The 57,671-nt window shown below is 58.9% G+C and carries 53 protein-coding genes (1 of these 53 running past the window's edge); 14 read left to right on the forward strand and 39 right to left on the reverse strand.

What is annotated here, in order from left to right:
• Positions 1–287, forward strand: the 3' end of a protein-coding gene (locus ACZ0A4_RS23270; RefSeq protein ID WP_007920349.1) for an exodeoxyribonuclease III. 493 nt of this gene lie to the left of the window's left edge; the window shows 287 of its 780 coding nt (coding positions 494–780); its start codon lies beyond the left edge, outside the window; the stop codon is at positions 285–287.
• 79 nt (positions 288–366) lie between these two features.
• Here ACZ0A4_RS23270 and gltS read toward each other — a convergent pair whose 3' ends face one another.
• From gltS to rph, 3 genes are all read right to left on the reverse strand, one after another.
• Positions 367–1,578: a sodium/glutamate symporter gene (gene gltS / locus ACZ0A4_RS23275; RefSeq protein ID WP_463576495.1), complete on the reverse strand. Its 1,212-nt coding sequence runs from the start codon at positions 1,576–1,578 to the stop codon at positions 367–369.
• Positions 1,579–1,935: 357 nt separating this feature from the next.
• Complete coding sequence (locus ACZ0A4_RS23280; protein WP_463576496.1) at positions 1,936–2,304, reverse strand: DUF4870 domain-containing protein; 369 nt, start codon at positions 2,302–2,304, stop codon at positions 1,936–1,938.
• Positions 2,305–2,332: 28 nt separating this feature from the next.
• Positions 2,333–3,055: a ribonuclease PH gene (gene rph / locus ACZ0A4_RS23285; RefSeq protein ID WP_016985814.1), complete on the reverse strand. Its 723-nt coding sequence runs from the start codon at positions 3,053–3,055 to the stop codon at positions 2,333–2,335.
• A 270-nt stretch (positions 3,056–3,325) separates the two neighbouring features.
• Here rph and ACZ0A4_RS23290 point away from each other — a divergent pair, with 270 nt between their 5' ends.
• The 6 genes from ACZ0A4_RS23290 to ACZ0A4_RS23315 all read left to right on the forward strand — a co-directional run bounded on the left by ACZ0A4_RS23290 (position 3,326) and on the right by ACZ0A4_RS23315 (position 8,630).
• Complete coding sequence (locus ACZ0A4_RS23290; RefSeq protein WP_141125926.1) at positions 3,326–4,189, forward strand: YicC/YloC family endoribonuclease; 864 nt, start codon at positions 3,326–3,328, stop codon at positions 4,187–4,189.
• Positions 4,190–4,202: 13 nt separating this feature from the next.
• Positions 4,203–4,823 (forward strand): guanylate kinase, encoded by a 621-nt coding sequence (gene gmk / locus ACZ0A4_RS23295; RefSeq protein WP_008078609.1) that lies wholly within the window; start codon positions 4,203–4,205, stop codon positions 4,821–4,823.
• Positions 4,824–4,990: 167 nt separating this feature from the next.
• Entirely contained in the window at positions 4,991–5,254 is a 264-nt protein-coding gene (gene rpoZ, locus ACZ0A4_RS23300) for a DNA-directed RNA polymerase subunit omega (RefSeq protein WP_016985812.1), read from the forward strand.
• 57 nt (positions 5,255–5,311) lie between these two features.
• Positions 5,312–7,417 carry a bifunctional GTP diphosphokinase/guanosine-3',5'-bis pyrophosphate 3'-pyrophosphohydrolase gene (spoT, locus tag ACZ0A4_RS23305; RefSeq protein ID WP_007920338.1) on the forward strand — a complete coding sequence of 702 codons (2,106 nt, stop codon included), beginning with the start codon at positions 5,312–5,314 and terminating at the stop codon, positions 7,415–7,417.
• Positions 7,418–7,441: 24 nt separating this feature from the next.
• Complete coding sequence (locus ACZ0A4_RS23310) at positions 7,442–7,822, forward strand: RidA family protein (protein WP_003229509.1); 381 nt, start codon at positions 7,442–7,444, stop codon at positions 7,820–7,822.
• A gap of 67 nt (positions 7,823–7,889) precedes the next feature.
• Positions 7,890–8,630: a hypothetical protein gene (locus tag ACZ0A4_RS23315; RefSeq protein WP_463576497.1), complete on the forward strand. Its 741-nt coding sequence runs from the start codon at positions 7,890–7,892 to the stop codon at positions 8,628–8,630.
• A gap of 138 nt (positions 8,631–8,768) precedes the next feature.
• Here the strand turns inward: ACZ0A4_RS23315 and ACZ0A4_RS23320 are convergent, their stop codons facing one another.
• Positions 8,769–9,626 carry an SDR family oxidoreductase gene (locus ACZ0A4_RS23320; RefSeq protein ID WP_463576498.1) on the reverse strand — a complete coding sequence of 286 codons (858 nt, stop codon included), beginning with the start codon at positions 9,624–9,626 and terminating at the stop codon, positions 8,769–8,771.
• A 188-nt stretch (positions 9,627–9,814) separates the two neighbouring features.
• Between ACZ0A4_RS23320 and exbB the strand changes: the two genes are divergently transcribed.
• From exbB to ACZ0A4_RS23350, 6 genes are all read left to right on the forward strand, one after another.
• The gene (gene exbB, locus ACZ0A4_RS23325; RefSeq protein ID WP_463576499.1) at positions 9,815–10,774 is read left to right on the forward strand and encodes a tonB-system energizer ExbB; all 960 of its coding nucleotides are present in this window, start codon (positions 9,815–9,817) and stop codon (positions 10,772–10,774) included.
• A 6-nt stretch (positions 10,775–10,780) separates the two neighbouring features.
• Positions 10,781–11,209: a TonB system transport protein ExbD gene (gene exbD / locus ACZ0A4_RS23330; protein WP_463576500.1), complete on the forward strand. Its 429-nt coding sequence runs from the start codon at positions 10,781–10,783 to the stop codon at positions 11,207–11,209.
• Positions 11,206–11,952, forward strand: coding sequence for a TonB family protein (locus tag ACZ0A4_RS23335; protein WP_034152067.1), 747 nt, complete (start codon positions 11,206–11,208; stop codon positions 11,950–11,952). Before exbD ends, ACZ0A4_RS23335 begins: the two co-directional genes overlap by 4 nt.
• Before the next feature lie 277 nt (positions 11,953–12,229).
• Positions 12,230–13,159: a LysR substrate-binding domain-containing protein gene (locus tag ACZ0A4_RS23340; protein ID WP_463576501.1), complete on the forward strand. Its 930-nt coding sequence runs from the start codon at positions 12,230–12,232 to the stop codon at positions 13,157–13,159.
• Between the two features lie 9 nt (positions 13,160–13,168).
• Positions 13,169–15,244, forward strand: coding sequence for an ATP-dependent DNA helicase RecG (gene recG, locus ACZ0A4_RS23345; protein WP_463576502.1), 2,076 nt, complete (start codon positions 13,169–13,171; stop codon positions 15,242–15,244).
• A 79-nt stretch (positions 15,245–15,323) separates the two neighbouring features.
• Positions 15,324–16,724, forward strand: a complete 1,401-nt coding sequence (locus ACZ0A4_RS23350; protein WP_034152069.1) for an aminoacyl-tRNA deacylase and HDOD domain-containing protein — start codon at positions 15,324–15,326, stop codon at positions 16,722–16,724.
• Between the two features lie 90 nt (positions 16,725–16,814).
• On the opposite strand, the gene ACZ0A4_RS23355 is transcribed toward ACZ0A4_RS23350, so the two are convergent.
• Entirely contained in the window at positions 16,815–17,198 is a 384-nt protein-coding gene (locus tag ACZ0A4_RS23355; RefSeq protein ID WP_039757355.1) for a helicase, read from the reverse strand.
• A gap of 586 nt (positions 17,199–17,784) precedes the next feature.
• On the opposite strand from ACZ0A4_RS23355, the gene ACZ0A4_RS23360 reads away from it, so the two are divergent.
• Positions 17,785–18,156, forward strand: a complete 372-nt coding sequence (locus tag ACZ0A4_RS23360; protein WP_123376100.1) for a DUF6124 family protein — start codon at positions 17,785–17,787, stop codon at positions 18,154–18,156.
• Positions 18,157–18,214: 58 nt separating this feature from the next.
• Here the strand turns inward: ACZ0A4_RS23360 and ACZ0A4_RS23365 are convergent, their stop codons facing one another.
• The 34 genes from ACZ0A4_RS23365 to ACZ0A4_RS23530 form a co-directional block, all read right to left on the reverse strand.
• Positions 18,215–18,655 carry a hypothetical protein gene (locus tag ACZ0A4_RS23365; RefSeq protein ID WP_463576503.1) on the reverse strand — a complete coding sequence of 147 codons (441 nt, stop codon included), beginning with the start codon at positions 18,653–18,655 and terminating at the stop codon, positions 18,215–18,217.
• A gap of 57 nt (positions 18,656–18,712) precedes the next feature.
• Positions 18,713–19,786, reverse strand: a complete 1,074-nt coding sequence (locus tag ACZ0A4_RS23370) for a tetratricopeptide repeat protein (protein WP_463577621.1) — start codon at positions 19,784–19,786, stop codon at positions 18,713–18,715.
• A 2-nt stretch (positions 19,787–19,788) separates the two neighbouring features.
• Positions 19,789–20,637, reverse strand: coding sequence for a tetratricopeptide repeat protein (locus tag ACZ0A4_RS23375; RefSeq protein WP_463576504.1), 849 nt, complete (start codon positions 20,635–20,637; stop codon positions 19,789–19,791).
• Complete coding sequence (locus tag ACZ0A4_RS23380) at positions 20,624–21,169, reverse strand: hypothetical protein (RefSeq protein WP_463576505.1); 546 nt, start codon at positions 21,167–21,169, stop codon at positions 20,624–20,626. Before ACZ0A4_RS23380 ends, ACZ0A4_RS23375 begins: the two co-directional genes overlap by 14 nt.
• A 4-nt stretch (positions 21,170–21,173) precedes the next feature.
• Positions 21,174–21,704 carry a hypothetical protein gene (locus tag ACZ0A4_RS23385; protein ID WP_463576506.1) on the reverse strand — a complete coding sequence of 177 codons (531 nt, stop codon included), beginning with the start codon at positions 21,702–21,704 and terminating at the stop codon, positions 21,174–21,176.
• Positions 21,705–21,715: 11 nt separating this feature from the next.
• Entirely contained in the window at positions 21,716–22,450 is a 735-nt protein-coding gene (locus ACZ0A4_RS23390; RefSeq protein WP_463398332.1) for a hypothetical protein, read from the reverse strand.
• Positions 22,450–22,959, reverse strand: a complete 510-nt coding sequence (locus ACZ0A4_RS23395) for a hypothetical protein (protein ID WP_463576507.1) — start codon at positions 22,957–22,959, stop codon at positions 22,450–22,452. The genes ACZ0A4_RS23390 and ACZ0A4_RS23395 overlap by 1 nt, the downstream gene beginning before the upstream one ends.
• Positions 22,956–25,406 carry an alpha/beta hydrolase gene (locus ACZ0A4_RS23400; RefSeq protein WP_463576508.1) on the reverse strand — a complete coding sequence of 817 codons (2,451 nt, stop codon included), beginning with the start codon at positions 25,404–25,406 and terminating at the stop codon, positions 22,956–22,958. The genes ACZ0A4_RS23395 and ACZ0A4_RS23400 overlap by 4 nt, the downstream gene beginning before the upstream one ends.
• 9 nt (positions 25,407–25,415) lie before the next feature.
• Positions 25,416–26,810, reverse strand: coding sequence for a TIGR01777 family oxidoreductase (locus tag ACZ0A4_RS23405; protein WP_463576509.1), 1,395 nt, complete (start codon positions 26,808–26,810; stop codon positions 25,416–25,418).
• Positions 26,811–26,949: 139 nt separating this feature from the next.
• Entirely contained in the window at positions 26,950–28,314 is a 1,365-nt protein-coding gene (locus tag ACZ0A4_RS23410; protein ID WP_463576510.1) for a lysozyme inhibitor LprI family protein, read from the reverse strand.
• Between the two features lie 113 nt (positions 28,315–28,427).
• Positions 28,428–28,964 (reverse strand): hypothetical protein, encoded by a 537-nt coding sequence (locus tag ACZ0A4_RS23415; RefSeq protein WP_463576511.1) that lies wholly within the window; start codon positions 28,962–28,964, stop codon positions 28,428–28,430.
• Positions 28,965–28,978: 14 nt separating this feature from the next.
• Positions 28,979–31,693 (reverse strand): hypothetical protein, encoded by a 2,715-nt coding sequence (locus ACZ0A4_RS23420; protein ID WP_463576512.1) that lies wholly within the window; start codon positions 31,691–31,693, stop codon positions 28,979–28,981.
• A 51-nt stretch (positions 31,694–31,744) separates the two neighbouring features.
• Complete coding sequence (locus ACZ0A4_RS23425; protein WP_463576513.1) at positions 31,745–33,799, reverse strand: type VI secretion system Vgr family protein; 2,055 nt, start codon at positions 33,797–33,799, stop codon at positions 31,745–31,747.
• 28 nt (positions 33,800–33,827) lie between these two features.
• The gene (locus ACZ0A4_RS23430; RefSeq protein WP_463576514.1) at positions 33,828–34,829 is read right to left on the reverse strand and encodes a serine/threonine-protein kinase; all 1,002 of its coding nucleotides are present in this window, start codon (positions 34,827–34,829) and stop codon (positions 33,828–33,830) included.
• Positions 34,826–35,554 carry a PP2C family protein-serine/threonine phosphatase gene (locus ACZ0A4_RS23435; protein ID WP_463576515.1) on the reverse strand — a complete coding sequence of 243 codons (729 nt, stop codon included), beginning with the start codon at positions 35,552–35,554 and terminating at the stop codon, positions 34,826–34,828. The genes ACZ0A4_RS23430 and ACZ0A4_RS23435 overlap by 4 nt, the downstream gene beginning before the upstream one ends.
• Complete coding sequence (gene tssM / locus ACZ0A4_RS23440; RefSeq protein ID WP_463576516.1) at positions 35,554–39,093, reverse strand: type VI secretion system membrane subunit TssM; 3,540 nt, start codon at positions 39,091–39,093, stop codon at positions 35,554–35,556. Before tssM ends, ACZ0A4_RS23435 begins: the two co-directional genes overlap by 1 nt.
• A 13-nt stretch (positions 39,094–39,106) precedes the next feature.
• Positions 39,107–39,982: a type IVB secretion system protein IcmH/DotU gene (gene icmH, locus ACZ0A4_RS23445; RefSeq protein WP_016985783.1), complete on the reverse strand. Its 876-nt coding sequence runs from the start codon at positions 39,980–39,982 to the stop codon at positions 39,107–39,109.
• A gap of 5 nt (positions 39,983–39,987) precedes the next feature.
• Positions 39,988–41,319, reverse strand: coding sequence for a type VI secretion system baseplate subunit TssK (gene tssK / locus ACZ0A4_RS23450; protein ID WP_007920300.1), 1,332 nt, complete (start codon positions 41,317–41,319; stop codon positions 39,988–39,990).
• Positions 41,320–41,321: 2 nt separating this feature from the next.
• Positions 41,322–41,822, reverse strand: coding sequence for a type VI secretion system lipoprotein TssJ (gene tssJ, locus ACZ0A4_RS23455; protein ID WP_095119786.1), 501 nt, complete (start codon positions 41,820–41,822; stop codon positions 41,322–41,324).
• Between the two features lie 5 nt (positions 41,823–41,827).
• Entirely contained in the window at positions 41,828–43,024 is a 1,197-nt protein-coding gene (gene tagH / locus ACZ0A4_RS23460; protein ID WP_463576517.1) for a type VI secretion system-associated FHA domain protein TagH, read from the reverse strand.
• A gap of 18 nt (positions 43,025–43,042) precedes the next feature.
• Positions 43,043–43,183, reverse strand: coding sequence for a hypothetical protein (locus ACZ0A4_RS23465; protein WP_007920296.1), 141 nt, complete (start codon positions 43,181–43,183; stop codon positions 43,043–43,045).
• 93 nt (positions 43,184–43,276) lie between these two features.
• Complete coding sequence (locus tag ACZ0A4_RS23470) at positions 43,277–44,797, reverse strand: sigma-54 interaction domain-containing protein (protein WP_463576518.1); 1,521 nt, start codon at positions 44,795–44,797, stop codon at positions 43,277–43,279.
• A 10-nt stretch (positions 44,798–44,807) separates the two neighbouring features.
• Positions 44,808–47,465: a type VI secretion system ATPase TssH gene (tssH, locus tag ACZ0A4_RS23475; RefSeq protein ID WP_463576519.1), complete on the reverse strand. Its 2,658-nt coding sequence runs from the start codon at positions 47,463–47,465 to the stop codon at positions 44,808–44,810.
• An 11-nt stretch (positions 47,466–47,476) separates the two neighbouring features.
• Positions 47,477–48,484 (reverse strand): type VI secretion system baseplate subunit TssG, encoded by a 1,008-nt coding sequence (tssG, locus tag ACZ0A4_RS23480; protein WP_397483749.1) that lies wholly within the window; start codon positions 48,482–48,484, stop codon positions 47,477–47,479.
• Positions 48,448–50,235 carry a type VI secretion system baseplate subunit TssF gene (gene tssF, locus ACZ0A4_RS23485; RefSeq protein ID WP_463556160.1) on the reverse strand — a complete coding sequence of 596 codons (1,788 nt, stop codon included), beginning with the start codon at positions 50,233–50,235 and terminating at the stop codon, positions 48,448–48,450. The genes tssG and tssF overlap by 37 nt, the downstream gene beginning before the upstream one ends.
• A gap of 69 nt (positions 50,236–50,304) precedes the next feature.
• Positions 50,305–50,727, reverse strand: a complete 423-nt coding sequence (locus tag ACZ0A4_RS23490; protein ID WP_463576520.1) for a hypothetical protein — start codon at positions 50,725–50,727, stop codon at positions 50,305–50,307.
• Positions 50,728–50,734: 7 nt separating this feature from the next.
• A complete protein-coding gene (locus ACZ0A4_RS23495) occupies positions 50,735–51,124 on the reverse strand; it encodes a hypothetical protein (RefSeq protein WP_463576521.1) in 390 nt (129 codons plus the stop codon).
• A 20-nt stretch (positions 51,125–51,144) separates the two neighbouring features.
• Positions 51,145–52,110, reverse strand: coding sequence for a DUF6402 family protein (locus tag ACZ0A4_RS23500; protein ID WP_463576522.1), 966 nt, complete (start codon positions 52,108–52,110; stop codon positions 51,145–51,147).
• 39 nt (positions 52,111–52,149) lie between these two features.
• Entirely contained in the window at positions 52,150–52,674 is a 525-nt protein-coding gene (locus tag ACZ0A4_RS23505; protein ID WP_463576523.1) for a PAAR domain-containing protein, read from the reverse strand.
• An 11-nt stretch (positions 52,675–52,685) separates the two neighbouring features.
• Positions 52,686–53,093 carry a type VI secretion system baseplate subunit TssE gene (gene tssE / locus ACZ0A4_RS23510; protein ID WP_123454704.1) on the reverse strand — a complete coding sequence of 136 codons (408 nt, stop codon included), beginning with the start codon at positions 53,091–53,093 and terminating at the stop codon, positions 52,686–52,688.
• Positions 53,094–53,102: 9 nt separating this feature from the next.
• On the reverse strand, positions 53,103–54,578 hold the full coding sequence (tssC, locus tag ACZ0A4_RS23515; RefSeq protein ID WP_007920272.1) for a type VI secretion system contractile sheath large subunit: 1,476 nt from the start codon (positions 54,576–54,578) through the stop codon (positions 53,103–53,105).
• A gap of 25 nt (positions 54,579–54,603) precedes the next feature.
• Positions 54,604–55,107 (reverse strand): type VI secretion system contractile sheath small subunit, encoded by a 504-nt coding sequence (tssB, locus tag ACZ0A4_RS23520; protein ID WP_003229587.1) that lies wholly within the window; start codon positions 55,105–55,107, stop codon positions 54,604–54,606.
• Positions 55,108–55,139: 32 nt separating this feature from the next.
• Entirely contained in the window at positions 55,140–56,702 is a 1,563-nt protein-coding gene (tssA, locus tag ACZ0A4_RS23525) for a type VI secretion system protein TssA (protein WP_095049653.1), read from the reverse strand.
• A 639-nt stretch (positions 56,703–57,341) separates the two neighbouring features.
• Entirely contained in the window at positions 57,342–57,617 is a 276-nt protein-coding gene (locus ACZ0A4_RS23530; protein ID WP_003213368.1) for an HU family DNA-binding protein, read from the reverse strand.
• Positions 57,618–57,671: the final 54 nt, after the last annotated feature.

A 57,671-nucleotide genomic window follows, 5' to 3' on the forward strand; every position in this document is an offset into this window, starting at 1 on the left:
AGCAATCTCCGGGTTTCCTGGCGCCAGAACGCGCCTGGATGGACGAGATTGTCGGCAACATGGGCTATGTCGATGCCCTGCGCGAAGTCAGCCGTGAAGGCGACCAGTACAGCTGGTGGCCGGACAACGAACAGGCCGAGATGCTCAATCTGGGCTGGCGTTTCGATTACCAGATCCTGACCCCGGGCTTGCGACGCTTTGTACGCAGCGCACGCCTGCCACGTCAGCCGCGGTTCTCGCAGCACGCGCCGCTGATCGTCGACTACGACTGGACGCTGACCATCTAAGCGCCTTTTCGAAGTAAAAAAATGCCCGTATCGCGAGATACGGGCATTTTTTATGCGTCACGTCCCGGCACGCTCGAATTCAGACAGCCGCGAAGAACGGCAAGGCCAGATACAGCTTGATCACGATGACATTGATGATGTCGATGAAGAACGCCCCGACCATCGGCACCACCAGAAACGCAATCTGCGAGGGGCCGTAGCGCTGCGTCACCGCCTGCATGTTGGCAATGGCAGTCGGCGTGGCACCCAGGCCAAAACCGCAGTGCCCTGCCGCCAGCACGGCCGCATCGTAGTTGCGCCCCATCATCCGGAATGTCACGAAAATCGCGAACAACGCCATGACCAGCGCCTGTACAGCCAGAATGATGAAAATGGGCAACGCCAATGCGGCCAGATCCCACAACTTGAGCGACATCAGGGCAATCGCCAGAAACAGCGACAAGCTGACATTGCCCAGCACCGACACTTCACGCTCGAACACCTGATACAGGCCCAGCGCCGAGAGCCCGTTGCGCAATACCACGCCCACAAACAGGACACAAACAAACGTCGGCAACTCGAATGCGGTCCCCTGCAGCAGGCCGTTCAACAGATTGCCCGCCAGCAAACTGACCGCGATCAGGGCGAGTGTTTCTATAAACGAAAACGGGGTAATCGAGCGTTCTTTGTTTGGTTGCTCGAAGCCTTTCGGCAACCGCGGCGGCACATCCGGACTCTGACAACCGGGCACCTGCACTCGCTTGATGAGCAAGCGCGCGACTGGTCCGCCGATCAAACCACCCAGCACCAGGCCAAACGTCGCGGAAGCCATCGCCAGCTCCGACGCAGATGCCAGACCGTACTTTTCACTGAATACCGTGCCCCACGCGGCACCGGTGCCGTGACCGCCCGCCAGTGTGATCGATCCGGTCAACAGGCCCATCAACGGGTCCAGCCCGAGCATTTTTGCCAGGCCGATACCCATGGCATTCTGCACCACCAACAGCCCGGTCACCGCCAGGAGAAATACCCCCACTATGCGACCACCTTTCTTCAGGCTGGCAAAGTCTGCACTCAGACCGATGGTGGCAAAAAAGGCCAACATCAATGGTGTCTGCAGGGAAGTATCGAAACGAATTTCAATATCGACCGTCCGCAGCAGCAACAAGAGCAAGGCAACTACCAAGCCACCCGCGACAGGTTCGGGAATATTGTAACTGCGCATGAAACCTACACGCATAACGAGCCCACGCCCCAGCAGAAGTACTAAGGAGGCGGCCACAAGTGTTCCGTAAAAATCGAGCTGAATCATTGGGATTATTCTTGGCTATATATTCAGAGGCGAGCTATTTACCTGCACGCGCCTCATGAACCGGCTGATTGTCTCAACACTGATTACTCGGAAATTCAATAGCCTTCGATGGCTTGAATATATCCTAATATTTCAGGAGAAATATTATCCGAGCAACTTTAACAATCGTCGCCTTTGATTCCAAGACCATGAATCCTAACTAAGCCGATGCAGTTGTGACTAAAAGTGTATATACAGAAAGAGTATCGACCGATCATCGCGATCAGATTATTCCTACCCATAACAGCGATTAATTTTGTTGCATTAGTAAAATGCCCTGACAGGTCAGGGCATTTGTTTTAAAACTTTTCGAGCGTCTTATTTGATCAGCCGCCAGGTAAACGGATATCGGTAAGGAAAACCTTCATTGGCCTTCACACCGGCGATGATCGTCAAAACCAGCGCGCCGATAGCCAGTATGCCCAACAGAAAAAACCCGATGATCAGCACCATCAGCAGGAAACAGATCAACGAAGCAATGGCGACGGTGATCTGAAAATTCAACGCCTCCTTGCCTTGAGCGTCGATGAACGGGTCCATTTCGCGCTTCATCTGCCAGAGGATCAGTGGCCCGATCAGATTGCCGAACGGAATCCAGATCCCCAGCAAGGCGGACAAGTGACAAAACATCGCCCACTGGCGAACCTCCTGGCTCGGTTTGGGCAGCAACTCTTGCTCGTCACTCATCGCGTCCTCCTTGCGGTTATCAACCTGCTCAGTCGGCCAGTGCAGCCTTTTGCAGTTCGAAGATTTCGTTCATGCCTTGTTTGGCCAGCTCCAGCATGGCGTTCAAGTCTTCAGGCTGGAACGGCGCGCCTTCGGCAGTGCCCTGCACTTCGATGAAACCACCGGTGCTGGTCATCACTACGTTGAGGTCCGTCTCGGCGGCGGAATCTTCAAGATAGTCAAGATCCAGCACGGCTTCGCCCTGATACATGCCGACAGACACGGCACCGATCATCTGCTTGAGCGGATCGCCGCCCTTCAGGCCGCCACGCTTCTTGATCACTTTCAGCGCATCAACCAGTGCAACCATGGCGCCAGTGATAGAAGCGGTGCGAGTGCCGCCGTCGGCCTGGATCACGTCGCAGTCGACGTACAGGGTCACGTCGCCCAGCTTGGACATGTCCAGTGCAGCGCGCAGGGAACGGCCGATCAGACGCTGGATTTCCAGGGTGCGACCGCCCTGCTTGCCACGGCTCGCTTCACGCTGGTTACGCTCGCCGGTGGCGCGCGGCAGCATGCCGTACTCGGCGGTCAACCAACCTTGGCCCTGGCCTTTGAGGAAGCGCGGCACGCCGTTTTCGACGCTGACGGTGCAAATGACTTTGGTATCACCGAATTCGACCAGCACGGATCCCTCGGCGTGTTTGGTGTAGTTGCGGGTAATGCGGATCGAGCGGAGCTGATCGGCAGCGCGACCACTTGGACGTTTCATAGGGAATACCTGTACTGGGGACGGAAAACTGCCGAGCATTATAGAGCGCTGCACCGCGCCTGGGCACTCGTTAAAACCCCGAGCGTCGACCGAAGGCCCTGAAACGTCCATTACCGACGGGCTGCAGCCCTTTGTCACACCGTGTGTTTGGGCGCATTCGCTGCACTGCGCTACAATCCTGCGCCTTTGCTGCCAGTCGGCTTAAATTCATACATATCGCGCCTGCGGAACACAGGTTTCGCGCCGATCTGCATTTGCGAGGTCACCGCCATGGTGCACAGCATGACCGCCTTCGCCCGCGTCGAAAAAGCCGGCGCACAGGGCACCCTGAGCTGGGAACTGCGCTCGGTCAACAGCCGCTACCTTGAACCTCACCTGCGTCTGCCGGAGTCGTTTCGCGATCTCGAAGGCGCGGTGCGTGAAGCGCTGCGTCAGGGCCTGTCGCGGGGCAAACTCGAATGCACCCTGCGGTTCACCGAAGAAAGCACCGGCAAAACCCTGCAAGTCGATCGCGAGCGCGCCGCGCAACTGGTCGCAGCGGCCGAGACCATTGCCGGCTTGATCAAGAATCCTGCCGCACTCAATCCCCTGGAAGTGCTGGCCTGGCCCGGCGTACTGGTGGGTGATGCGACTGACCCGCAGGCACTGAACGCCGACGCACTGGCCCTGTTCAATCAAGGCCTGAAAGAGTTGAAGGCCGGCCGCGAGCGCGAAGGCGCTGAGCTGGCACGCCTGATCAACGAGCGCCTGACCTCCATTGAGGAAGATGTGGTGACCCTGCGTGAACTGGTGCCACAGATGCTGGCCACCCAACGCCAGAAAGTCCTCGACCGCTTCGCCGACATGAAGGCCGAGCTGGACCCGCAGCGTCTGGAACAGGAAATGGTCATGCTCGCGCAAAAGAGCGACGTGGCCGAAGAACTGGATCGCCTGAGCACCCACATCATCGAAGTGCGCCGGGTGCTCAAATCCGGCGGTGCGGCCGGACGCCGCCTCGATTTCCTGATGCAGGAACTCAACCGCGAAGCCAACACACTGGGCTCCAAGGCCTTCGACCCGCGCAGCACCCAAGCCGCTGTCAACCTCAAGGTGTTGATCGAGCAGATGCGCGAACAAGTGCAGAATATTGAGTAAGGCTATCCCTGACATGACCCACAGCACCGGCACCCTGTACATCATTTCCGCGCCATCGGGCGCGGGCAAGAGCAGTCTGGTCAAGGCGTTGACCGACGCCATACCGGAAATTCGTGTTTCGGTTTCCCACACCACGCGCGCCATGCGTCCGGGTGAAGTGGACGGCGTGAACTATCACTTCGTGACCCGCGAAGAGTTCGTGAAGATGGGCGAGCACGGCGACTTCCTCGAACGCGCCGAAGTCTTCGGCAACTTCTACGGCACCTCGCAAAGCCGCCTGCAGCAGACGCTGGACGAAGGTCACGACCTGATTCTGGAAATCGACTGGCAGGGCGCCGAGCAAGTGCGCAAGCTGATGCCGCAAGCTCGCTCGATCTTTATCCTGCCGCCGTCGCTTCAGGCACTGCACCAGCGCCTGACCAACCGTGGCCAGGACAGCGACGAGATCATTGACGGCCGGATGCGCGAAGCGGTCAGCGAGATGAGTCACTATGTCGAGTACGACTACCTGATCATCAACGACGATTTTGCTCATGCACTTGACGATCTGAAGGCGATTTTCCGCGCCAATCAACTCCAGCAGAAACGCCAGCAAGTACGTTTCGGCAAGTTGCTGGCCGAATTGCTCGGATAATCAGCACTTCCCAAAACAGCTGCAAGCGCTTTACATTGGTGCTTGCAGCGCGTTGAAGGGCTTGGTCAAAAAATCAGCGCTTCCCTAATCGCTGGTGATTTTTTAAACTGTTTAGTCCGCTCGCCCAACCGGGCAGCGCGCATATTGCATTCGCTCCGAGGAATACCATGGCCCGCGTAACCGTTGAAGACTGCCTGAACCACGTGGAAAACCGTTTTGAGCTGGTCATGCTCTCTACCAAACGTGCCCGTCAACTGGCCACCGGCGGCAAAGAGCCACTGGTTCAGTGGGAAAACGACAAGCCTACCGTTGTAGCGCTGCGTGAAATCGCTGAAGGCCTGATGAGCTACGAGTTCATCGCCGAGCAGGAAATCGTCCAGGATGAGCCGCTGTTCGCAGCGTTCGAGGACGAGTCCAACGAGGCCGTCTAAGCCTATGCCTGGTCGACGTAGCACGGCGCGGGATCACAGCTTACGGCAGGAATTATCATGCCGAGCATAGACGCCCTCGCCGATCGCTTATCGACCTACCTCGGCAACGACCAGGTCAACCTGGTCCGCCGAGCGTATTTCTACGCCGAACAAGCCCATGACGGTCAGCGCCGTCGCAGCGGCGAGGCGTACGTCACGCATCCTCTTGCCGTGGCCAATATTCTTGCCGACATGCACATGGACCATCAGAGCCTGATGGCCGCGATGCTGCATGACGTGATCGAAGACACCGGTATCGCCAAAGAAGCGCTGCAAGCGCAGTTCGGTGAAACCGTGGCCGAACTGGTCGACGGGGTCAGCAAACTGACCCAGATGAATTTCGAGACCAAGGCCGAAGCCCAAGCCGAAAACTTCCAGAAAATGGCCATGGCCATGGCGCGCGACATTCGCGTGATCCTGGTCAAGCTCGCCGACCGCCTGCACAACATGCGCACGCTGGAAGTGCTGTCCGGGGAAAAACGCCGCCGGATCGCCAAGGAAACTCTCGAAATCTACGCGCCCATCGCCAACCGGCTGGGCATGCATGCGATTCGCATCGAGTTCGAAGACCTCGGCTTCAAGGCCATGCACCCGATGCGTTCCGCGCGGATCTACCAGGCGGTCAAACGCGCCCGGGGCAACCGCAAGGAAATCGTCAACAAGATCGAAGAATCCCTTGGCCATTGCCTCGCCATCGACGGCATCCAGGGCGAAGTCAGCGGTCGCCAGAAACACCTCTACGGCATCTACAAGAAAATGCGCGGCAAGCGTCGGGCCTTCAACGAGATCATGGACGTCTATGCGTTCCGGATCATCGTCGACAAGGTCGATACCTGCTACCGCGTGCTGGGCGCTGTACATAATTTGTACAAACCGTTGCCGGGGCGCTTCAAGGATTACATCGCGATCCCCAAGGCCAACGGCTATCAGTCGCTGCACACCACGCTGTTCGGCATGCACGGCGTACCGATCGAAATCCAGATCCGCACCCGCGAAATGGAAGAGATGGCCAACAACGGCATCGCTGCCCATTGGCTGTACAAGTCCAGCGGCGACGAGCAGCCAAAAGGCACTCATGCCCGCGCCCGTCAGTGGGTCAAAGGCGTGCTGGAAATGCAGCAACGTGCCGGCAACTCGCTGGAATTCATCGAGAGCGTGAAGATCGACCTGTTCCCGGACGAGGTCTACGTGTTCACGCCCAAAGGCCGGATCATGGAGCTGCCGAAAGGCTCCACGGCGGTCGACTTTGCTTACGCGGTACACACCGACGTCGGCAACAGCTGCATCGCCTGCCGGATCAACCGTCGTCTCGCACCGCTGTCCGAACCGCTGCAAAGCGGCTCCACGGTCGAGATCGTCAGCGCTCCCGGTGCTCGGCCAAATCCGGCGTGGCTGAATTTCGTCGTGACCGGTAAGGCGCGCACGCACATCCGCCATGCGTTGAAACTGCAACGCCGCTCCGAGTCCATCAGCCTCGGCGAACGCCTGCTGAACAAAGTCCTCAACGGTTTCGACAGTTCACTGGAGAAGATCCCGGCTGAACGCGTCAAAGCAATGCTCACCGAGTACCGCCTCGAACTGATCGAAGACCTGCTCGAAGACATTGGCCTGGGTAATCGCATGGCCTATGTGGTCGCCCGCCGCCTGCTCGGCGAAGGCGAACAGTTGCCAAGCCCGGAAGGCCCGCTGGCGATTCGCGGCACCGAAGGTCTGGTACTGAGCTACGCCAAGTGCTGCACGCCGATCCCGGGCGACCCGATTGTCGGGCACCTGTCGGCGGGCAAAGGCATGGTCGTGCACCTGGACAACTGCCGCAACATCAGCGAAATACGGCACAACCCGGAAAAATGCATCCAGCTCTCGTGGGCCAAGGATGTCACCGGCGAATTCAACGTCGAACTGCGCGTCGAGCTGGAACACCAGCGCGGCCTGATCGCCCTGCTGGCCAGCAGCGTCAACGCAGCCGACGGCAATATCGAGAAAATCAGCATGGACGAACGCGATGGTCGCATCAGCGTGGTCCAGTTGGTGGTCAGCGTCCACGACCGTGTGCACCTGGCCCGCGTGATCAAGAAGCTGCGCGCCTTGACCGGGGTGATCCGCATCACCCGCATGCGTGCATAACTCAACCATTACAAGGAGTCATACATGACCAAGACTGTTATCACCAGCGACAAGGCCCCCGCCGCCATCGGTACTTACTCCCAGGCGATCAAGGCAGGCAACACTGTTTACATGTCGGGCCAGATTCCTCTGGACCCAAAAACCATGGAACTGGTTGAAGGCTTCGAAGCCCAGACCGTCCAGGTGTTCGAGAACCTCAAAGCCGTGGCCGAAGCGGCTGGCGGTTCGTTCAAGGACATCGTCAAACTGAACATCTTCCTCACCGACCTGAGCCACTTCGCCAAGGTCAACGAGATCATGGGCAAATACTTCGACCAGCCATACCCGGCCCGCGCTGCCATCGGCGTAGCTGCCCTGCCAAAGGGTTCGCAGGTTGAAATGGATGCCATTCTGGTCATCGAGTGATGCGCACGGCGCGGCCTTCAAACGCCGCGCCGACTGCAGCAAGAAAAGGTTTTGAAAGGATTCCACCATGCGCAAAGCGCTAGCTCTCCCGCTGCTCGCCATTTTCCTCGGCGGCTGCGCCAGCAACCCTGCCGACCGTGACATCAGCGGCACCTGGATCAACCAGGTGGCGATCGATGCCGCAGCCAAGGGCGGCCCCCTGCGCGAAGCGCTTCAGGCTTACGGCCCGAACCTTGAGTGGGACGTCAACACCAAGGCCAGTCAGGCCCGCTACACCAATGGTTTTGAGAACGTCGAAGGACGGCTGCTGAGTGAGAAATCCGGCGCCTGGAAAGTCGACTTCTATGGCAGCTCCGCCAGCGAGCTGAAACGCGACGGCGGGCAACTGCAGCAAGCCGCCAGCGAGAACGAACCCGAGCAGGTGTTCGACCGCGCACAGATTCCGGTTCCGGAAGGCGCGCCGATCGGTGCCAGTTTCGAACGCGCGCTGTATTCCGCCTACATGGGCGGCAGCTGGACAATAGCCAGTGGTCAGGGCGAAGGCAGCACCGTGCAATTCCAGGCGGATGGTCAGGTCTCGGGCTTACCGGGTGCCGACCGTTATGCCTTGTGCCTGGCGGGCGATTGCGCCTCGATGAGCAGCACCAACGACAACATGTGGTTGCAACTCAACGGTCAAGGCATTGCCTACATCTTTGCGCGCAAGGGCAAGGAGCTGGAGATTTTCCAGGCCGTGAATACAGCGCTGGCGGATGAAATGCCACAGTACACGCCGGGCGAACGCAAATGGTTGCTGGAGAAGCAGTAACCCGTCTCTGAAACCGCTGAAGATCAAATGTGGGAGCGAGCCTGCTCGCGAAAGCAGTATGTCAGTCAAAGCAATGTTGCCTGATACACCGCTTTCGCGAGCAGGCTCGCTCCCACAGTTGTTTTGTGTTGTTAGAAGTCAGCATTTACCTTCGAGGATCGCGGCGTAGCCTTCGCGGTAACTTGGGTACGTTGGTGTCCAGCCCAATGCTTTCGCCCGCGCATTGCTGCAACGCTTGCTGCCGGTGCGCCGCACGCTGGCATCTTCCGCCCACTCAGTGACGCCCAGATACTCACGCAACCAACCCACGACTTCCGCCAATGGCGCCGGCGCGTCATCGACGCCGATGTAGAACGGATCCAGCGTCACGCCCTGCCGAACCTTCTCCAACAGGAACGCCAGCAACCCTGCCGCGTCGTCAGCATGAATCCGATTGCCATACAGCGGCGGCTCGACGGCCACGCGATAACCGCGACGCACTTGAGTCAACAGCCATTCGCGGCCCGGCCCGTAGATGCCGGTCAGACGCAGGATGCTCGCAGGAATGCCACTGTTCAGCGCCACCTGCTCCGCTTCCAGCATCAACCGCCCGGAATAACCAGAAGCAATGGTCTCGGATGTCTCGTCAACCCACTCGCCATTCTGCTGCCCATAAACGCTGCTGCTGGAGACGAAGATCAGTCGCTCAGGGACTTGGCCGTAGTCATCCAGCCAGCTCAGCACATTCTGCAAACCCTGCACATAAGCTGCGCGATAGCCGGCCTCATCGTGATCGGTTGCCGCTGCGCAATACACCAGATAGTCCACCGCCCCCACCGGCCAGGTCACCGGGCAGTCTTCATTAAAAAGGTCACCGGCAACGCCAATCACCCCAGCAGGCAGCTTCGAAACGTCCCGGCGCAAGCCATGAACTTCCCAGCCAGCCGCCAGCAATTGCTTGGCCAGACGACTGCCGACATCACCACAACCGGCAATCAAAACAGAAGGCGCGGACATCAAAAAACTCCTATCGGAAAGGCACAGACTAGCCTCGGGACAGGACGAGCGGCTAGCAATGAAGGAAAAAAAGATACTCTATTACTTTTGTTAACAAGAATTACTTGCAATAATGCACGCCACTTTTGTTCTCGGCCTTACGAGGCCTGGTAGAGCATCACCGTTTTTCTATCTCAGGTCCGGCCAGCATGACACGTAATCAAATCCCCGCTTCGCCAACCAATCGACCTCGCGCCTGGAGCGCAGTGGCGGCTCTGTTGCTCAGCCTGATGCTGGCACCGACCGCCGCTTTTGCCGACGCTCAAGCACCTGCCGCACCGGCCGCGACCGAACAGCACGCCCCTGCTGTTGAAGCCCCTGCCGCTGCTCCGGCCGCTACCAATCCCGTACAAGCGGTCGATGCTGCCGACGTGCCTGAAGTTCTTGAAGCCGACAACAGCCTGGGCATGGCCCACGACCTGTCGCCGTGGGGCATGTACCAGAACGCCGACATCATCGTGAAAATCGTGATGATCGGTCTGGCCATCGCCTCCATCATCACCTGGACCATCTGGATCGCCAAAGGCTTCGAGCTGATGGGCGCCAAGCGTCGTCTGCGTGGTGAAATCGCCGCCCTGAAGAAAGCCACCACCCTGAAAGAAGCCAGCGCCACCGCTGGCAAAGAAGGCACCCTCGCCAACCTGCTGGTACACGACGCGCTCGAAGAGATGCGCCTGTCGGTCAACAGCCGCGAGAAAGAAGGCATCAAGGAACGCGTCAGCTTCCGTCTCGAGCGTCTGGTTGCAGCCTGCGGTCGCAACATGAGCAGCGGCACCGGCGTCCTCGCCACCATCGGTTCCACCGCGCCGTTTGTCGGTCTGTTCGGTACCGTGTGGGGCATCATGAACTCCTTCATCGGCATCGCCAAAACCCAAACCACCAACCTCGCCGTTGTAGCACCGGGTATCGCTGAAGCGCTGCTGGCCACCGCACTGGGCCTGGTTGCCGCGATTCCGGCCGTGGTGATCTACAACGTCTTCGCCCGCTCCATCGCCGGTTACAAGGCGCAGGTTTCCGATGCCTCGGCAGAAGTGCTGCTGCTGGTCAGCCGCGACCTCGACCACCAGCCTGAGCGCAGCTCCCAGCCGCACATGGTCAAAGTGGGGTAATCGGCCATGGGCCTGCATTTGAAAGAAGGCGCAGACGACGATCTGGCCGAGAACCACGAAATCAACGTCACACCGTTCATCGACGTGATGCTGGTGCTGTTGATCATCTTCATGGTGGCCGCTCCGTTGGCCACCGTGGACATCAAAGTCGACCTGCCTGCCTCGACCGCCAAACCGGCGCCGCGGCCAGAGAAACCGGTGTTCCTCAGCGTCAAGGCTGACCAGCGCCTGTTCATTGGCGAAGACGAAGTGAAGCCGGAAACTCTCGGTGCCGTGCTCGACGCCAAGACTCAGGGCAAGAAAGACACCACCATCTTCTTCCAGGCCGACAAAGGCGTGGATTACGGCGACCTCATGAGCGTGATGGACAAGCTGCGCTCCGCTGGTTACCTGAAAGTTGGTCTCGTCGGGCTTGAGACGGCAGCCAAGAAATGATCACGACGCGCCATAAGCTGACGCGTTACAGCGGTAGCCTGGCCGTGGTGCTGGGCGTTCATGCGCTGGCCATCGCGCTGGCGCTGAACTGGACCGCCCGCCCGCCCATCGAATTGCCGCCGCAGGCAATGATGGTCGAGCTGGCCCCGGTTCCGGCCCCGCCACCGCCTGCTCCGCCGAAAGTCGTCACACCGCCGCAGCCACCGGCTCCGGTTGAAGAGTTGCCGATTCCGAAGCTGGCCGAAGCACCGAAAGCTGAAATCGCGGTGCAGAAACCCAAGCCGAAGCCCAAGCCTAAACCGCCGAAGCCGGTCGAGAAGAAGCTGCCGGATCCACCGAAGGAAAAACCTTCCGAGGAGAAACCGGCCGACACGCAACCGACCCAGGCACCGACGGAGAAATCCGCCCAGCCTGCACCGGGTCCGTCGCCTGCTCAGATGGCTGCCAAGGCCAGTTGGCAAGGCACCCTGCTCGCGCATTTGGCCAAGTACAAAAAGTACCCGGCCAGTGCTCAGGCACGGGGCAAGGAAGGCTTGAACCGACTGCGCTTCGTGGTGGATGGCGAAGGTAATGTGCTGTCGTTCGAACTGGTGGGCCGCTCCGGCAACGCCGATCTGGACCGGGCCACCCTGGAAATGATCCGCCGCGCACAACCGCTGCCCAAGCCACCGGCCGACATGCTGAACAACGGCTCGATTGAAATTGTTGCGCCGTTTGTTTACTCCCTCGAACGCCGCCGCTAAGCAACACCGCAATACCCTGTGGGAGCGAGCCTGCTCGCGAAGGGGTCGTGTCAGTCAGCACATGCTTGTCTGACCCACCGCTTTCGCGAGCAAGCTCGCTCCTACAGTGGTTATGGGTTGAGCGTTAGATCGAAATAAAGGCACCGAAAGGTGCCTTTTGCATATCTGGCAACGGCAAACCGAGATTGCCCGGTGTCGCATTGAGCGCTCAGTCTGATAACGTGCGTCTATCGATTGCAGCCGGTATGCTTGGCCCGCATCTTCATGGACGCTTGCTATGACCCTCACAGAATTACGCTACATCGTTACCCTCGCCCAAGAGCAGCATTTCGGCCACGCTGCCGAACGTTGCCACGTCAGCCAGCCGACCCTGTCGGTGGGCGTGAAAAAGCTTGAAGACGAACTCGGTGTGCTGATTTTCGAGCGCAGCAAAAGCGCCGTGCGCCTGACCCCGGTCGGCGAAGGCATCGTCGCCCAGGCGCAGAAAGTCCTCGAGCAGGCCCAAGGCATCCGCGAACTGGCCCAGGCCGGCAAGAACCAGCTGACCGCCCCACTGAAAGTCGGCGCGATCTACACCGTCGGCCCGTACCTGTTTCCGCATCTGATTCCGCAACTGCACCGGGTCGCCCCGCAGATGCCGTTGTACATTGAAGAAAACTTCACCCACGTGCTGCGCGACAAACTGCGCAACGGCGAACTCGACGCGATCATCATCGCCCTGCCGTTCAACGAAGCTGACGTGCTGACCCTGCCGCTGTACGACGAGCCGTTCTACGTGCTCATGCCGGCCCAGCACCCGTGGACGAAAAAAGAAACCATCGACGCCGGCCTGCTCAACGACAAGAGCCTGCTGCTGCTCGGCGAAGGTCACTGCTTCCGCGATCAGGTGCTCGAAGCCTGCCCGACCCTGACCAAGGGCAGCGACGGCGCCAAGCACACCACGGTCGAATCCAGTTCGCTGGAAACCATTCGCCACATGGTCGCGTCCGGTCTGGGCATCTCGATCCTGCCGTTGTCCGCCGTCGATAGCCATCACTACGCCCCCGGCGTGATCGCAGTGCGTCCACTGTCGCCACCGGTGCCGTTCCGCACCGTGGCCATCGCCTGGCGTGCGAGTTTCCCACGGCCGAAAGCCATCGAAATCCTCGCCGACTCCATTCGCCTGTGCTCGGTGGCCAAGCCAGCGGCACCAGTTACAGCCGGTTAAGCGAGCGTCATGACTGAGCTGTCGCAAGTGTCGGTGACGGCACTCAAGGGTGTCGGCGAAGCCATGGCCGAGAAATTGGCCAAGGTCGGCCTGGAGAATCTTCAGGACGTGCTGTTCCACCTGCCGCTGCGCTATCAGGATCGCACCCGTGTGGTGCCGATCGGCGCCCTGCGACCGGGACAGGACGCTGTGGTCGAAGGCACCGTCAGCGGCGCCGACGTGGTCATGGGCCGACGCCGCAGCCTTGTCGTGCGTTTGCAGGACGGCACCGGCGGTCTCAGTCTGCGCTTCTACCATTTCAGCAACGCGCAGAAAGAAGGCCTCAAGCGCGGCACGCGGGTGCGCTGTTACGGCGAAGCCCGGCCCGGCGCGTCAGGGCTGGAAATCTATCACCCGGAATACCGCGCCATTACCGGTGACGAACCGCCGCCGGTGGATGAAACCCTGACCCCGGTCTATCCGCTCACCGAGGGCCTGACTCAACAGCGCCTGCGCCAGTTGTGTATGCAGACGTTGACCCTGCTCAAGCCAGACACCCTGCCCGACTGGCTGCCGACCGAACTGGCGCGCGACTACCAACTGGCGCCGCTGGCCGATGCGATCCGCTACCTGCACAACCCGCCCGCCGATGCCGACGTCGACGAACTCGCCCTCGGTCATCACTGGGCGCAGCATCGTCTGGCTTTCGAAGAACTGCTGACCCATCAACTGTCGCAGCAACGTCTGCGCGAAAGCATGCGGTCGCTGCGCGCGCCAGCGATGCCGAAAGCGAAAAAGCTGCCGCCGAAATACCTGGCCAACCTCGGCTTCAATCCGACCGGTGCGCAACAGCGCGTCGGCAATGAAATCGCCTACGACCTCAGTCAGCACGAACCGATGCTGCGGCTGATTCAGGGCGACGTCGGCGCGGGTAAAACCGTGGTCGCCGCCCTCGCCGCCCTGCAAGCACTGGAGGCTGGCTACCAAGTCGCACTGATGGCGCCGACCGAGATTCTCGCCGAGCAGCACTTCATCACCTTCAAACGCTGGCTCGAACCGTTAGGCATTGAAGTCGCATGGCTGGCCGGCAAGCTCAAGGGCAAGAACCGCGTCGCGGCGCTGGAGCAGATCGCCAGCGGTACGCCGATGGTGGTCGGCACCCACGCGCTGTTCCAGGACGAAGTGCAGTTCAAGAATCTGGCGCTGGTGATCATCGACGAGCAGCACCGCTTCGGCGTGCAGCAGCGTCTGGCGCTGCGGCAGAAAGGCGTCGGCGGGCGCATGTGCCCGCATCAACTGATCATGACCGCCACGCCGATTCCACGCACGCTGGCGATGAGCGCCTACGCCGACCTCGACACCTCGATCCTCGACGAACTGCCGCCCGGCCGCACCCCGGTCAACACCGTGCTGGTCACCGACACCCGCCGCGTCGAAGTCATCGAACGCGTGCGCGGTGCCTGCGCCGAGGGCCGTCAGGCCTATTGGGTGTGCACGCTGATTGAAGAATCTGAAGAGCTGACCTGTCAGGCCGCCGAAACCACTTTTGAAGATCTCACCCTCGCCCTCGGCGAGTTAAAAGTCGGGCTGATCCACGGAAGGATGAAACCCGTCGAGAAAGCCGCCGTCATGGCCGAATTCAAGGCCGGCAACCTGCAACTGCTGGTCGCCACCACGGTGATCGAAGTCGGCGTCGACGTGCCCAACGCCAGTCTGATGATCATCGAAAACCCCGAGCGCCTCGGCCTCGCGCAACTGCACCAATTGCGCGGACGGGTTGGCCGGGGCAGCGCCGCCAGCCATTGCGTGCTGCTCTACCATCCGCCACTGTCGCAAATCGGTCGCCAGCGCCTGGGCATCATGCGCGAGACCAACGACGGTTTCGTCATCGCCGAAAAAGACCTCGAACTGCGCGGCCCCGGGGAAATGCTCGGCACCCGCCAGACTGGCCTGCTGCAATTCAAAGTCGCCGACCTGATGCGCGACGCCGATTTACTCCCCGCCGTGCGCGACGCCGCCCAAGCCCTGCTGGAACGCTGGCCGACCCACGTCAGCCCATTACTCGATCGCTGGTTGCGCCATGGGCAGCAATACGGCCAAGTGTGAGCACCGTCGCAGTTTCTGACAGATCGTTCTGACCAAGCTGGTTATACTCCTGCCATTGTTTCAAAAACGGATACAGACCATGACCGAAGCCGCTCTCGCCCCCGAATCCCCGCACGCGCCGTCTGTCATTCGGCTGCTGCTAGGCAAGCTGGGCATCGCCTACGAAGAAGTGCTCGACCACCACGGCCTCAATGCATCGCGCAAGGTACAAGCCGTGTTGCTGGACGACGCCGTCGGCGCGCTGATGGTGCTGTTTCCGCAGAGCCAGTTGCTCGACCTCAATCGCCTCGCCGAACTGACGGGCCGGCGCCTGACCGCCGTCTCGACCGAGCGCCTGGAAAAGATGCTCGGCAAACACAGCCTGAGCCTGCTGCCGGGCCTGCCGGCGCTGACCAGTTCGCCGTGCCTCTACGAAGAAAGCCTGCTGCGCGAACCGAAGCTGCTGATCAACTCCGGTGAGCCGGGCCTGCTGCTGGAAATCGCCAGCGAAGACTTCAAGACCATGCTGACCAAGGCCAGCGCGGCCAACTTCGGCGAAGCCCTGAGCAGCATCCGCCCGAACCTCGACCGCCCGGACGATGACCGCGAGGAAATCACCCAGGCCGTGCAAGCGTTCACCGCGCGGCGCATTCAGCAGCGTCTGGAAGCGACCATCGAGATTCCGCCGCTGGCCGAAACCGCGCAAAAAATCATCAAACTGCGCGTCGATCCCAACGCCACCATCGACGACATCACCGGCGTCGTTGAAACCGACCCGGCGCTGGCCGCGCAAGTGGTGAGCTGGGCGGCGTCGCCGTACTACGCTTCGCCAGGCAAGATTCGTTCGGTGGAAGACGCGATCGTCCGCGTGCTCGGTTTCGATCTGGTGATCAACCTCGCGCTGGGCCTGGCCCTCGGCAAGACCCTGAGCCTGCCCAAAGACCACCCGCAACACACCACGCCGTACTGGCAGCAGTCGATTTACACCGCCGCCGTCATTGAAGGCCTGACCCGCGCCATGCCGCGCGCCCAGCGCCCGGAAGCCGGGCTGACCTACTTGGCTGGCTTGCTGCACAACTTCGGTTACCTGCTGCTGGCCCACGTGTTCCCGCCGCACTTCTCGCTGATCTGCCGTCACCTGGAGGTCAACCCGCACCTGTGCCACAGCTACATCGAGCAACATCTGCTCGGTATCAGCCGCGAACAGATCGGCTCGTGGCTGATGCGCTACTGGGACATGCCGGACGAGCTGGCCACCGCGCTGCGCTTCCAGCACGACCCAAGCTACGACGGCGCCTACGCCGAATACCCGAACCTCGTCTGCCTGGCCGTGCGCCTGCTGCGTAGCCGCGGGATTGGCTCGGGGCCGGATGAAGACATCCCCGACGCGCTGCTCGAACGCGTCGGCCTGACTCGCGAAAAAGCCAACGACGTGGTCAGCAAAGTCCTAGAAGCCGAAGTGCTGCTACGCGAACTGGCCTCGCAGTTCAGCCAGGCCTAAACAAAACAGGCCCGCTCCCCCAAGGATCACCAAAATCCCTGTGGGAGCGAGCCTGCTCGCGAAGAATCCAACTCGGTCTAACTGACCACCTCAAGCCTTAGGCTTAGCCTTCCTCGGCTTCAAATACTTCATCAACCCCTGAAACCACATCACCAGCGCCGGATTCCCCTTGAGCTGGATCGACTTGTCCTGAATCCCCTGCATAAACGCCAACTGCTTGTTCTTCGCCTGCATCGTGGCAAAGCCATAACCGGCATCTTTAAACGCAATCGCAAACGCCGGCTCCGCCACCACGCCGGATTTGCTGGTGATGCGCTGATCCTTGACCACAAAATGCCGCGCCACTTTCCCATCCAGCGTCTGCAGTTGAAACACCAGATCCTTGTCACCCAACTGCTGCTGGAACGCAGGATTTGTCCGGCTGGCCTTACCCATCAACAAACCCATCATCCACAGAAGAAAACGAAATTTCATGCGCACAGCCTCAAAAGGAAAATGAACGGCCGGAGCAGTGTAAGGGATTCGGACGATAACGCCAGTATCTACCGCTGTTGGAAGAGGATGCAGACCATTTCCCGCACGATGACTGCCAAGTCACGATTCAGCGCTCGCCCACTGATCGTTCCCCCGCTCCGCGTGGGAATGCATCCCGAGACGCTCCGCGTCTCACCACTCACCTTTCCTACACCTGTTGAAACACATCCCTGTAGGAGTTGGCGAAGCCTGCGATCTTTTGATCTTCCGCCCCGCGAATCTATGGGAAATTTCCTGCAAAGTGCGGTGCTGTGCATGAACTAGGCGAGTTGGTGCGGTGGGGATAGGCTCTGTGGGTCGCCGCAAAATCGGTGACTCGGACGTGCAAGTCCGGTTCAGGTGCACAATCGTTAGTGGCGTTTCGCCGAGCGTTTTCCTATGCTCCCGATCGTTATGGCGGCTGTGCGTCGGAGACCTTCGGGTCTGCCGGGTTCCTGGACCGGTCTTGCACACCAACGCACAGCTGCCACCTATTCGAAGTGCAAAGCGAATTGGTGTCGGCCCCATAACTTCAGGAAGCTGCACCATGATCAAACCAACACCCAATCCCCCAGAGAATCCAGACGTTTCGCCCTACGAAACTCTGGAATCAAAGAAATTCCACGAAGCCGCCGAGCGCGCCCTCGACCACCATTTCAAACCAGCCGTCGATCCACATCCCAAACGCGAGAACGGCCTCTTCAAACTCTCCCCCGGCACCGACGCCGAAGCCCTCATGGCCAACGCCTCCGAAGACCTCCTGTCCATCAGCGTCATCGCCTGCGACCTCGCCGACGACCTCCACGGCTCCCGCCGCTCGGTGGCACTGGCCCTAAGCAGAATGGCGGACGGGGTGAGATTGATGGTGGAAGGGACGCTCGACCAGATTGAAGTGCGAAGCGTGGCGGCCAAGCCGTAGGGAGATTTGTGGATGAAAAAAAGGGGACGTTAAGTCCCCTTTTTGAATATTCCCTGCTTCACCACTGGCAACCTGTTTCAGGTTTCGAATCCACGTTGTAATCGTTTTCAAACGAATACTTCTTTGCGGATTTGTAATTCGTATACGACATCGCATCAACCCGGCCACCCTGAGTGACCATCTGATACTCACCTGTCAGTGCGCCATCAACTACTTCAACCCAATTTGTCGTGTACTGGTAGGGCCGGCCATAGACCAATTCCTCTTGTTCAGTATTGCGATGAACCAGAGTGATGGCCTTCTTCGACTTGCTGTACTTGACGCCAGCACCGCTCCACTTGGCGACAGAGTCGTAATAGGTTCTGAACTCAAAATTTATGGGCTTGCCTTCGTGGGAGCGGAAGCAAAAAACTTCGGTCGTGACCTCGCTATGAGCCGCCAGAGGAACGAAAACGAGCAACGCGGAAAACAATGCAGACGAAAATTTCAAACCGAACATTCCTTTAGCGGTTAATGGGTACAGAACACACAGTTACAGCAACTCAACGAGCTCTTGTCACGCCTCGGGCGCCACAGCGCTGCGCTCACCCACCCTCGCCGGGATTTTCGAAGCTTTTCCCGCTTCAGACATTCGCGATGCGTATTGCTTGTACGCCGCCAGCGCCCGCTCTTTATCGTTCACGGCCCAATAACTGTCAGCGAGATTCAGATAAGCAACCGTCCTGTTTGGGTGGTTAGCAATCACTGCGTTGAGCAACTCAATCGACTCAGCGTAGTAACCCGCTTCGCCGAGTAGAAAGCCGAGGTCGTTGGACCAACCTGGACGCTGCGGGTAGTAGTACTTTGCGACGATATAGCTATCCGGGGGACAAGTGTCATGCGAGCCACCGCCCATCAACGCGTAGCTCATCGTATCCTTGAAGGAAGAGTCATCACCCTTTCGGTAGGCTGCCAGCGCCATATTCAGCAAATCAGCCGAATCGACGGTCATCAATTTCTTTCTCACGCCCTCAATACTGCGAGTACGAGCAACCTGCAGCTTCTGCAGCGCTTCACGCCCATCGAAAGAAGCAAGAGTGATTGGGCCCAATGTCTGCACCGGCAACTCCACTACGCTGACAAGCGACCGATCACAGGAGTCGTTGTTCGCCACTTCCAGCAGAGCTTTCAGCTCAAACTGCTTTGAACCTCTGTTGAAGGCGAACAACAGGTTGAAGTTGTAAACCGCGTTATCTTCCTCGCTGGTTACCAGCGCGATGTAATCCCCAGCCTCAACGAACGGCTGCTTGACCACAGCTTCCTCAGCCTGCGGATCAATGACAGTCATGACGCCAGGGCGACCTTTGAGTACATGGACGCTGAAGACACCCTGAAGCGCAGACGAGTACTGACTCTTGACCAGAGGCAGCGCCTTCGACGTATCGAGCAAAATGTCCTCATCACGTGCCTGCACCGGCGCGATCAACAACCGGTTGGAGGCCTCGTCCGCATCCCCTGTCAGAACAAATACCTTTTGCCGTGATGCATCACCCAGCAAGCTAGCCGGAATTTCCTTCAGGACTTGTGGGGCAGCGAGTGCGTATGAAGTGGTTAGCAGCCCAAGGCTAAACACGATAAAGCGGAAGAACATATTCACTGTTTCAGTCCCTGAATTTCAGATCGCTCAACGACGCGTTGCGGAATCTTCTGCGCTTTACCGGCGGCACTCATCGCGACGCGGTACTCGCGGTAATAACGCTGCGCTTCTTCTTGCCGATCAAGTCGCCACAGCGAATCAGCCATGTTCAGCATCAGCACTGTGCGTTTGCCGACAGCTTCAACGCCTCGATAAAACTTCAGCGCCAACTCATCATTGCCGCCCTCGGCCAAGTAGAAACCGAGGTCGTTGTAAGTCTGAACACTTTGCGCCGGGGGATGACACGCCATGTAGGATTCCGGGCTTAAAAAGCTCAGGCTCCATTCGATGGACTCTGCGCGGGACTGTACCGGCTCGATACTCGAAGCATATTTCAGCAGGTCCTTGGGTGACTTAGTCTCCAAGACAGGATTGAGCACCCCGCCCTCCTCGGAAACCCATTGATTGCCTACCCATTTACCTTCACAAAACCGCTCGTAACTCTCAGCAAGCACGCAACCGGTTTCCATCGAGATCACATCGCAATGCCCTTGTGATGTCGCTATTTCCTCACCGTTCTCACCTATGACTACGCCGTACTCCACCGCAGTCGCCAGTAGAAATTTTTTGTCAGGGCTGAGCCATTCAGGATAAGCCTGGGCACCAATGCCGGCATGAAACAACGGGAACGTTTTTCCATTCGCGGTGAACCAGGCAGTGGTAGATTCCACGACGGGTGATGTCCATTTTTTTGCCTGGAACGTCACTGTGTTTCCGGCGGCTCCCACTATTGGCGGGTCAACGGCAAAGACATTGGTAGCGCTGAACAAGCTGCCGATCATCAACACCCACTTAAGGCTGGCCATAGACGATCCTCTTCACCGCCGGGCTTTCTGACATTAGCTGTCTCTTCGTAACACCATAGGCCTTGATCAGCTCGTCCCGAGATCCCCTCGAGCCAAACGAGCGCTGGTTATTATCGAAGCTGTATTGCTCCAATCGCCCTGCTGTCGAGTAATACCCATGCCACTCCGCGCAGGCACCACAACCGCCATAGCCGCCTATCGAAACAAGACTGCCCTTGGTGCCTTCCACGCAATCCATCACCACAACAACATTGCTCAACATCTTCGTCTTCGCACCGTCGGAAGTGAGCTGGGAAACTTTGCTGATATCGCGTCGAAGCACCTTGCTACCGATATTGATGGTCTGGTCGGAGCAGACCGGGATGACGTGGGTTTGCGCACCATCCACCGTCACCGATCGGCAGGACGACACCAACACCACTTCAACACCGCCGCACTGCATGACATCGCGTTGGGTAAAGGCGTCCGAAGGCGCGGCGAAGGCTGGCAGAGAGAGCAGCAGCGAAAGGCTGCCCGCGAGAAGACGGTTCATCCACTCACTCCTCATCCATCGGCGGCGATTCCACGTCGGTCATGCTCAGCAGCCGAAACTCATTGTTCACAAACTCGTAGTAACGGTCCCGGTTACCGCTTTCCAGTGCATTCCCTTGGGCGTCTTCTTCGCCGTCGAGCGTGATGCCGGACACGATAATCAAACGACTATCGGGCTGGTAAACCATGCCGACGGTGCTGCCGTCGTAAGCATTCGGCAGACCGCCAACCACTTCACCGGTCTGGGCATCCAGCACTTCGCCGCATAGCGCGCCGCCGCCACAGCCGAAGCGGTACAGGATGTAATGACCGGCGAAATTGACCTTGCCCTTGAGGGCGTTGGCACGGGTGCTGTCCATCATCGGGCTGCTGTTTTCCTGCGGCACGAGTCCATGGTGCGATCCGCTGAAAACGGCTGAAACGCTGTAGTCCTTGAACGCCGGTTCGGTAGCGAACACGGATGTGGAAGCAGCCAGGAGGCTGGCAAACACAGCGGCAAATCCTTTCACGGGGTGACTCCATTCGGTGTGAGGCATCGCCGGCATGCTCATTGGAAAGCAATGCTGCGCACGGCGGTCTTGATGTGTTCGAAACCTTCGGCACTGATCGCCAACGGGATGGATGAGCCCGATTCGGCAGCACCGATCAGCACCTGCTCGCCCTGAACCAGGCAGAAGGCGATACGGCTGAATTGAGGTTGATGCTTGTGGTGGTAGCCGATGATAAACCCTGACGACTTCGCCCCTTCCAGTGACTCAAAGGCATAGGTTTGCGGGTCACCTGCCAGCGGTGTTGGTCGCCAGCCGACTTCGGTCAGGGTCGCCGGACATTTGCGATCATTGGCCTCACGCAGCTGTTGCAGCTCGATCGTGTCATCTGCCGGCGGCTGCGTCGTCAGGGAAGAAAAACTGCCGACGTTTTCACACATGATCCCGAACCATGGATGGGTCATGTTGGCCGAGTTTTCAAAATTCCATTCATAGCTGCTGGATCTCGGCGCTTGCCACAAGTGTGGTGCGCTGGAGGGATCGGGCAGTTGTTGGGAGGCGATGAATATCAGATCGGGCGCGTTGAACTGCAACCATTGATCCTGCGCAAGCGTCATGGAAAAACGACAAGGGGTCATGTCGACCGAGGCCTCGGTTGGCCCTTGCACGACCGGTAATTGACCTGTCGCATTGCCGACCATCACGTCACTTGCGGCACCCGCATGACCTGCCTGCATAAGCGCAAAAAAACCAGTCAACAAGCCGCTCAGGAAACAGCGTTTTACAACGTCCATTACTCTGACTGCCCTTCATAAAGCTGTGTTTGCGGGTTGAATTGCCACAGATGGGCTCGGGTCATGGCCTCTTTGCCCTTGTAGCGGATCTGGTCGCGCTTATCGCGGATGTAGGAGTAGATCTCGATGTCTTTTACATCGCCGCCGTTCTTGGGCGGACCGTCCAGAACCTTGACCTCGGCGAAATAATCGCCCCCTACATGCTTCAAGTAACCGTGGCACTGGATGAGAAAGGCGAAGGTCGAGTCACCCGCTGAACCGCGGCTTGAGTAGGAGGTGAAAATGAAGTCCTCCTGACCGTCGCCGTTGAGATCGCCGCGATACACAACTTTGCCCTCCTCCAGACTGAATCCATCAGTTTGAAAACTTGAATGTATGTCCAAGACGTAATCGGATCTTTCCACCCATTGCGAGAGAAAGTTCTTCGTATCGGTCTCCGAATTGCACAGATCCGTTGCCATGCTCACCATCGGCAACCAGGCCAAACACATCAACAACAGTCGTTTCACTTCGCATCCTTCGAATTGATCAATTGCAACTCACCATCCCGATACAACACCTCACACCCCACCCACGCCGGATCTACCTGCGGCATCACCGCCGACGGCTTGCGCAACTCGCGCAACAACGTCGAGCCATGCGACAAGCGCCCGCCCATTCGCGCAATCACCGCCCGCGCTGTTTGATAGTGCGCATGCCGCCCCGGATCGAGGGTGTCTTCGAGCAGGATGTCGGCGCCGAGGATGCCTTGCACCTGCCCCGGATAAATCATGAACCCGGTGGCCAACTCCGCACCTTTGCGACCGTCCTGCCAGAAGCTGCCGTCGCGGGTGCGCACGTCGGGATGCGGCGCGAACCAATGCTCGCGGTCCGCCAGTGGCATGGCGTGATGAAGCCGGAAGAAGATGCGCATGAGGTTGTCGCGATACCACTCGCGCACCTGCAGGTAGTAGCCGCGCAGGCCCGGCAGGCCGGTCGAATGCGCGAGGCGGATCAGCCCTGACCATTGCGGGAATGGCTGTAGTGGCAGATCGCTCGACGCGGGCCGAGGCGTGGCCGGATCGGTTTCCCACGGCAAGCGGTGAGGACTGTTTTCAAGGTTGTCGTACGCGGTCGGCGGGCGCCCAAGCCAGTCGCCGCCGCTGCTAGCCAGCGCCGTGGCGATGCACAGATTGCCTTGCACTACGAACACGTAAAACCGGGTGAACCAGTCCGCGAGTTGTTGGCCATCGGCACCTTGGGCGACGAGTTCGGCGAGTTCCTGATCGAAGCGCTGCAAGCCGTTTTCAAGATTCAGCAAATGCCCGCGAGCCTTGCGTTGCATACGCAAAAACAGCGGCAACGAACGCAGCATCTTCAGCGGTTGCCACGGCAGATGCGGAGTCGCGCCACCGACTTCACCAGCGTAGTTACTCGCGCTGATGCCCCAGTCGGCCAGCCGGGCAAGAAACAGATCATTGTTGATGTAGGACGCGCCGCCGAACACGGCGGTGAACGGCTCGTTGTCCTGCAGCACCCTCGCATCCCAACGCGCCATGATCGCCGGGATACTCGCTGCTGCGCGGCGTTGGGCGTATTCCACCAGAACGCTCGGTTGCGGCGGCAGGATCTCGGCGATGTTCGCGGCAGTGAGGTGTCGGCGCCAGCCGTAATCGCTGATTGGCCGGTATTGCAGCAGCCACAGTTGCGAGCCATCCCAGGCCCATTCGACGTCGCCGGGCACGTAGTGGAACACGCGCAACACGTCTTGCAGAAAGCGCCAGAGCAGGTCTTCGGTCAAACCGTGGGACGGCGTGAACGTGCCGCTGCGCCAGGCATCGCCGAGCCGCGAAAGCGTTGCTCGCGAGGGGCTGACGTGACCGTCGGCCAGCGATTCGAGATGGCCTTCGACCCACTCCAGTTCTACCGAGAGATGGCGCACAAAAGCGATCCCGGACACTACCGGCGTGATGAAGCGTTGCAGCACCACTTCCTCGACGCCTTCGGCCGTCAGTTCGGCGATGCGTTTCGGCACATTGGCGGACGGCTCGCGCAGATAGGTCGTGCTCAAACCGGCATTCGCCGAATCGGCCTGATCCTCGCCGTAACTGGAGGAGCGCACCGCCCATGTCACATCAGGGTGGGCGGCGAGAAATGCCGGCAGACGCGGATCGCTGCAATCGTTGAGCGTCAGCGCAGCCGGCACCGCTTGCCGGGCCAGTTCGGCCAGACGCAAACGACCGCCCTTGGTGTGCGCGACAAACCCGTGCTCGCCCGACTCCAGCCACTGCGCGAACTGCGCGGGCGAGTCGATCCACGGGTAATGACCCCAACCGGGTTTGAGGCTGATGGTCAGATCGGCGCGGGCGAGAATCGCCGACCATGCCGCCGCTTGCTCGATGCCGAGCACGGCGTCCTGATCGCCCCAGACCAGCTCGACCGGATCGGTGATCCACTCCAGCAGTGGCAACGCGGTGTCGGCGCGAATCAGATCCCAGTGCGGCACGAACGCACGGCAGCGCGCATAGCCGGCGCCCATGCGCTTGTACTGCGCAGGCGTCCAGGTCTGGTTGGAGAACTTGCGGGCGAACAGCGTGGGCTTGTTCGACAGCAGCCAGTGGATGGTCTTGCGAATCGGCAGCGGCGACATCAGTGCCGGCAAGCGCCGCTGCCACAAAAATGCACCGACCGGCGCCAACAAAACGCTGCGGGAAAAGTGCCCGGGACGACGTTGCAGCGCATGCAATACAAGCAAGGCATTGACCCCGACCGCCATGATCGCGCTGCCCTTCTGCGTCATCGCCAACAAGGTCTGCGCGTAGTCCGCGAGATCCTCGCAAGGCGGCTGCGGATTCGCGCCGAAGCCCGGCAACTCCAGCGGCACCACGTCGTAGCGCTGAAAGTGCGGCAGCGCGTCATCCCACCAATCGGCGGCGCTGCCGTTGCCGGCCAGCAGATACATCAAGGGTTTGCTCATGGACGATCCTCAGGTCAGATCGCGCAGAGCGGCGTCGAGGGTGGGATAACGGAATGTGTAGCCGGCCTCGGTCAAACGCTGCGGCACCACGCGCTGACCGTCGAAAAACAACTGCGCCATTTCCCCTGCCATTGCACGCACTGGCGCGGCGGGAATGTGGAACCACACCGGGCGCTTGAGGACCTTGCCGACCTGCTCGGCGAATGCGGCCTGACTGATCGCTTCGGGCGCGACCATGTTGTAGGTGCCACGCAGACTGTCGTCGTTGAAAGCCCGCGCGATCACCTGAAGCACATCGTCACGATGCACCCAGCTCATGATCTGCCGACCGTCGCCCATGCGCCCGCCGAAGCCCAGGCGGAACGGCAGCAGCAACGGCGTCAACGCGCCGCCGGGGCCGAACACCACACCGAGACGCAACACCACCTGACGCACGCCAAACTCAGTGGCCGGTTGCGCGGCGGCTTCCCAACGCGCGCAGAGTTCGGCCATGAAACCCTCGCCCTTGCTGGCGTGTTCGTCGAGGCTTTCGCTGGCATCGCGCACGCCGTAGAAACCGATGGCCGAGGCTTGAATCCATAGCGCTGGTTTGTGCTTGGTGTTCTTCAGCCAAATCATCAACGCTTCGGTGGTTCCGACTCGGCTGGCGAGCAGTTGCGCCTGACGCTTGGGAGTCCAGCGTGGGCCGGCGACGGGGGCGCCGGCGAGATTGATCACTACGTCGAAGGCTTCGTCGTGGCTGAGTTCGCTGAGTGAATGCACACAGCGGACGCGGCCGTTGAATAGATTGGCCGCGCTCAACGGATCGCGCGTCAGTACGCTGACCGAATGGCCCGCGTCGAGTAATTGATTGACCAAGGCTTTACCGATGAACCCGGTGCCGCCGGTGATCAGCACGCGCTTGAAAGCGCCGCCGGCAAACGGGTTGGATTGGCTCGGAGTCTTTACTGAAGGAGATTTCCGGCGGTCATGCCGATACAGCCAAAACAGTGGCGGCAACAACACCAGCAATGCAAAACCATCTAGCCATAGATGCGACCAAACCTGTTGTTGCGCTGAGAGCCACATGTCCTGCGGCGCCCATAACAGGATGCCGGCGCTCAACCAGCCCCAGACTGCCGGGGTTTTCAAGCGATTGCCCAACTGCACCAGCGCGAGCATGTACAACGAATAACTTTGCAGCGTCGCGCCGAACAGCGCGAGCCACCAGACCTGTTGTTCGTGGCCGGCAGCAGGCACCGTATCGGCGCCCCAGAATGCGAGTTCGAGGGTGTGCAGATAGCCGTCGAGTAATCCGGAATGACCGGCCCAGGTCAGGGTGAGGCCGGCGAGTATGTGCACGATCGCAGCGGCGTATAACCAGAGCACTAACGCGGGGCGAAGGGAGATCGAGGGGGCTGGCATTCCGTGTCCTGAGCGCATTCCTTGGGGGTGGGGAGTTTAAAGGAAAATCGCGGTCGTCAGATGCTCATGCATTAAACGTTTTAGCGTGAGGGATTCAGGCAAAACTCCTGCAAAACCGCCTCACACATGCCCTCGAAATTCAAATGCAGTGGCTGGCTTTGATCGGCGCGGTGCCTGACGATCCCAATCGCCCCACGTTGAAGATGCCCAACTGATTACCTTTGTCAGCCGCCATTTGATAACAGGCTAACGCTCGGGACATATCCTTCGTTCCAAACTCGCCACCTTCGAAGGTCGAGGCCAGATAATTCATCGCGTCTGTGGAACCCATGGTGATCGCCCGAATGACCTGCTCTTTCGCCTGCTCGGGATGGAGGCAAGGGCCGCTATAGTCGGTGGAGTTTCCGACACAAAAAAACGTGGCATAGGCCAACGCGCCACTCGGTATCTTCGAGGCAGCTTTGAACAGCGCCTCGACCTTAGGGGTTTCCAACTGAGACGCCATTTGCGAAAGGCTTAGGCTTGCCGCCGACAGGCTCGCCTGTGCGTCACCCGACTCTGCAGCACAGACAAAATTTTCCAGCGACGCTTCAATCAACTCCACCGTCAGCGGGTATTGCTCAAGAAACCCAAGCCCACCTAACGCTTCGGCACGTTGATAACAGAAGTTCTCGGCGCGGCTCATTCCCGGGTTATCTGTTGCGACAAGATCCTTCTCGCTGATCGACCAATCCTCAATCCCCTCAAGCACCCAGCACGCCTGACGAGAGAAGTTGAAGATTTTCACATTGCTGTTGCCTGCCCTTTTATCCACAACGTTGACGTGACTGTCATCGACCTCTTCGATCTCGACGCCAGGTGTTTTGCCAGGTGTGATTGCAGCCATCAGCGGATAGGAGAACGTTGTTCCACTAACTCCCGAGGTCGAAGGCTCAAAGGTACTTCGATCCTTCCCCGCCACCGGTTTCAACACCAGCGACTTGACCGTCATCGCAGTGAGACGGCGTTGTGATTCGCTGTTGGCGGAAAACGCAATCAGGAAAGGCGCGAACTCCTCCGAGGGACAAGCGTCGCTGGTCGGAGCCGTCGAAGCGCTCTTATCGGATGCAAGCGCAGGGAAAATCTTGTCCAGATACGCCGAGCGCTCGCGACTCATTCTGTCGATGCACGAGTTGACAGCGAACACATGCGCCGGCATCCCCGTCTCGATTTCGAATGCCTCCAAAGGGCAGTTCGCATCGCGCAATTTCAACCACGCACGTTGCGACTCTTTAACCTTCGCCGCGTATTCCGCACCCAACACCGGATCTGCTCGATAGCCAGACTCAAGTCGCGCCATCAATTGCTTGTAGCTGACATTCAACTGCGCATCAGCAGCCTTCTTCGCCGCCTCCGAGCACGGCACCATTTCCAGGCTTGAGGTGACATTGCGGCAGTCGTCCTGCGCGTAGGCGGCTGAAGCCGGCAGCAGTACGGCCAGAAGGGTTAAAACAAAACGGTTCACGGTGTTCATCCTTGAGTCATTCAGGTTTTGCGTTTGGTGAACCGGGGCCAAACCACGTTCACGCATAATAAAGAGTAGCCTGCCCTATTAAACGCAAAACATTGGCGCCATCACTATTTAGCGCCATTTATTTTCTTGATATAAGACTTGATCAACCCTGCATTTACATAAGGAAAATGTTGTTCCTCACCTTCTTGATACCCTTCTATCCCACTCAAATTTTTATCAAACCGGATAAGCTTATTTACAACCAATTTATTGTCCGCACTTTTTTCATACCCGTAAACTTGATAAAGGGTTCCGTACGTTCCAATTCCTCTGCTCGTAATTTCCCAAGAAACCAAAACAAGCACATTTTTCTTACCCTTAACTGGATAAAAGAAAATCGACTCAATTTTTGGATCTGACCCAGCTACATCGTATTTATCGACAAGACTTCGATTTTTTTTATTGTCGACTCCAACAACATCCAGAACCAGAGAAACAGGGAACTCCTCGCTCGTCGTCTGCAGGAATGATAATTCGCCCCCATTTACGACGTCAGTTTTAAACGGTCCTTGGATCACCGTTCCCTGAAGATAGTTTACGTCTTGCGCACTGCTGGAGTTTGCCAGAAGGAAAACAAAAGCAAACATAAATAAACGGAGCATAACAGAACAACCTCTTAGTTAATGTTCATAAGTGCAGCGAGTGCTTGAAACCTACTGTTCCTGTCCGCATATCCATTTTGGCCGCCATTCACCATTTGTGTTACGTCGACAACACTGCCTGTCTTGGCGACTTCGCACAACTTTGTGCCTCCCTGACCCGCTTTCGTGAACCAGAAGACAAAGGCGGACTCAACACCGTATTCGGTAGAGGAGATCAGAAGATCCGGATTTGCTACGAAGTCCTGAATATCCGTAGGGTTCCGTTGATTATGCACGTTAGTAAACCGTTGATACTCCGACTTTCCCGTCACCTGCAACATGCCGCGTCCGCGATATCGATAGCCGTCTCGACTAGCCTCATTACCGTTACCCATTCGATCTGCGTAGACGTAACTGGCAAGGTTTTCAGCATTCATCGCGTAATGACTTGTTTCTGACCAAAGTTTGCTTCTCAGCACACCAAAGTCGCAGCTATCCGTCTGCTCATTATACCCATTCACCTTATTATGCCATTTGCATCCGTAAGTTTTTTTCATTTGTCGGGCGCTATAACTCAATCCCTCCTCGATAATTCTGAGTTGACTTTCATGACCGACTTGAGAGAGGAAGTGCGCAATAGCCCTCGGCTGTTCAAGTTTATATGCCGCCGCATATTTGTTGAGATAGGGCAAAATATTGGAGTGATGTGCTTCCGACCCCGTCGGGTTGGCGGCCCGAAGCATTTCCATTGTAATCAGGTCTCGGGGCGCAGTAAAACTCCCAATAAGTGCAATCGGATGAAAATGCCGAACATTAGTATCACTGGTAATCCCATGCTGCCCGACAAGCTTGTCCCACCAGCTCAACTTTTTAATTCTTGCCTTTTCTTCAATCCATTCATTATGTGGCTCTGATTCACTATGCCCCATCAATTCATCCAGAGAATCCCATTTTTCTTGTTTGAATTGCCACTCGTTTTCATAGCGTGTAACCATCTGAGAAATCGGCTGTGCGAACCATGGTTTACTCAAAGCCTCTTTTATTTCCGAAGGCGTGAGCTTTTTATCACCGTTTCTGTCTAGAATTTTGTAAAGCTTTTGCTTTGTAGAACCTTCTTCGGCATTACCGATATTAGGCTGGTAGTTAGCTTGTTCTTCCTCACTAAGGCCTTCCTGTGCATGAAGAAATGCGGCCAAATGATCTACGTTGCTCCCAGCCTCATCTATAAAGCTGAAACCTTCCCACTCAAAAGGAGAATGGCGTGACAACGCAGTATCCGGCTCTGCAAACCACCCGCTAATTTCATTCCCCTCTGCATCACCAAGCAATCCATCCAGACGCCACCAAAGCGTGTAGGTGGTGGTTCCCCCCATAACAACAGGAACTTTGATCTTTTTTTCCGCTGGTAGCGCGTCCAACACTCCGACTGGAACAAAGAAGTCATATCCAACTTTTTTGTGGGGATCGGTGACTTTAGGTGGATTTGTTGCGCTCATTCCTTGCGTGTGAGTGACCAACACGCTGTCTTTTGGAATTTTTACGAGCGTTTTTCCAGCCGCAGGCAACCCCGCAGCTTTTTCTTTACTCAGTCCGGTAAATGCTTTTACGTCTTCGCAGCTAAACACCTCAACGTGCAATAAATTCTTCGGGGCCGAATCCGAATGGTTTTGATATTTCCCCACATGGCCGATCAGACTCCCCGCCGTAATCGGGAATGGAGTTGTCAGGATATGCACAGCGTCCTTTTCGGCTGGCTCACTTTTGGCTTCAAGGTTCCCCTCCCAGACATATCCGAGCACCTCAGCAGGTGTCAACGGAGGAACAGCATTCCCACTGACAATTTCCAACAGTTTCTGGTATTTGCCACGCGTCCCGTCGCTCCCGATTCTGACCTGCGTGCCGTGGGGCAAAATAGCTTTTGCAGCGCCTGACTGGCTCGCAGTAGCGCGAACAACGAGACCCTTCTGAGGTGGGTTCATCGGGTCTTTTGCAGCGGTACCAATGACGTAAGTGTTGGGTGTCGAGCCGGCTGTCATTTCTCTCTTGAATACCCAGCCTGTTCCGGGCTGGAGGTCGGTATTAGCGGGCGTGACGCTGACCACCTTAAGCCAGCCATTTTCTTCTTCACCCGTCGAGACGACCGTACCGCGGCTCAAAACCGTTAACACGGTTGCGTACCCTGACTTGCCACGCGGTTCCTGACGAACACGCAAACCGAGGATTTCGTCGTCAGCCGACGCTTTGACTTGCAACGTACCCCCACCCCAAAAGGGTGGTCGCGACAATGCTGGAGTTTCTTCGTAGTTCTTCCACTGCAACAAATGCATGTAAAGACTGAAAAAGTTCAGGCTTGGACCAACCGCTGGCGGTGAAGCGGGCGATCCAGCAGGGGCTGGGGGGGCTGGGGGTGCTGGTTGCACCGGCGCTTCCAATCGGTGTTTAACCAATACAAAACCGGTCGAAAATTCAGCCTCAGCCGTACCATAGGCGGATTTCGGGTACGTGCTGTCAATACGATAAGCGACTACTTCACCGTCAGCGATGCATTTAACTTCCGCCAAGTCAGGTACCAAACCCGAGGCTTCATCGAAATGAACACCACCATGCCAAAGGCCATTGGCCCCCAACGGATAGAACCCATCTTTGGCATTGGCTAAAGCCTTATAAAACTGCTGCGGATCCGTCGCTCCTGCTGCCCCTACTTTCAGGGGATACGACCATTTTTCTACTTTCTTGGTTGTCTCTGTCATTACCAATTACCTGAATTCTGATCCCTGGTGGCTTGGATTGCCGTCGATGTCTTAACCGGAAAAATTGAGCATGCGTTTCGGTTTGCGTTTGATCTTTTCCTCAGACGCATTCAACAACGCCTGATCCATCAAACTCCCCGCCTTATCCTTGTCCGCCGCCCCCGGCAGCACCGGCGGTTTAATCCCGATCCCGGTGCCGGAGCCAGCCGAACCACCCGCATTGATCTTGATCACCGGCCCAACCACCGTCACCCCACCGCCATCGAGCTTGATAAAGCTCCCACCCCCAAGAATGGTCAGCTCTGTCCCGGCCTCAATAACAATCTTGTCCCCAGCCTTAAGGTGAATTTCTTTCCCAACACTGGTCAGCTGCGCAGTCCCCAGCTTCACATGCTGGTTCTGCCCAATCGTGAGGTGATCATCCAGCTTCGCCTCAACTTTGCGATCAGAGATCGTGGTGCGGTGTTCCTCGGCCTTCAGCTCGGTGTAGGTGTTCTTCACCACCGTGTCGTGACGTTCATTGCCAACCCGAATCTTCTGGTCGTGCTCAACGTTTTCATCCCAATCGCGCTGGGCATGAATGTAGATCTGCTCGGCACCTTTTTTGTCTTCAATGCGCAGTTCGTTGTAGCCGCCACCGCCCGGTGAGCTAAGCGTTTTGAACACGCTGCGAGTCTTGTTCGCCGGCAGTGCGTACGGCACCGGGTTTTCCTTGTGGTACAGGCAGCCGGTCACCAGCGGTTGATCGGGGTCGCCTTCGAGGAACGTGACGAGGACTTCCATGCCGATGCGCGGGATGCTGATGGCGCCGTAGCGGTCGCCGGCCCAGGAGCTGGAGACGCGTAGCCAGCAGCTGGTTTTGTCGTCGGCCTGGCCTTCGCGGTCCCAGTGGAACTGGACTTTGATGCGGCCGTATGGGTCGCAGTGGATTTCTTCGCCTTTAGGGCCGGTGACCATGGCGGTCTGGCTGCCGAGGACGCGCGGTTTCGGGTGTTCGAGGGCCGGGCGGTAGAACACGTCCCACGGAGTAGCAAGGAAGGTGTTGCGGTAGCCCTGGTGGAAGTCGTCCTTGTTGTCGGTGGTGTCGCTGGTCACGCCTTCTTCGAGGACTTGCGGCTGTTTGCCTTCGTGGAAGAGTTCGGTGAGCAGCCACAGGTCGTTCCACTCGGTGCGCGGGTGGTCGGACATTTCCATGAAGTGGCCGCTGACCAGTTTGGTCTGGTCGCCGCGACCTTCGGCCTGCCGGTAGTCGGCGCGGTGGCGTTCGAGGGCGCGCTGGCTGAGGAACTTGCCACGGGCGCGGTCGATGAAGCGGCCCGGGTAGTCGTAGTCTTCCAGATCTGGTTCGGCGTCTTTGCTATCGAGAGCGCCTTCGGGTTTGTACGCCGCTTCCATTTGCAGGCGCGGTTTTTCGAAGTCGTAGTCGCGGCGCGTGGTGCGGCTGGTGCGGGTTTCCAGGCGCAGCTTGAAGCCTTTGATCACCGGCTCTTCGGCGACCATGCCGCTGCCCTGCACGTACGCAGTTGGCTGACCGAGTTTGCGGAACACGGTCTGGTCGTCGCCGAACATCAGCAGGTGGCCTTTGTCGCTGTGCTGGAAGTGGTAGTGGATACCTTCCTCCTCGCACAGGCGCTGGACGAAGTGCAGGTCGGTTTCGTCGTACTGCACGCAGTAGTCGCGGTCCGGGCACGGCTGGCTGAGCTGGAAGCTGTAGGCGTTGCCCTTGATGCCGTGTTCTTCAAGGATCAGCGCGATGATTTTCGGCGCCGACATCTGCTGGTAGATGCGCTGGTTGGTGCGGTGATGCAGGTATTGCAGTTGCGGCACCATCGACACTTTGTAGCGGGTCAGGCGCTTGCCGGCATCGCCTTGGGCAACGCGGTAGATCTGGCCGTGAATGCCGGAGCCTTGTGGATCGAACGCGAGAAACGCCTGCTTGTGCAGCAGTTGTTCGAGGTCCAGATCCGGGTTTTCGCTGACCAGTTCGAGGTCGAAGCGAAACGGCTGGCTGATGCCTTCGGTGCCGGTGAACGACAGCACTTGCAGGTCGCCGACGTAGTCTTCCACTTTTAGGCTGAAGTGGGTTTCGTTAGCTGGGTTGAACATAAAGTGCTCCCTGTTCGAATGTCATCCGTTACGCCCGAAGTCGCAGACGTTGCAGCCAGGACGAAGTGGCGCCCAAGGCGTCACGCAATTGTTGGGCAGTGATGGTGCGTTCTGCCGGGTCGAAGCTCAGCGCGGTTCGCAGCGCTGGCCAGCCATGTTTCGGTAAGTTCGCCGGGGCTTGCAGCTCAAGCTCCAGGTGCTCGTCGCGGGCCTGGGTCGAAGGCAAGCGGCGGAACGGGTGTTTGCCGCCCGCCAGTTCATAGATCACGCAGGCCACGCCGTACACGTCCGCGCTGGCCGACAACGGTTGGCCCTCAAGCAGTTCGGGGGCGGCGTAGCCCGGGGTCCAGGCGTTGAAGCGTTCGCGGCTCAGGTGCGGCAGGCCGGGCATCACGCCCTCCTCCGCCTGACCAAGGCCGAAGTCAAAGAGGCGCAAGCCGTCTTCGCTGAGCATGACGTTGCTCGGTTTCATGTCCCCGTGCAGCACGCCGCGACCGTGGGCGTAGGCCAGCGTGTCGAGCAGCGGCAGGACGATGTCGCGCAGTTCTTGCCACGGCAGGCCGAGGGGCCGCTCGCAGAGCAATTTGTCCAGGGTCAGGCCACGCATGTATTCCATGGTGATGAAGGCCCGCTGGCAGTCGGTGTCGACTTCAAAGGTGTGCGCACGCACGACGTTGTCGTGGCGCAGGCGTCGGGTCAGGGCGAACTCGCTGTAGAGCAAGGCACTGGCGTCCGGCGATTCGGCAAATTCTTCGCTGAGGATTTTCAGCGCAATGTATGGGTCGGGATCGCCGAACTGTTCGTGCAGCAGATCCCGCGCCCGGTAAACGGCGCCCATGCCACCGGCCCCGAGCAGACGCTCGAGGTGGTAGCGACCGGCGAGTACATCCGGCAGTGCCCCGATGCTGGCCTTGGTCGGCGCCAGCAAAGGTTCTGCCTTGTTTTCCTTGGCGAAGGCGAAGTAGGTCAGGTTGTTGGCCTGTTCTTCGCTCATCAGCAAGTCATCGACTGAGGATTCGATTTCAGTCATTGGCGGATCACCACGGCTGTCAGGTTGTCGCGCGCGGCGCCACGCAGGGCGCCATCGAACAAACGTTCCAGCGCCACATGCGGCGCGCTGAGGCTGAGGGCGTTGCCGAGGGCATCGCTGCTCAGGCCCTGATACAAACCATCGCTGCAGAGCAAAAACACATCGCCCGGATAGACCTCGAGTTCGAGGACATCCAGGGTCAGTTGTTCGGCGGCACCGACGGCTCGGGTCAACGCCTGAGCCGCCGGGTGCGCTGCCGCTTGTTCGACGCTCATTTGCTGCTCGTCGATCAGTTGCTGTTGCAGCGAATGATCCTTGGACAGCTGATACAGCCGCTGCCCGCGCCACATGTAGCAACGGCTATCACCGGCCCAGATGCAGGCCGCGCGATTGCCTTCCACCAGCAGCGCGACGACGGTGCTGCCCATGATGCTGTCGTGACGCCCGGCGGTGACCGTCAACTCCTGCCCCAAACGCCGGTTCAGCCAGTGCAGGCACTGGCGGATGGCTTTGAGACGTTCGTCGAAATCCTCGTGTTGCGGCAGTTCAGCCAGGCTGGCGACGATCAACTGGCTGGCGATGTCGCCACCCTGATGACCGCCCATGCCGTCCGCGACCACCCACAGCCCCTGCTGCGGATTGTCGAGGAAAGCATCTTCGTTGCGCGCCCGCACCTTGCCCGGGTCGGTACGCGCCGCGCTGCGCCAGGCACTGGCCACCAGCATCAGAGCTGCACCGGCATACGGAAGGTGCGCAGTACGCCCATGTCGAACGGGTTCGGCGTGCGCTGGCTGGTCAGCAGGTAGTTGGCGCGCAGGCCACCCACATCGGCTTTCAGCACCAGCACGTCGCGACCGGTCAGGTACTCGGTCTGCATCAGGTCGAACAGGCGGAACAGCGACCATGGGCCGGAGTTCTTCTCGATGCCGATCGGGCGCCCGGCCATTTTGTCCATGACCAGACTGGTGCGACCGTCTTCAGCATCGGTCGGCCATTTGAACGACATTGGCAGGATCGGACCGTGGCGGTATTCCATGGTCTTGTCGCCGAACTTGAACTCGGAACGGCTGACCGCCGGGTCGAGGGTGTACGGCTCCAGTTTGAACTGCACGGTCGGCTCGGCCGGGTTGATCGAGAAGAAGCTCTGACGAATGGTCAGCGCCGCTGCCATCTGATCGAGGTAGACCTTGGACACCGGCAGGCTGTGACCGTCGACGCTGCGCATGCGGTAGTTGCCCGGATCGCCGCTGACGAACGGACGCAGGTAGCTGTCGAAGAAGCGGTCGACGGTGCCTTGAGCCCGGAAGAACTCGCGGAAATCGCTGATCGCCACGTCGCTGGTGCTGCTGGCGCTGAACGGATAACGCTTGCTGATGGTTTTGCCATACACGCTGTACAGCTCGTTCTGATAACGGCCGTTCAGGTATTGGTAAGCATCGTTGAGCACCAGACGCCAAGAGTCTTCGGCCAGCACGTTGAACCACACGCTGAGCGGACGCGGCAGACGGCTAGACGCATTGCGCAGGTTGGTCAGCGCATCACGCTGGCCGCTCATGCGGGTTTTCGCCATTTCGAACGCGGCTTGTTCCGGCGTGCTGGAACGGGCCAGACCGGCCAGTTGCAGTTGCAGGTCGTTGAGCGCGCTCAGCGCTGGCGTCAAGTCCGCCGCCGGGCCGTTGTTGTCATCGAGCAAACGATGCAGCGGTTCGAAGCGGCGTTGCAGCGACTTCTTCGCGGTGTCCGGCAGGTTCTTCGCCACGTTCAGGGCCGAAGCCTTGTCCGCCACGGCAGACGCCAGTTTGCCGACTTTACCCAGTTTGCCTTTCTGCCCGGCCAGCGCATCAGCAGCGTCGCCAGCTTCTTCGACAGGATCTGCAGCCGCCTGGAAGCGGGTGTTCTCGCGCACTTCGGTGAGCAATGCCAGTACCGGCGAGTTGGCCGAAGTCAGGCCCGCCAGTTGTTCGGCGCCTTCACCGGCGTCGCTGATCGGCGGCAGGGCAACCTGGCCAACGGCTTCGCTCCAGTAGTTGGCGTAGTCGCGGAAGTACAGCTGCTCCAGCTCGACCATCAGACGACGCAAGTCCATGTCGCTGATGCCCGCGCCTTCGCCCAGCACCCAGTTGTCACGCAGGATGTCGGTAACCAGCGCCGAACCCTGTACCGAGAAATACTGCTGATAACCGGTTTGCGTGTAGAAGCCCGGGATCACGTATTCGGTGCCGATAAATAGCGAGCCTTGTGGACCGAGGTGTTGGCTGAAACGGTAGTCCGGCAGGTTGCGCGCCTGCTCGCGGAGCATGCGGTAAACCACGGTAGCCAGCGATTCGCTGCGCAAGACCTGACGCGCCTGAGTCACCAACTGCTCGTTCAGCGGGTAGATAAACGGCTGCTTCAGCAAACGCTCGAGGTGCGCATTCAAACCGTTCTGCACCGCAGTGTTGCCGGTGTAGCGCGTCGACCAGTCCGTGCCGACCCAGTCCTTCAGCCACGCGGCATCGCGACGGTCTTTCATGTTCAGCATCAGGTACGCGCGCAGGCTGTTGAGCAGGCGGTCACGGTCCTTCATATTGGCGCGGATCTGCCCTTCGAGCATCGTTGCAACCCGTGGCAGCAGTTGCTTTTCAAGCTCGCGCTCGTAAGCCTCTTTGACCACTGGATTAACGTCTTCGCCCTGATACAGACCACCCCGTTCGTGGTACGAAACGTCGCCCTTCTTCGGGAACACCTGCGTTGCGGCGTAGCTGCTGTCGAGGGTTTTCAGCACGCCCATGGCGTCGTCACGCGGCGACAGCGCCGTGCGTTGCTGCGTCCAGTTCTGCGCCAGATTGCGCAGATTTTCCAGGCGCTCGTAGTTGGCCGAGAATCCGCCCGCCCAAAGCATGCCGAACAACGCTAGTGCAGCCAGTGCGCCAACGTACAACGCCCGTTGGCCCCAATGAATGCGGCTGCGTTCGCGCTTGTCCAGACCGGCCAGATCGGACTCAGGGAAAATAACCTGGCTGAACAAGTGGTGGATGAACCGCGAACGGCCGCTGCGCAGTGTCGGCAGCACACCGGCGCTCATGCCGAGGCTGGCGCCGATGCCGGCGGTGGTCGCATCCATTTCCTGGGTCAGGTGCGGCGCGCTGGTCAGGTAGAAACCGCGCAATTGCGTGGCACGCTGATAACGGTTGCCGGTGAACGCCATGTCGACGAACAGGCACAGGCGCTCGCCGATCTGCCCCAGTTGATGCGGGAAGTCGAGGATGCGGCCACGGCGCTGAGTGTCGCGCTCGGAGTGCATGCGCATGATCACTTGGCTGTTGAGGCGCCGCAGCAGTTCTTCGAACTCGTTGCGCAGCACAGCGACGTCGGTGCCGACCTGATCCTTGCGGAAACTGGTGCCGAGTACCTGATCGCTTTCTTCGCGGGTCAGTTGATCGAAGAACTCGTCGAAGCCGAGCAGCTTGTCAGCCTTGCTCAGGACCAGATACACCGGCACGTCGACGTGCAGTTTCTGATGCACGTCTTGCAGACGACCACGAATCTGACGCGCGAGGGTATCGATGTCTTGTTCGCTGCCGCCGAGCAGGGTTTCCACCGGAATGGTCACCAGCACGCCGTTCAACGGACGCCCGCGACGGCGCTTGCGCAGCAGCTCCAGCAACGTCGTCCAGGCACCGCCGTCGACTTCCACATCCGGTTGCGTGGTGTAACGCCCGGCGGTGTCGATCAGCACACCGTGGTCGGCAAAGTACCAGTCGCAATGACGGGTGCCGAGGGTGTCGCGGGTCAGCTTGCGGTCGATCTTGTTGATCGGGAATTCCAGACCGGAAAAGTCCAGCAGACTGGTTTTGCCCGAGGCCTGCGGACCGATCAGCAGGTACCACGGCAAGTCACTGCGCCAGCGCTCGCTGCGGCCGCGATACAGGCTCGAGGTCTTCAGGGTTTTCAGCGCATCTTTGAAGCGCGCCTTCAACTCTTTCTGTTCCTCGTCGATCAGCTCTTCGCGGCGAATGCGGTCCTGGCCGTCTTCGCTTTCTTCCTCGGCTTTCTTGCGAATACCCGAGCGCCAGCTGACGAAGACCATGGTCAGGCCCCAGATCAGGAACAGCACGGCGATGGTCAGCAGGCGAGCGGTCGAGCTCTCCCAGAACTTGTAGTCATCAACCGCCAACAACGGGCCGACGAACCACACCAGCAGCGCCACGAACAGCACCAGCAGCAAGGTCCAGACCCAGGTCTGGCGCAGGAAGGCGCCGACTTTCTTGAAAAACTTTTTCATCACACGTCCCTGTTTACGGCTGCGACTGCGGTTGCACCGCGGCCGGATCAAGCGGCTGATAAGGTTGCAGAACGGTGTCGCGCTGCTCGCCCAAGACCCAGGCGAAGCCCGAATACATCACCACCAGACAGACGAAAGTGAACAACACCACCATCCACGCCGGCACGATGCGCACCAGGTTGCGACGCTGATCGTTCAAGCCTTCCCAGTGCGGCGACAACTCGCGCGGCACGTCGCCACGCAACTGACGGATCTGCCGGTACAGAGCATCGCGGATGCCTTCAAGTTCGAGCATGCCGCGTGCCTGGACGCGGTACTTGCCCTCGAAACCGAGGGACAGGCACAGGTACATCAGCTCGAGCATCGGCAAGTGCTTGACCGGGTTTTTCGACAACCGATCGAGCAGCTGGAAGAACTTCTCGCCACCGAAGGTTTCGTTGTGGAAGCTGCTCAGCAGGCTCATTTGCGACCATTCGCTTTCGTTGCCCCACGGCGTGGTCACGACGGCTTCGTCGACCACGGTGCAGAGCACGTAACGCGCGGCCATCACCTGGCTGCTTTCGGCGCCGTTGTGCAGGGCGCGTACTTCAAACAGCTTAAGCCCGGCGGTCAGGCGCTCATTCAGCGCGTACAAGTCTTCGCGGGTTTCGCTGTGCTTGAGGCGCACCACTTCCGAGAGCAGCTCAGACGAGGCGGCGACCAGCGAATTGAGGCTGATGTTGAACGCTTCCGCCGGGCGCAGGCGCGCAGCGTAGATCATGCGTTCTTCCAGTTGCTCGAAACGCGGTGGCGCGGCGAAGTCGGTCAGCGGACTCGATGCCGGTCCGTGGCCTTGACGATCGAGCAGGACGGTTTTGTCGTCCTGGTTGTAATCCGTTTCCTTGATCATGTCGGTCAGTTCCTGATGGCCCAGAATTTCAGTTCAAGCTCGGCGAATTCGCCGGACACGTGGAACGCGAAACCGCCGGAGCGCTCGAGTTGTGCCAGGTCTTCGGAACTGAGTTCGAGGATGAAATAGGTTTTGTTCGAGTGGAACGCGATCTGCCGTGGGGCCACCGGCAACGGTTTGACCTTGATCCCCGGCAAGTGCAGGTTGACCAGTTGGCGGATGCGCTCCACCGGGCCGACCTTGAGGTGCGCCGGCAAGCGGTGGCGCAGTTCTTCGGAATCGCAGTTGGCACTGGCGGCCAGCACGAACGACGCCGAGCCGAGCAGTTTGTGGTCGTGCAACGGCGAGACGATGATGCCGTACTGACGCGCTTGCAGGATCAGCTCGATGGCGTGCTGTTCGAGCACCATCGACAGCACCTGACGAATCGCTTCCATCAGTTTGCGGAAACTGCCGCCCTGGTCAGCGTGGGAGTAGCGGCTGTCCAGACGCGGACGTTTGCTTTCGCCGGAGAAGGTCGCCAGATCGCCGAGCATGGTCAGCAACGTGCGGTACAACTCTTCCGGGTGCACTTGCTCCAGGCCGAGGTAGTGGCGCAGCAGCAACTCGGTGCGGTTGATCAGTTGCAGCATCATGAAGTCGCCGACCTCCGCGCCGCCAACCTTGCCGTTCGAGCGAATCCGCTCGGCAATGGTGTCGCCACGGTGGTTGAGCATGCTGATGACTTCTTTCAGGCACGACAGCAAGTAGCTGGAGGCGTGGGCCTGAATGTAGGTCGGCACGAAGTCCGGGTCGAGGCTGATCACGCCGTCCGGCGTGGTGTCGAGCACGTCGCAGATTTTCAGCTTCACGTAGGCCTGATCGCTCTGCTGCTCGCCGAGCAACAGTTTGAAGTCCGGGCGACCACAGCTGACCTGGCTGGCGGAATCGTCGCCGGCATTGGAGTCGGCGACTTCGGCGTCGTACGCGGTGTAACGCGCGAGCACGTCGGATTGCTCCGGACGGCGCGATTCGATGTGGTTACCAGTGACCAGCGGCAGCGCCAGGTAGATCGGCGTATTGCCGGTGTTCGGCGGCACGTCCAGCGCCAGCGGCTCAGTATTGCCACCGAGTTCGAACAGGCTGCCGTCCGGCAGAATCCCCGAGGCTTCACTGATCACCAGTTTGCCCATGTTGAGGAACTGCAGGTCGATCTCCAGATTGAGGAAACCCCAGGTGTAGCCACCCAGCAATTGCGTGCGGGTTTTCATCTGGTGATCGTAATAACGATCGTTGTGCTGGAAGTGCTGCGGACGCAGCAGCATGCCTTCCTGCCAAATGACTTTATGGGTATTCATGATCAGTCATCCGCCTTGGCGAGCACTTGATTGGTGTTACGGATGCCGGTCTGGTCCAGAGTCAGATCGACTTCGGTGACTTCCAGCGGAGTGATCTGAATGGTGTGGCGCCATTGGGTGTCCGGCAAGTCGCGGTAAGCGGCGAGAACACCAACATACAGGCTGCCCTCTTCCACTTTGAGCTTCATTTCCACGGTTTCACCCGGGCGCAGTTCGAGTTCTTCGCTGGCCACCAGATCCGGATTGAGGGATTCCTTGGCGCGTTCGTAGAGGCTGAAGAAATCAGCGTTCTCGAAAGTCACCGGGTGCTTGAGTTCGAACAGGCGCACAACGATCGGCGATGGCCGACCATTGAGGTCCGGGTTGAGCTGATCGCTGCCGGTCAGCTTCAGGTTGATCTTGGTCACTTTCGAGTACGGCGACAGCGACGAGCAACCGGCGAGCAGCACCAGCACGGTGAGCGCAGTCAGCGTCTTGAAAAAAGCGGTCGAGCGGCGAGACATGCGCATCATCCTTGGTGGTCGGTGTGGAGGGTGGAGATCAGGCGGATCTGTTCTTCGTAGGCCTGGGCAAAGTCGCGGGCCAGCAGACGCTCGCTCCAGTCATCGTCCTGACGCAGCGCCTGGTGATAACGGCCGAACGCTCTCCAGCGCCCGCCCGAGGTTGCGATCAACGGCTTGTTGTCGCGCTCGAAACGCAGGGTCAGTTGCTCTGGCGAGAAGTGCTCCAGCGTGCCGCGTACGGCGGCGCGACTGGCGGTCAGCAGCGCCACTTGATGCGCCTGCAGATCGCGGAACGCGCGGGAAATGGCTTGCTCGGCCGGCAGATGCCCGGGCTTGCTTGGCTGCAACAGAATCTGCAGGGCTTCGCTCGGATCGACGGCGAATTTCAGCGGGTTCTTGTTGGTGCCTTGCACGGTGGTCTGGGCCAGACGCAGCTCGTTTTTCAGCTCGGAACGGGTACGCAGGCTCTGCTGCAAACCGCCGATGCTCTGACGCAGCAAGCGAGCAGCGTTCAGGGCGAGGGCTTCGCGTTCGTCGTGGCTGAGGCCTTTGACGTCGACGCCCAGCGCCGCACCGAAATGATCCCAGAAACCTTCGCTTTGACGCTCAACGGCTTTCGGCGCCGGAGCGGGCTCAGGATCGACGGGGGCTGCAATCAGCTCCGGCACCATCAGGCTCTCCATGTCGATGCGCGCGTAGTCGGCACGCTGACGGGAGTCCTCAGGCTTGGTGTTGGGCGCCAGCAGTTCGTCGATTTCCGAGTACACACGCTCTTGCTGTTCGAGGGCATTGAGCGGGTCGAGATCGAGGAACGCGTCGTCCGGGATGATGCTGCCGGCAGCGCGTGGACGGCCGACTTCACCGTCGAAGGTCGCCGGGTCGCGCACCAGGCGCGCGCGAATTTCGAAGTCGCCCAGCACGTAGGTGCTGCCGTGTTCGATGCGCACCGGTTCGCCTTTGTGCAAGCGTGCGCCGCTCTCGCCGTCCTGAACACCGTTGCTGCTGGTGTCGGTGAGGAAGAACGTGCCCTCGCGGTAGCTGACAATCGCGTGGTGATTGGACAGGTGACGCTTGCGGTCAGGGATGATCCAGTCGCAGTCCTCGCCACGCCCGATCACGCCGCCGGCCTGTTTAAAGGTCTTCTGGCACAACTCGGTGGGCACGAACTGCTTGGTGTTCAGCATTTCGAAAACCAATTCCATGTTTGATGCTCCTTGCGGTCACTTGCCGCGATTGACCGCTTGCGGATCACCCAACGGGCGATAGTCGTTGTCGTTGAATTTGTAGTTGCCGCTACAGCCGCCCAGGCCGCATAGAACGACGAGGGTCAGCAGGACAGCTTGCCAGTGACGAACAGACATCAGAGGGTCTCCAGGGGTAGACAAAGCACAAAGCGCCGACCCTTGCGGGCGGCGCTGAAATTGGTTTTTGCGGGAAAATCGATGATGTTTTGCCTACCCATCGAAATCTCCCAGATTGATGTTCAGACGGCCGAGCCGATACAGCAGCGTGCGTCGCGGCAGACCCAGTTCGCGGGCGGCGAGGGTCTGGTTGCCGTCGTTCTTGCGCAGGCAATCGAGCAACAAAGTACGTTCGACCTGCTCCAGACGTTCGCGCAGATTCAAGTGGCTGTTGTCTTCCGGCATCGGCTCCATGCGCAGAGAGAAATGCTCGGCGAGCAATTCGCCGCCTTCGCACAACAGCACCGCGCGCTCGACCAATGCCTTGAGTTCACGCACGTTGCCGGGGAAGTTGTAGCCGGACAGGTGTTCCAGCGCAGCACTCGACCAACGCACCATATCGCGCTGCAAATACGTGCAGGTCTTCTCGGCGAAGTGCTGGGCCAGTTCGAGGATGTCGCCTTCGCGCTGACGCAGCGCCGGCAGCTCGATCGGGAATTGCGCGAGGCGGTAGTACAAGTCCTCGCGGAATTTGCCTTCGCTGACCAGCGTCGACAGATCGCGGTGGGTCGCGGCGATGATGCGCACATCGATTTTGTGGGTGTCGTTGGAACCCAGCGGACGAATCTCGCCTTCCTGCAACACACGCAAAATCTTCGCCTGCAACGACAGCGGCATGTCGCCGATCTCGTCGAGTAGCAGCGTGCCGCCATTGGCCGCATCGAACAGTCCCGCGCGGTCGCGATCAGCGCCGGTGAACGCGCCTTTGCGATAGCCGAACAATTCGCTTTCCAGCAGGTTTTCCGGGACCGCCGCGCAGTTCTGCACGATGAACGCCTGGGAGCGGCGCGGGCCGCAATCGTGAATCGCGCGCGCGACGACTTCCTTGCCGGTGCCGGTTTCACCGCGCAACAACACGGTGTACGGGCTGTGCAGGACTTTGCTGATCAGCGAATGGGTCTGGCGCATCGCCGCGCTTTTACCGATCAAGCCGTAGCCACTGATGCTCGGTACGCTACGCGCCACTGTTGCCGATTCCGCCAGCGGCTGACGCAGGCGTTGCAGCAAATGCAATTGGCCAAGCACGAATGAGCCGAGTTGGCCGAGGGAATTAGCGAAGCCTTGCAGATTGGTGCGACGACGGCTGGCGCACAGCAGCAAACCTTCAACAGCTTTGTGCTGATTGACCAGTGGCACGCACAACAGCGACTGCCACGGCGAGGTCGCCGCTGGCAGAAAACTGGTTTCGTGCAAGCTGCCGCTCAAATCGTCGAGGCACACCACGCGGTTCTGGCACAGGGCGAATTGCAGCAGTTGCTCACCGTTGTAATCCGCCGGCAGGCTCGCCGATTCACGCGGTTGCAAGGCGCCGTCGAGGCATTCGGCGTTCATCCCCAGGCACGTGTGGGTTGCGTCGAGCAGATACAGCTGCGTCAATTCGCAACCGCTCAGCTCGGCCAGCCCGCGCACGAAGTCACCCAGCAACGCAGCACCGTCCGCCGCCCGCGACAGACTGGCGAACTGCGCCAGCAACGCTTCGGCATAGACCAGTGGCTGCGGCACCTGAGTGAACATCACACCCACCTCAGGCGAACTCGCACGTCACGCTGGCTTCGCCGTCGAGCGTGGCATGCACACGCTTGAGGCTTTCGCCGGTGGCCATGGCGTCGAGCAAACGATCCGCCACCAGCGGCAGCACGTGCTGGTCGAGCAAATGGTCGATCAGGCGCGCGCCGCTGTCGCTCTGCGTGCAACGCTCGGACAGGTGATCGACGAGGTTCTGGCACCAGCTGAAATCCAGCTGACGACGGTTGAGACGCTCGCCGAGACGACCGAGTTTGATCTCGATCAGCTCGCGCAGTACCGGGCCGCCAACCGGGTAGTACGGCACCACTTTCATCCGCGCCAGCAGCGCCGGTTTGAAGTGTTTGCTGAGGACCGGGCGAATGGTTTCTTCGAGCAACTCGGCGGTCGGCCGTGCGCCGTTCTCGCAGAGATCGCTGATGCGGTCGCTGCCAAGATTCGAGGTCATCAGGATCAACGTGTTGCGGAAGTCGATCTCGCGCCCTTCGCCGTCGTTGGCCACGCCTTTGTCGAAGATTTGGTAGAACAGGTTGAGCACGTCCGGGTCAGCCTTCTCGACCTCATCGAGCAGCACCACCGAGTACGGTTTCTGGCGTACGGCTTCGGTGAGCATGCCGCCCTCGCCGTAACCGACGTAGCCCGGTGGCGCGCCGATCAAACGGGAAACGGTGTGCTTCTCCTGGAATTCGGACATGTTGATGGTGGTGATGAAACGATCACCGCCATACAGCAAGTCAGCCAAGGCCAATGCGGTTTCGGTCTTGCCGACGCCGCTCGGGCCAACCAACAGGAACACGCCGACCGGTGCATCAGGTTTGTTCAGGCCGGCAGCGGTGGCACGCATCGAGCGATCCAGTGCGTGCACGGCTTGCTCCTGACCGCGAATGCGCGTGCGCAGGTCGGTGGCGAAACTGGCGACTTTGGCGTTGTGTTCGCGGGCCAGTTGCGCCAATGGCACGCCGGTCCAGGCGCTGATCACTTCGGCGACCAGACGCGGGCACACTTCGAAACTGACCAGACGCTCTTTGACTTGTGCAGCAGTCAGGGCGCTGTGAGTTTCGTTGAGCTGGGCTTCCAGCGCTTCGACGCTCTGGCCTTCTTCGACTTCGGCAGCGACGGTTTCGATAACCGTGCCTCCGGCGTCTTCTTCAACGGTGACCACTGGCTCGACCGCTGCGGCTTCGCGAGCCTTGGCCAGTTGCTGACGCAGTTCCAGCAGGCGCTCGGCCAGTTGTTTCTGTTCAGTCCACAGGGTTTCCAGCGCGACCATTTCAGTTTCGGCTTCGGCGAGACGCGCTTCCAGCGCATCCAGTGCTTCGTGGTCGATCAGCAGACCGGCTTCGGCATCGCGACGCAGCGCCTGACGCTGACGGCCACCTTCGGCCAGTTCGCCACGCAGACGCTCAAGGCTTTCCGGCGCGGCGGCGAGGCTGATGCGCACGCGGGCGCAAGCGGTGTCGAGGACGTCGACGGCTTTGTCCGGCAGCTGCCGACCGGCCAGATAACGCGCGGACAATTCCGCCGCCGAAACTACCGCGTCATCACGCAGATAGATGCCGTGGCTCTTCTCGTAAACCTGGGCCAGACCACGAAGGATGGTCACCGCTTCGCTGACGGTCGGTTCGTGCAGTTGCACTGGCTGGAAACGACGGGCCAGCGCCGGGTCCTTCTCGAAGTATTTCTTGTACTCAGCCCAAGTGGTCGCGGCGATGGTGCGCAACTCGCCACGGGCCAGCGCTGGCTTCAGCAGGTTGGCCGCATCGGAACCGCCCGCGTTGCCGCCCGCGCCGATCAGGGTGTGGGCTTCGTCGATGAACAGAATGATCGGTTTCGGCGAAGCTTTGACTTCGTCGATCACGCCTTTGAGGCGACGCTCGAATTCACCTTTGACGCTGGCCCCGGCCTGCAACAGGCCCATGTCCAGCGACAGCAGCTCCACGCCTTTGAGCACTTGCGGCACTTCACCGGCGGCGATGCGCGAGGCCAGGCCTTCGACGATGGCGGTCTTACCGACACCGGCCTCACCGACGACGATCGGGTTGTTCTTGCGGCGACGGGCGAGGATGTCGACCATCTGGCGAATCGCGCCGTCACGGCACAACACCGGGTCGAGTTTGCCGTCGCGGGCCTGTTGGGTCAGGTTGTGGGTGAAGCGCTGCAACAGCGATTCGCCCTGTGCCGCTGGTTTGCCGTTGGCCGCCGGTTGCTCCTGTTGCGACAGGGCAAATTCCTTCAGGCGATCGATGTTCAGCTTGGCGAGCAGCGGCTGGTAACGGCTGCCGGCGTAGCGCATCGGATTGCGCAGCAGCGCGAGGATCAGCGCAGCGTCTTCGACCTGGGTCTGGCCCAGTTCGAGGTTGGCCACCAGCAGCGCATCTTGCAGCCACTGCACCAGTTCCGGGGCGAATACCGGGTTGCGCGAAGCGCTGTGCTCAACCCGCGATTGCAGCGCGGCACTGAGTTCGCCGGCATCGACATCGGCATCTTGCAGCGCGCGTGCGAGCAAGCCGTTTGGACGCTCCAGCAGGCCGAGCATCAGGTCTTCGACGAGGATCTTGCTGCCGCCACGGGCCACGCAACGCTCGGCGGAACGTTCCAGATCACGGCGGGTTTCGGCGTCCAGCGCCTGGATGAGTTGTTGCAGGTCTACGTTGATCATGGCTCACGTCCTTAATGAATTTTGCTGCCCAGGGTTACCACGCCGTCCGCTTTTTCGCGGCCCAGCCAACTGGTCCAACCGAGGCGACAGGCGTTCTGCTCACCGATGCGCAGTTCGCGGATTTCTTCCTGGCGCAAGACCAGGCGGATGTCGTAATCGAGCGGGTCACGCAAGGTGAACCGCACCAGCGCGCAGAGCGGCTGGTAACCGAAACCGATCGGCAGGAATTCATGGAATCGCTGCCAGTCGAGTTCGGTGATGTGAATGCGGAATTTGCCGCTGCGATCGCGCACGTGTTCGCCGAGTACGAGGTCTTCACCGAGCAGGCTGTTGGCACGGCCCAAACGATTGCGCTGCTCTTCGAGAATCTCGACGCGGCGCTCGATGCACTGCTCGATGACCAGGTCTTCGTGCTTGAAGTAGTAACGCAGCACGGCTTCGATCAACGCTGCCGAGTGCGCCCGCAAGCTGAGCAAGCCGAGGTACGGCAGCAGGCGCTTCCAGTTGAGTTCCTTGGCCTTGCGGATCTCGTCGCCGCCCAGGCCGATCAGGGCAAACAGCTGCGACGAGAACGGATCGAGCGCGCCGCTCTGGAAGCTCGCGCGGTAGCGGTATTTTCGCCAGATTGGCAGCATCAACCGTTGCAGGCGATGGTGGAACAGGTCGAGGAAGTTGCGCGTCGGGTTGCCGTCCTCGCTGTCGCCCAAGGCTTGTTCGCCGTAGAACGCCGGCAACGGCGAACCGGAACCGACCAGGCCGATCAGGTTGAAACGCATGCGCGCGCGCATCTGCCCGTGCTCTTCGAAAAACTCGACGCGATCGACGTCGCTGCGCGGAAAGCCCAGGCTCGGGTTGGCCTGAAACTCCACGTGGTCGTACAGATCGTCTTCGCTCAGGTGCGGGTGTGCCTCGCGCAGCCGGTCGATCACCAGCAGCACGGCCTGAAACAGCGAGTACTCGCGTATTACCTTGGTCAGCCCGCTTAAAGCAGGGGCTGCAGGCCCATACGTGGTGTCCATTGGTACACCTCTCCCTGTGTGCTTTTTACGCGCAGCTCATGGAATGAATTGAGACTGGCGTAAAGCGCGAAAAACTCGTTAAGAACCGAAGCGAAAACGAACAGGTCGCCTTCGCCGATATACCCTTCAGGGTCGATGGTCAGTTCGGTACGCAAACCGCGCACCGGCAAGCCACGGTGCAAGCGGTCGACGTGGTGATGCTTGATGTGCTTGAGGCCGCCGAGCAGGCGTTTGCTGACCTTCTCCGCGTGCTGGTCGTAGTAGCGCGGCAGGTCGTAGGTTTCGAGAATCACCTTCAACGCATTGACGTCGGCCAGCGACAGATAGTTAAGCGACATGTTGCTGATCAGCTTCCACAGGAAGTCACGGTTCAGCGGTGGCGCGAAACTGGAAGTGGCCGGGGTGATGTTGCGGAAACTGAGGAACTCGGGCGTCTCTTCACAGGCCATGCAGATGTCGCCCAGCTTGAGCTTGCGCGGCAGGTTCTGGTTGGTGCAGATCAGCTCGATCGACAGGGTTTCATGGGCCTCGGTGTGACGAATGCCGAAGCTCAGGTAGGTGTCGAGGCCGTCGTGCAACAGCGAAGAGCGCTGGCGAATGCTGTAGTGCGGACGGCTGTTGGGCACGTCGAAACTCGGGTCGTGCTCGAAGGATTCGAACGGCACGTATTCCTGATAGCCGAGGCCACCCGGCTTCCACCCGGTCACGGTTTCCACCGAAAACACGCCGCAGTTTTCCAGATCGAATTCCGCCGGCAGCAACAGGTATTCGTCCTGCTTGCCGTCGAGGCGGATCGGCAATGCATCGTGGGCGAAGAGGTTGGCAATCGGCGTGCAGAACAGCTTCACGTTATCCAGGGTCGGACGCATGCGCATGATGCCGCTCTTGCGAATGTCGAAGCGCAATTCGAGGCCGCGCATCTGCTTGAGTGTGTCTTCCGGCAACGCGTTGATGATGTCCAGACCGTTGACGTCGACGAACAGGAACTTGTCCTGGAAGGCGAAGTATTCCTGCAGGTAGCGATAGCCACGGAAGGTGTTCAGCGGATACGGGATCAACGCTTCTTCTTCGGCAAAGCCCACCGGTTTGACCCGATCACCCGGAATCTTGAACGCCATCGGCTTGCCGCTGACACCATCAATCGGTTTGCCGGCGCCGTCGAGCGGGATCAGCTCGATACCCTCGAGATTGCGCAGCAGGCTCAGGTAGAGCATCTGGCTGATGTAGCGCTCACCGGCAAAGTGCAGACGCAGTTTGCTCAATTCCAGCTCACCGAGGTGGCCGTCGGCGCTCATTTCCAGACGCAGGCTGAGCAGCGAGCCGTCGCCTTTCACCGAGTAATTCAACGCGGCCAGATCCAGCGGCAACACGTCGGTCGGGTAGCAGGTGCGGAAGCGGCAACGCACGTCCTCGATCGGCTTGCTTTCGATCGGCGTATCACGCTCGACACGCAACGCAGGCCCGGAACGCTTGAGCGGATCGAACTGCAAAATGCTGAACGCCGGCAGCGGGCGCATGTAGTTCGGCCACAGCAGTTGCATCAGCGAATGGCTGAGCTCCGGCAACTCGTCATCGAGCTTCTGGCGCAGACGCCCGGTCAGAAACGCAAAACCTTCGAGCAACCGCTCCACATCCGGATCCCGCCCGGCCTGCCCCAGATACGGCGCCAGCGCCGGACTACGCTCGGCGAAACGGCGACCGAGTTGGCGCAGTGCGGTGAGTTCGCTTTGGTAGTAGTGGTTAAACGACACGGGTTACCTGCCTGGTAGTGGAACTCATGGAATAACTGTGCTGCGGATTACGCTCGATGTCCGACCTGGTCATTGGATTGCACCTGCAGGCTGACTTGGCTGAATGCGACCTGCGATATTTCGCAAGGCCCAACGCAACTCGATGACTTGAGTGGTGAGGATCGCCAGCAACGTGACGCAGCCTTGGGCTACGCCGTAAAACAGGGCTCTTATCGGGTTGTCGGGTAGCATCCAGAGCAGGATGAAGCCCACCATCAGACAAAGGGTGCCTAGCTTGGCAACCAGATTTGGAATCAGCGCAACGATCAGGTTGACGCCAAAAAAAATGTAAAACAGTGCGTAACTCGCCATGCCAATGGCGACACCGCGGGAGGTGAATCCGCCGTTGAATAGCTTGTAAGCGTGCACGACCGCGTCGTTCAATAACGCGTAAGCCACGCATCCGAAAGCGTGGATTAACAGGCATAGGGCCAGACGCACGTAGTTGTTCATACGGCTATCAATTTTCCAAAATCTCGTAGGGTGTATTACTGATAAAAAAATTCAGCCAATGCTCTTTCGTACCCGACAGCCAAAGTGTGTACTTCTTAGTCGCCTTATCCATTTCAATAAATACAACTCCGACGGTCGCATTGTCCTCACGAAAACGCATATCAAGAGAGTCATGAGAGAAAATTGGCGACCTGTAAACCTCGCTCATATGATCACGATCTATAATTCGCAGATAAACAGCGCCTCTGGGTGTAAGCAGAGAACTCGCAGATACAGATTCGATAATGTATTTACCAGACGGGCTAACATCAGAAACAGATGCCGAACGCGTTAGTACACCAACGACTACCAGCCCCACAAAAGCAAACAGGCCAACAACACAGGCAACTGCCCACATGACGTACTTCTTAGTGGAAGTCATTTGACAAGTATCTCTATCGGTTCCGCTGTAACAGATTCATATAAAACATCCGAATACACACGAAAATCGCCGCCTTTCTTCTCAGCATCCCGGTAATCTCGAAAGTCGCTGTTCTGCACAAGAATATAATGCTTACTTTCCAACTCACGATATCGGCGTAGAGAGTCTTCTTTTTTCTTGGCTACCTGTTCGGGAGTCGCACCAGCACCCGCTCCAAAGTAGATGCTGTTCATCTCCCTGTTTAGTTTCATGTTTGTATTGAACCCTTCAGCAGGGTCAGCGATCAATCCACCGAAGCCCCAATAACCCAATACCTGGCTGACGATTACAATGCCACCATCGTTAAAGTCATAAGAGTCTTCAAGATAGAAGGCCAATTGGGTCGGGAAGAAAACGATGCTCTTGTCCGTAACCTCAACTCTCCCTTCTGCAATGACATGAACGTTAAAGTTGGCCAACGCCCCCCTTAACTCATTGACATCATCAGTGCCCCACTGGTCAAACTCAACCGTTACAAAATTAAAATAACCAAACTTTTCAGCCTTGACTGCCGACCCGTCAAAAGAAAGAGGATAAACACCAACCGGACTGCTCTCGAAAGCGGCCTTGATATTAGCTCTGATCTCTTTTAATGCCGGAGTGTTATTCCAGCTTTTCCTCAGATGATCGACCGCATTTTTCGTTCGATCAAATTGCATCGCCCAATCCATTTTGACGATAGAGTCTTCGATATATTTTTGCGGCGCAAACTGGCGATGACTCTTTACCTCTTCATCCATACCGCCGTCTTCGTTTGGCCACGGCTCCCCTTCGAACCAATGTGTCATCAAGGCAGCAGCGACCGGCCAACTCATCTGATTCATGGTGTCCGGGATATCAGTGATTTTATACAACCGCGTAGTTACAGCCTGTCCGGTTTTATTGTTAGCCGGAGTCATGGTCGATGCTACTGTTGTCGCCATTTCAAAATCCTTTCTGATATCCGCTGATGCTCAAGGAACCTAAGCCAGCACGACCCTGGATTGTGGATGAATGATCATTTCCACAGCTTCCGCCGTTTCAGAGAACACGTTCTGAGTCTTGCCGTCTGCACCAGTCACACCATTGATAACTTTTCCCGAGGAGGTCTTGAGGGTGTATTCAACACCAGCCAGCGGTTTCCCGGATTCTTGGCAATTGATCACAAAGTGCTCGTTAAACGGCCACTGAATCTCCACCGGCAAAGGCGGCACAAACGGCGCCGGCGAATGCGAATTACCGATAATCACCGTTCCGGAACCCGCCGTAACCTTGTTGCCATGCGTACCTTCAGAATCAACAGTGACAGCAGACTTGCCGTTGATTTTTACCGTCGTGGCCAAACCGCCGACCATCGCACCACCACACGCAGAGGCATCGCCTTCGCGGGCGGCCGCGAGGCCGTCGAAGAACACGTCGCCGGAACCGGCGGCGATCGGGTTGGTACCGTGGCCTGGAAGTGGGCAAGCGGTGGGGTCGGATACACGTGCTGCGGGTTTGCCAGACATCGGGGATCTCCTTAGGTGACCTTGACTTGTCCGCTGCCATCCAGGCGCGCGGAAAAACTGACCTGACGCTTGAACCCTTCAACTTCCAGCAAGCCTTCGATACTGAAGGCCAGGCGAAGTTGATCGTGGTCACGCGGCAGGGAAATGACACGCACGTTGCTCAGGCGCGGCTCGTAGGCTTCGATGAAGTTTTCGATGGCCAGACGGGCCTGACTCAGAGAGTCGTGCAGGCTCAGACGCATGTCATTGAGATCGGGCAACCCGTAGTCGGACAGCGTTTGCACGCTGCCGGCCCGGGTGCTGAGCATTTTGGCCAGATGGGCAGCCACTGACGCCATGGCACAAGCCTCAAGGCTGTTGCCCTTGCGTAGTTGCGCGTCGCCATTGAGGCGTTCGAACAGGCTGCCGTATCCGTCCATGAGTCGCTCTTACTCTTTGTCCAGCTTGCCAACCAGCGACAGGGTGAAATCGGCACCCATGTACTTGAAGTGCGGACGCACGTTCAAGCTCACGCGGTACCAGCCCGGCTCGCCTTCAACGTCGCTGACGATCACTTGCGCAGCGCGCAGTGGACGACGGCCACGGACTTCGGCGCTCGGGTTTTCCTGGTCGGCAACGTACTGACGGATCCACTTGTTCAGTTCCAGCTCGAGGTCGGTACGCTCTTTCCACGAACCGAGTTGCTCGCGCTGCAGCACTTTCAAGTAGTGAGCCAGGCGGTTGACGATCATCATGTACGGCAGTTGGGTGCCGAGCTTGTAGTTCAGCTCTGCAGCCTTGCCTTCTGCGCTGATGCCGAAGAACTTCGGCTTCTGCACTGAGCTTGCGGAGAAGAACGCCGCGTTGTCGGAACCTTTACGCATGGTCAGGGAGATGAAGCCTTCCTCGGCCAGTTCGTATTCACGACGGTCGGAAACCAGAACTTCAGTAGGAATCTTGGTTTCGATTTCGCCCATGCTTTCGAAATGGTGCAGAGGCAGATCTTCAACCGCGCCACCGCTCTGTGGGCCGATGATGTTCGGGCACCAGCGGAACTTGGCGAAGCTGTCGGTCAGCTTGGTGCCGAACGCGTAAGCAGTGTTGCCCCACAAGTAGTGCTCGTGGCTGTTGGCAACGGTTTCCTTGTACACGAACGATTTGACCGGGTTTTCTTCCGGATCGTACGGGTTACGCAGCAGGAAACGCGGCACGGTCAGGCCAACATAACGGGAGTCTTCCGAAGTACGGAAGCTCTGCCATTTGGCGAATTGCGGGCCTTCGAAGTGGTCTTTCAGATCTTTCAGATCCGGCAGGCCGGTGAAGCTTTCCAGACCGAAGAATTTCGGGCCGGCAGCGGCGATGAACGGCGCGTGGGACATGCACGAAACGCTGGCCACGTACTGCATCAGTTTCACGTCTGGCGAGCTTGGCGACATGTAGTAGTTGGCGATGATCGCGCCCACAGGCTGACCACCGAACTGGCCGTATTCAGCGGTGTAGATGTGCTTGTACAGGCCCGACTGCATGACTTCCGGCGAATCTTCGAAATCGTCCAGCAGGTCTTCTTTGGAGACGTTGAGGATTTCGATCTTGATGTTTTCGCGGAAGTTGGTGCGATCGACCAGCAGCTGCAGACCACGCCACGACGATTCCAGGGCCTGGAAGTCCGGGTGGTGCAGGATCTCGTCCATCTGACGGCTGAGCTTGGCATCGATCTCGGCGATCATGCGGTCAACCATGGCCTTCTTGACCGGCTCACCGTTGTTCTGCGGCTTGAGCAGTTCTTCGATGAACGCCGACACGCCACGCTTGGCGATGTCGTAGGCTTCGTCGTCCGGAGTCAGACGGGTTTCGGCGATGATGCTGTCGAGAATGCTGTACTCGCCGTTGCCGGCGCTCTTCTCTTGTGCTGCGCTAGTGCTCATTGTGTTGGCTTCCTTGGCTGGAGTCTCAGGCGTCCGGGGCTGCGGCGTTCAGGCCCAGCTCACCGAGTACGCGACCGCGGGATTCGTCGTCGGCGAGCACGCCTTCGATCGCTTTACGGAACGCAGGTGCGTTACCCAGCGGGCCTTTGAGGGCCACCAGCGCATCGCGCAGTTCCATCAGTTTTTTCAGCTCAGGCACTTGCTCGACCAGGCTGGCCGGGTTGAAGTCCTTCATCGAATTGACGCGCAGTTGCACAGCCAGCTCGTCGGCCTCGCCATCTTCCTGCAGACGGTTCGGCACGCTCAGCGTCAGACCCAGTTCTTGCTTGGCCAACACTTCGTCGAAGGTCATCTTGTCGATGCTGATCGGCTTGCGATCTTCGATTTTGCGATCGTCCTTGCGGTGGGTGTAGTCACCGATTGCCAGCAGCTTCAGCGGCAGTTCAATCTCTTCCTGAGCACCGCCGGTGGCGGGTTTGAAGGTGACGTTGATGCGTTCCTTGGGGGCTACCGAGCCTTCTTTGGCCATGGCTTTTCTCCTTGCGGTTGTGGCCCTGGGGCCTATTCGAGTACCACTTCGAGATCGAGGTGGCACAGCCTGCGATAAATCTCTTCCTTGCGTTCACGTACGGCATGGTTCTGCGGCAACAATTCGCAGCAGCTATGCAGTAAATGCAGCACTTCCAATGCAAGATCGGGCTCCCAGGCGTGCAGGCCTGAGTCCTGTAATGTCTGATCGAGGGTTTCCAGCTGGTTCTTGGCCAGTTCGTATTTCTTGGCCATGAAGCACAGGCGCGCGAGAGCGAACTGCCAGAAGAAGCGTTCGCGACCGCCGTGGGCCGACTGCAAGCCTTGCTTGAGCGTCTGCACGGCAGGCTTCAGGCCTTCCTTGCGCAGCAGCGGCAGAACTTCTTCGAGGGCCTTTTCCCAGGCTGGCTGGGTTTCAACGTTTTCGCTTTCGACCTTGCGCGGCGCACTGGCGCTTTGCAGGTGCGGCATGACGTTGGCGGCGATCCACGCCCGGGTGGACGGATCGGCAAACGGCGCGCCGTCATGGAAGCGCAACTCGACAATGCCGGGCAGGCGCTGAATCAAAAGCGCGAAGTGGATTTCCACTTCGCGCATTGCCAACTCGGCGTTGAGGTTCTGGAGACATTCCCAGACCATCCTCTGGCCATCGAACCAGAACGGTGCCTTCGCCAGGCTCGCCTCCAGTTCCACCAGCAGGTCGGCGTACTTGCCCTGATCGAAACGGTCCTGATAGAGCTTGAGTTTTTCCAGCGGCAGACCACGCAACACGGTGATCTGTTCGGCGTTGCGCTCCGGCACCGCGTCGATGGTCATCCACAGCAGCGTGCGGTTCAGGCGCAGGGCGCGCAGGTCGGTGGCTTTCTGCTTGAGCCACCAGGCGCACAGCGGGCGGGCGCTTTCCTGTTGGGCGCGCAGCGCTTTATGGGCGTCTCGTTCGTTGTCGATCGGTGCGCCGGGGGTGAGCAACTGGCTCGCGGCCTGCTTGACCTGCGCCACTGCCGCACCGACCACACCCGGGGCTGGCTGATTATCGGCCGCGCGCTGGATCATGGTTTTCAGGCGACGGGAGATCGGCAGCAACAGCGGCGAGTCATCGCCCAGGTGCTCAGCACACGCCGCTTCAAGGCCGGACAGGTGCTCGGACAGCTGCCGGAACATCGGCAACTGCTCTTTGATCGCAATGTTTTCGGTGATGACCTGCTCGAGGCGCGGCACCAGCCAGCCGATGGCGGCGGCACGGGTGCGGGGTTTGAGCGGGTGAACGTCGGCCCAGTTGTTTTCCGACAGATGGTGCAGCAACCCGAGGCCGGCCAGCAGCCCGGGGAAGGATTCGCGCTGGTACAGCGACCAGGTCAGCCAGGCGCCGACGCGCAAATCCTTGGATTGGGTTCGGAGCAGATTTTCGCTGTTTTCGCGGATTTTCAGCCAGTCGATCTGCCCGCTTTCATGCATCGACGAGGCTTTGGCCAGCTCGCTTTCCAGGGCCTCGAATTCGCTCGAAAAACGAACGTCTTCGCCCGCAAAATTCTCTTTGGAAACAGAGACTTTAGCGAGTTCGAGGTAATGGGCGGAAAGTTTGCTTGAGTAGGACATCCATGGCCTTTATTAAGGATTACAGTCAGGCGCCTGTTGGAGTAACCGTGGCGCGGGACAGTATCGAAGAGCGGTGATGCGACTCATCCAATTGAGATGTGCTCTTTCAAGTGGGCGCATCGTAATCACTATGATGGCCACTAGCAAGCATCTGATTAAACAACAAGACGAAGTGTTCTTTGTTTGTTGTAGGAGGTTTCCCTATATTCAGTCAGGGAATCCCCGATACCCTGTTTATATTCGCATACCCTTACAAAACACCGGGAAAGCTTGATTTAGAGCGATCGTTCCAGCTGCCATCGATCACTGGAGGCCGGGGCTGAAGAGAATGGTGCGGAGCATGACGGGTTTTGAAAAATTCGGATGTAGGATGATTCCGAAAGACTTCGGTGTTGTTTCAACAAATCACAGCGAGACAATCAACAACTCAGAAAGTGCCATCAATATGATGGCTTTTATATATAGAGTAGTGCTTTAACTGTGAGGCGGATCGATAGCCAACAAATGCAATCAGTTACTCACCCTTTATTAAGCCTGCACGCCAGAATAAATCGGCAGGCATAAAAAATGGGCACCCGACCGCAATCGGTGTGCCCATTTTTATACGGTTCTCCCCGTTATTCGAGGAGTTCGCCGCAATTAAGGATTAACGCTGTCTTTCAACGACTTGCCTGGCTTGAACGCCACGGTGTTGCTGGCCTTGATTTTGACCGGTTCGCCGGTCTGCGGGTTTTTGCCGGTGCGGGCGCCGCGATGGCGTTGCAGGAAGGTGCCGAAGCCGACCAGCGTCACGCTGTCCTTGCGGTGCAGAGCGCCGGTGATTTCTTCGAGAACGGCGTTGAGTACTCGGTTGGCCTGTTCTTTGGTCAGATCTGCTTTTTCAGCGATTGCAGCGGCGAGTTCTGGTTTACGCATTAGTGAAGCCCCTTTGACGGTTTTTTGTTGTTATGTCCGTGCTGTTCTCGTTGG

The sequence above is a fragment of the Pseudomonas sp. AC172 genome (assembly GCF_979258595.1).

Bases quoted from the DNA above. Each gene is read 5' to 3' on its own strand.
- tssC (WP_007920272.1), bottom strand. From the start codon at position 54,578: ATGAGCACTAGCGCAGCACAAGAGAAGAGCGCCGGCAACGGCGAGTAC.
- tssG (WP_397483749.1), bottom strand. From the start codon at position 48,484: ATGGACACCACGTATGGGCCTGCAGCCCCTGCTTTAAGCGGGCTGACC.
- ACZ0A4_RS23470 (WP_463576518.1), bottom strand. From the start codon at position 44,797: ATGTTCACTCAGGTGCCGCAGCCACTGGTCTATGCCGAAGCGTTGCTG.
- ACZ0A4_RS23335 (WP_034152067.1), top strand. From the start codon at position 11,206: ATGATCACGACGCGCCATAAGCTGACGCGTTACAGCGGTAGCCTGGCC.
- ACZ0A4_RS23310 (WP_003229509.1), top strand. From the start codon at position 7,442: ATGACCAAGACTGTTATCACCAGCGACAAGGCCCCCGCCGCCATCGGT.
- gltS (WP_463576495.1), bottom strand. From the start codon at position 1,578: ATGATTCAGCTCGATTTTTACGGAACACTTGTGGCCGCCTCCTTAGTA.
- ACZ0A4_RS23365 (WP_463576503.1), bottom strand. From the start codon at position 18,655: ATGTTCGGTTTGAAATTTTCGTCTGCATTGTTTTCCGCGTTGCTCGTT.
- exbD (WP_463576500.1), top strand. From the start codon at position 10,781: ATGGGCCTGCATTTGAAAGAAGGCGCAGACGACGATCTGGCCGAGAAC.
- ACZ0A4_RS23320 (WP_463576498.1), bottom strand. From the start codon at position 9,626: ATGTCCGCGCCTTCTGTTTTGATTGCCGGTTGTGGTGATGTCGGCAGT.
- spoT (WP_007920338.1), top strand. From the start codon at position 5,312: ATGCCGAGCATAGACGCCCTCGCCGATCGCTTATCGACCTACCTCGGC.
- ACZ0A4_RS23430 (WP_463576514.1), bottom strand. From the start codon at position 34,829: ATGACTGAAATCGAATCCTCAGTCGATGACTTGCTGATGAGCGAAGAA.
- ACZ0A4_RS23465 (WP_007920296.1), bottom strand. From the start codon at position 43,183: ATGTCTGTTCGTCACTGGCAAGCTGTCCTGCTGACCCTCGTCGTTCTA.
- ACZ0A4_RS23290 (WP_141125926.1), top strand. From the start codon at position 3,326: ATGGTGCACAGCATGACCGCCTTCGCCCGCGTCGAAAAAGCCGGCGCA.
- ACZ0A4_RS23340 (WP_463576501.1), top strand. From the start codon at position 12,230: ATGACCCTCACAGAATTACGCTACATCGTTACCCTCGCCCAAGAGCAG.
- ACZ0A4_RS23435 (WP_463576515.1), bottom strand. From the start codon at position 35,554: ATGCTGGTGGCCAGTGCCTGGCGCAGCGCGGCGCGTACCGACCCGGGC.
- ACZ0A4_RS23385 (WP_463576506.1), bottom strand. From the start codon at position 21,704: ATGCCTCACACCGAATGGAGTCACCCCGTGAAAGGATTTGCCGCTGTG.
- ACZ0A4_RS23495 (WP_463576521.1), bottom strand. From the start codon at position 51,124: ATGTGGGCAGTTGCCTGTGTTGTTGGCCTGTTTGCTTTTGTGGGGCTG.
- ACZ0A4_RS23425 (WP_463576513.1), bottom strand. From the start codon at position 33,799: ATGTTCAACCCAGCTAACGAAACCCACTTCAGCCTAAAAGTGGAAGAC.
- ACZ0A4_RS23490 (WP_463576520.1), bottom strand. From the start codon at position 50,727: ATGAACAACTACGTGCGTCTGGCCCTATGCCTGTTAATCCACGCTTTC.
- tssH (WP_463576519.1), bottom strand. From the start codon at position 47,465: ATGATCAACGTAGACCTGCAACAACTCATCCAGGCGCTGGACGCCGAA.
- ACZ0A4_RS23280 (WP_463576496.1), bottom strand. From the start codon at position 2,304: ATGAGTGACGAGCAAGAGTTGCTGCCCAAACCGAGCCAGGAGGTTCGC.
- tssA (WP_095049653.1), bottom strand. From the start codon at position 56,702: ATGTCCTACTCAAGCAAACTTTCCGCCCATTACCTCGAACTCGCTAAA.
- tssM (WP_463576516.1), bottom strand. From the start codon at position 39,093: ATGAAAAAGTTTTTCAAGAAAGTCGGCGCCTTCCTGCGCCAGACCTGG.
- tssK (WP_007920300.1), bottom strand. From the start codon at position 41,319: ATGAATACCCATAAAGTCATTTGGCAGGAAGGCATGCTGCTGCGTCCG.
- ACZ0A4_RS23350 (WP_034152069.1), top strand. From the start codon at position 15,324: ATGACCGAAGCCGCTCTCGCCCCCGAATCCCCGCACGCGCCGTCTGTC.
- ACZ0A4_RS23355 (WP_039757355.1), bottom strand. From the start codon at position 17,198: ATGAAATTTCGTTTTCTTCTGTGGATGATGGGTTTGTTGATGGGTAAG.
- icmH (WP_016985783.1), bottom strand. From the start codon at position 39,982: ATGATCAAGGAAACGGATTACAACCAGGACGACAAAACCGTCCTGCTC.
- tagH (WP_463576517.1), bottom strand. From the start codon at position 43,024: ATGGAATTGGTTTTCGAAATGCTGAACACCAAGCAGTTCGTGCCCACC.
- ACZ0A4_RS23530 (WP_003213368.1), bottom strand. From the start codon at position 57,617: ATGCGTAAACCAGAACTCGCCGCTGCAATCGCTGAAAAAGCAGATCTG.
- ACZ0A4_RS23405 (WP_463576509.1), bottom strand. From the start codon at position 26,810: ATGCCAGCCCCCTCGATCTCCCTTCGCCCCGCGTTAGTGCTCTGGTTA.
- gmk (WP_008078609.1), top strand. From the start codon at position 4,203: ATGACCCACAGCACCGGCACCCTGTACATCATTTCCGCGCCATCGGGC.
- ACZ0A4_RS23390 (WP_463398332.1), bottom strand. From the start codon at position 22,450: ATGGACGTTGTAAAACGCTGTTTCCTGAGCGGCTTGTTGACTGGTTTT.
- ACZ0A4_RS23360 (WP_123376100.1), top strand. From the start codon at position 17,785: ATGATCAAACCAACACCCAATCCCCCAGAGAATCCAGACGTTTCGCCC.
- ACZ0A4_RS23500 (WP_463576522.1), bottom strand. From the start codon at position 52,110: ATGGCGACAACAGTAGCATCGACCATGACTCCGGCTAACAATAAAACC.
- rph (WP_016985814.1), bottom strand. From the start codon at position 3,055: ATGAAACGTCCAAGTGGTCGCGCTGCCGATCAGCTCCGCTCGATCCGC.
- ACZ0A4_RS23370 (WP_463577621.1), bottom strand. From the start codon at position 19,786: ATGTTCTTCCGCTTTATCGTGTTTAGCCTTGGGCTGCTAACCACTTCA.
- ACZ0A4_RS23415 (WP_463576511.1), bottom strand. From the start codon at position 28,964: ATGCTCCGTTTATTTATGTTTGCTTTTGTTTTCCTTCTGGCAAACTCC.
- recG (WP_463576502.1), top strand. From the start codon at position 13,169: ATGACTGAGCTGTCGCAAGTGTCGGTGACGGCACTCAAGGGTGTCGGC.
- rpoZ (WP_016985812.1), top strand. From the start codon at position 4,991: ATGGCCCGCGTAACCGTTGAAGACTGCCTGAACCACGTGGAAAACCGT.
- ACZ0A4_RS23380 (WP_463576505.1), bottom strand. From the start codon at position 21,169: ATGAACCGTCTTCTCGCGGGCAGCCTTTCGCTGCTGCTCTCTCTGCCA.
- ACZ0A4_RS23315 (WP_463576497.1), top strand. From the start codon at position 7,890: ATGCGCAAAGCGCTAGCTCTCCCGCTGCTCGCCATTTTCCTCGGCGGC.
- exbB (WP_463576499.1), top strand. From the start codon at position 9,815: ATGACACGTAATCAAATCCCCGCTTCGCCAACCAATCGACCTCGCGCC.
- ACZ0A4_RS23420 (WP_463576512.1), bottom strand. From the start codon at position 31,693: ATGACAGAGACAACCAAGAAAGTAGAAAAATGGTCGTATCCCCTGAAA.
- tssB (WP_003229587.1), bottom strand. From the start codon at position 55,107: ATGGCCAAAGAAGGCTCGGTAGCCCCCAAGGAACGCATCAACGTCACC.
- tssE (WP_123454704.1), bottom strand. From the start codon at position 53,093: ATGGACGGATACGGCAGCCTGTTCGAACGCCTCAATGGCGACGCGCAA.
- tssJ (WP_095119786.1), bottom strand. From the start codon at position 41,822: ATGTCTCGCCGCTCGACCGCTTTTTTCAAGACGCTGACTGCGCTCACC.
- ACZ0A4_RS23375 (WP_463576504.1), bottom strand. From the start codon at position 20,637: ATGGCCAGCCTTAAGTGGGTGTTGATGATCGGCAGCTTGTTCAGCGCT.
- ACZ0A4_RS23400 (WP_463576508.1), bottom strand. From the start codon at position 25,406: ATGAGCAAACCCTTGATGTATCTGCTGGCCGGCAACGGCAGCGCCGCC.
- ACZ0A4_RS23505 (WP_463576523.1), bottom strand. From the start codon at position 52,674: ATGTCTGGCAAACCCGCAGCACGTGTATCCGACCCCACCGCTTGCCCA.